Origin of the sequence: Megamonas sp. Calf98-2 (assembly GCF_900110235.1) — a bacterium.
Lineage (GTDB): Bacteria > Bacillota > Negativicutes > Selenomonadales > Selenomonadaceae > Megamonas > Megamonas funiformis.
In genome coordinates, this window is the sequence record NZ_FOCY01000007.1 from 1 (window position 1) to 57,671 (window position 57,671).

General features: G+C 31.2%; 56 protein-coding genes (1 of these 56 running past the window's edge). 13 read left to right on the top strand and 43 right to left on the bottom strand.

What is annotated here, in order from left to right; all coding sequences use genetic code 11:
• A partial coding sequence (locus BMX03_RS03080; protein WP_143052057.1) for a helix-turn-helix domain-containing protein occupies positions 1-200 on the bottom strand: 200 nt, incomplete at its 3' end.
• A gap of 876 nt (positions 201-1,076) precedes the next feature.
• Between BMX03_RS03080 and BMX03_RS11315 the strand changes: the two genes are divergently transcribed.
• Positions 1,077-1,205 carry a hypothetical protein gene (locus BMX03_RS11315; protein WP_255361400.1) on the top strand — a complete coding sequence of 43 codons (129 nt, stop codon included), beginning with the start codon at positions 1,077-1,079 and terminating at the stop codon, positions 1,203-1,205.
• 219 nt (positions 1,206-1,424) lie between these two features.
• On the opposite strand, the gene BMX03_RS03085 is transcribed toward BMX03_RS11315, so the two are convergent.
• From BMX03_RS03085 to BMX03_RS03110, 6 genes are all read right to left on the bottom strand, one after another.
• Positions 1,425-2,021, bottom strand: coding sequence for a cytidylate kinase-like family protein (locus BMX03_RS03085; RefSeq protein ID WP_022228400.1), 597 nt, complete (start codon positions 2,019-2,021; stop codon positions 1,425-1,427).
• A gap of 31 nt (positions 2,022-2,052) precedes the next feature.
• Positions 2,053-3,396: an L-fucose:H+ symporter permease gene (gene fucP, locus BMX03_RS03090; protein WP_022228401.1), complete on the bottom strand. Its 1,344-nt coding sequence runs from the start codon at positions 3,394-3,396 to the stop codon at positions 2,053-2,055.
• 46 nt (positions 3,397-3,442) lie between these two features.
• Positions 3,443-3,883, bottom strand: coding sequence for an RbsD/FucU family protein (locus tag BMX03_RS03095; protein WP_008537871.1), 441 nt, complete (start codon positions 3,881-3,883; stop codon positions 3,443-3,445).
• Complete coding sequence (locus BMX03_RS03100; RefSeq protein WP_075554507.1) at positions 3,877-5,352, bottom strand: rhamnulokinase; 1,476 nt, start codon at positions 5,350-5,352, stop codon at positions 3,877-3,879. Before BMX03_RS03100 ends, BMX03_RS03095 begins: the two co-directional genes overlap by 7 nt.
• A 244-nt stretch (positions 5,353-5,596) precedes the next feature.
• Entirely contained in the window at positions 5,597-6,280 is a 684-nt protein-coding gene (locus BMX03_RS03105; protein WP_008540268.1) for a class II aldolase/adducin family protein, read from the bottom strand.
• 39 nt (positions 6,281-6,319) lie between these two features.
• Positions 6,320-8,113, bottom strand: coding sequence for an L-fucose isomerase (locus BMX03_RS03110; RefSeq protein WP_091693735.1), 1,794 nt, complete (start codon positions 8,111-8,113; stop codon positions 6,320-6,322).
• 219 nt (positions 8,114-8,332) lie between these two features.
• On the opposite strand from BMX03_RS03110, the gene BMX03_RS03115 reads away from it, so the two are divergent.
• Complete coding sequence (locus BMX03_RS03115; protein ID WP_075554506.1) at positions 8,333-9,211, top strand: AraC family transcriptional regulator; 879 nt, start codon at positions 8,333-8,335, stop codon at positions 9,209-9,211.
• 64 nt (positions 9,212-9,275) lie between these two features.
• Here BMX03_RS03115 and hfq read toward each other — a convergent pair whose 3' ends face one another.
• The 20 genes from hfq to BMX03_RS03215 form a co-directional block, all read right to left on the bottom strand.
• Positions 9,276-9,533, bottom strand: coding sequence for an RNA chaperone Hfq (gene hfq, locus BMX03_RS03120; RefSeq protein WP_008537868.1), 258 nt, complete (start codon positions 9,531-9,533; stop codon positions 9,276-9,278).
• Positions 9,534-9,635: 102 nt separating this feature from the next.
• Positions 9,636-10,580: a tRNA (adenosine(37)-N6)-dimethylallyltransferase MiaA gene (miaA, locus tag BMX03_RS03125; protein ID WP_091693738.1), complete on the bottom strand. Its 945-nt coding sequence runs from the start codon at positions 10,578-10,580 to the stop codon at positions 9,636-9,638.
• Between the two features lies 1 nt (position 10,581).
• Positions 10,582-11,259 (bottom strand): metal-dependent hydrolase, encoded by a 678-nt coding sequence (locus BMX03_RS03130; RefSeq protein ID WP_015562220.1) that lies wholly within the window; start codon positions 11,257-11,259, stop codon positions 10,582-10,584.
• Positions 11,260-11,280: 21 nt separating this feature from the next.
• Positions 11,281-12,990 carry a DNA repair protein RecN gene (gene recN, locus BMX03_RS03135; RefSeq protein ID WP_015562221.1) on the bottom strand — a complete coding sequence of 570 codons (1,710 nt, stop codon included), beginning with the start codon at positions 12,988-12,990 and terminating at the stop codon, positions 11,281-11,283.
• 14 nt (positions 12,991-13,004) lie between these two features.
• The gene (gene argR / locus BMX03_RS03140; protein WP_008537864.1) at positions 13,005-13,457 is read right to left on the bottom strand and encodes an arginine repressor; all 453 of its coding nucleotides are present in this window, start codon (positions 13,455-13,457) and stop codon (positions 13,005-13,007) included.
• Positions 13,454-14,044, bottom strand: coding sequence for a tRNA 5-(aminomethyl)-2-thiouridylate-methyltransferase MnmM (locus BMX03_RS03145; protein ID WP_015562222.1), 591 nt, complete (start codon positions 14,042-14,044; stop codon positions 13,454-13,456). Before BMX03_RS03145 ends, argR begins: the two co-directional genes overlap by 4 nt.
• Positions 14,045-14,088: 44 nt before the next feature.
• Positions 14,089-14,943: an NAD(+)/NADH kinase gene (locus tag BMX03_RS03150; RefSeq protein WP_015562223.1), complete on the bottom strand. Its 855-nt coding sequence runs from the start codon at positions 14,941-14,943 to the stop codon at positions 14,089-14,091.
• A gap of 14 nt (positions 14,944-14,957) precedes the next feature.
• Entirely contained in the window at positions 14,958-15,767 is an 810-nt protein-coding gene (locus BMX03_RS03155) for a TlyA family RNA methyltransferase (RefSeq protein ID WP_022228405.1), read from the bottom strand.
• A 17-nt stretch (positions 15,768-15,784) separates the two neighbouring features.
• Entirely contained in the window at positions 15,785-17,662 is a 1,878-nt protein-coding gene (dxs, locus tag BMX03_RS03160) for a 1-deoxy-D-xylulose-5-phosphate synthase (RefSeq protein ID WP_022228406.1), read from the bottom strand.
• Between the two features lie 21 nt (positions 17,663-17,683).
• Positions 17,684-18,562: a polyprenyl synthetase family protein gene (locus BMX03_RS03165; protein ID WP_022228407.1), complete on the bottom strand. Its 879-nt coding sequence runs from the start codon at positions 18,560-18,562 to the stop codon at positions 17,684-17,686.
• A complete protein-coding gene (gene xseB, locus BMX03_RS03170) occupies positions 18,563-18,802 on the bottom strand; it encodes an exodeoxyribonuclease VII small subunit (RefSeq protein WP_008537857.1) in 240 nt (79 codons plus the stop codon).
• Positions 18,803-18,812: 10 nt separating this feature from the next.
• Positions 18,813-20,015, bottom strand: a complete 1,203-nt coding sequence (xseA, locus tag BMX03_RS03175) for an exodeoxyribonuclease VII large subunit (RefSeq protein ID WP_091693740.1) — start codon at positions 20,013-20,015, stop codon at positions 18,813-18,815.
• A gap of 57 nt (positions 20,016-20,072) precedes the next feature.
• The gene (nusB, locus tag BMX03_RS03180) at positions 20,073-20,468 is read right to left on the bottom strand and encodes a transcription antitermination factor NusB (protein ID WP_008537854.1); all 396 of its coding nucleotides are present in this window, start codon (positions 20,466-20,468) and stop codon (positions 20,073-20,075) included.
• Between the two features lie 18 nt (positions 20,469-20,486).
• Complete coding sequence (locus BMX03_RS03185) at positions 20,487-20,738, bottom strand: DUF2273 domain-containing protein (RefSeq protein WP_015562229.1); 252 nt, start codon at positions 20,736-20,738, stop codon at positions 20,487-20,489.
• 20 nt (positions 20,739-20,758) lie between these two features.
• Complete coding sequence (gene amaP / locus BMX03_RS03190) at positions 20,759-21,334, bottom strand: alkaline shock response membrane anchor protein AmaP (protein WP_022228410.1); 576 nt, start codon at positions 21,332-21,334, stop codon at positions 20,759-20,761.
• Between the two features lie 20 nt (positions 21,335-21,354).
• A complete protein-coding gene (locus BMX03_RS03195) occupies positions 21,355-21,744 on the bottom strand; it encodes an Asp23/Gls24 family envelope stress response protein (RefSeq protein ID WP_091693743.1) in 390 nt (129 codons plus the stop codon).
• A 212-nt stretch (positions 21,745-21,956) separates the two neighbouring features.
• Positions 21,957-22,514 (bottom strand): elongation factor P, encoded by a 558-nt coding sequence (gene efp, locus BMX03_RS03200; protein ID WP_015562232.1) that lies wholly within the window; start codon positions 22,512-22,514, stop codon positions 21,957-21,959.
• A gap of 74 nt (positions 22,515-22,588) precedes the next feature.
• On the bottom strand, positions 22,589-23,668 hold the full coding sequence (locus tag BMX03_RS03205) for a M24 family metallopeptidase (protein WP_022228412.1): 1,080 nt from the start codon (positions 23,666-23,668) through the stop codon (positions 22,589-22,591).
• Positions 23,669-23,671: 3 nt separating this feature from the next.
• Positions 23,672-24,121 (bottom strand): type II 3-dehydroquinate dehydratase, encoded by a 450-nt coding sequence (gene aroQ, locus BMX03_RS03210; protein WP_015562236.1) that lies wholly within the window; start codon positions 24,119-24,121, stop codon positions 23,672-23,674.
• Between the two features lie 300 nt (positions 24,122-24,421).
• A complete protein-coding gene (locus BMX03_RS03215) occupies positions 24,422-24,700 on the bottom strand; it encodes an acylphosphatase (protein ID WP_015562237.1) in 279 nt (92 codons plus the stop codon).
• A 312-nt stretch (positions 24,701-25,012) separates the two neighbouring features.
• Here BMX03_RS03215 and BMX03_RS03220 point away from each other — a divergent pair, with 312 nt between their 5' ends.
• Positions 25,013-25,966 (top strand): beta-propeller fold lactonase family protein, encoded by a 954-nt coding sequence (locus tag BMX03_RS03220; protein ID WP_022228413.1) that lies wholly within the window; start codon positions 25,013-25,015, stop codon positions 25,964-25,966.
• Between the two features lie 48 nt (positions 25,967-26,014).
• On the top strand, positions 26,015-27,406 hold the full coding sequence (gene zwf, locus BMX03_RS03225; RefSeq protein ID WP_075554473.1) for a glucose-6-phosphate dehydrogenase: 1,392 nt from the start codon (positions 26,015-26,017) through the stop codon (positions 27,404-27,406).
• Positions 27,407-27,473: 67 nt separating this feature from the next.
• Here zwf and BMX03_RS03230 read toward each other — a convergent pair whose 3' ends face one another.
• The 3 genes from BMX03_RS03230 to BMX03_RS03240 all read right to left on the bottom strand — a co-directional run bounded on the left by BMX03_RS03230 (position 27,474) and on the right by BMX03_RS03240 (position 31,243).
• Positions 27,474-28,763: an aspartate aminotransferase family protein gene (locus BMX03_RS03230; protein WP_091693746.1), complete on the bottom strand. Its 1,290-nt coding sequence runs from the start codon at positions 28,761-28,763 to the stop codon at positions 27,474-27,476.
• Between the two features lie 143 nt (positions 28,764-28,906).
• Positions 28,907-30,826, bottom strand: coding sequence for a peptidase U32 family protein (locus BMX03_RS03235; RefSeq protein WP_091693748.1), 1,920 nt, complete (start codon positions 30,824-30,826; stop codon positions 28,907-28,909).
• Positions 30,827-30,913: 87 nt separating this feature from the next.
• A complete protein-coding gene (locus BMX03_RS03240; RefSeq protein WP_091693751.1) occupies positions 30,914-31,243 on the bottom strand; it encodes a DUF5713 family protein in 330 nt (109 codons plus the stop codon).
• Between the two features lie 198 nt (positions 31,244-31,441).
• Here BMX03_RS03240 and recA point away from each other — a divergent pair, with 198 nt between their 5' ends.
• Both recA and BMX03_RS03250 read left to right on the top strand, forming a co-directional pair.
• Positions 31,442-32,512, top strand: a complete 1,071-nt coding sequence (gene recA / locus BMX03_RS03245; protein WP_008537837.1) for a recombinase RecA — start codon at positions 31,442-31,444, stop codon at positions 32,510-32,512.
• A complete protein-coding gene (locus BMX03_RS03250) occupies positions 32,496-32,963 on the top strand; it encodes a regulatory protein RecX (protein WP_022228418.1) in 468 nt (155 codons plus the stop codon). Before recA ends, BMX03_RS03250 begins: the two co-directional genes overlap by 17 nt.
• Before the next feature lie 54 nt (positions 32,964-33,017).
• Here BMX03_RS03250 and BMX03_RS03255 read toward each other — a convergent pair whose 3' ends face one another.
• Positions 33,018-36,452, bottom strand: a complete 3,435-nt coding sequence (locus BMX03_RS03255) for a DNA polymerase III subunit alpha (RefSeq protein ID WP_091693754.1) — start codon at positions 36,450-36,452, stop codon at positions 33,018-33,020.
• A gap of 628 nt (positions 36,453-37,080) precedes the next feature.
• Between BMX03_RS03255 and BMX03_RS03260 the strand changes: the two genes are divergently transcribed.
• On the top strand, positions 37,081-38,496 hold the full coding sequence (locus tag BMX03_RS03260) for an alanine/glycine:cation symporter family protein (protein ID WP_091693756.1): 1,416 nt from the start codon (positions 37,081-37,083) through the stop codon (positions 38,494-38,496).
• A gap of 247 nt (positions 38,497-38,743) precedes the next feature.
• Positions 38,744-39,640 carry a 4-hydroxy-tetrahydrodipicolinate synthase gene (dapA, locus tag BMX03_RS03265; RefSeq protein WP_091693759.1) on the top strand — a complete coding sequence of 299 codons (897 nt, stop codon included), beginning with the start codon at positions 38,744-38,746 and terminating at the stop codon, positions 39,638-39,640.
• 64 nt (positions 39,641-39,704) lie between these two features.
• Here dapA and BMX03_RS03270 read toward each other — a convergent pair whose 3' ends face one another.
• The 3 genes from BMX03_RS03270 to BMX03_RS03280 all read right to left on the bottom strand — a co-directional run bounded on the left by BMX03_RS03270 (position 39,705) and on the right by BMX03_RS03280 (position 42,729).
• Complete coding sequence (locus BMX03_RS03270; RefSeq protein WP_091693762.1) at positions 39,705-40,565, bottom strand: DUF4261 domain-containing protein; 861 nt, start codon at positions 40,563-40,565, stop codon at positions 39,705-39,707.
• 101 nt (positions 40,566-40,666) lie between these two features.
• Positions 40,667-41,011, bottom strand: a complete 345-nt coding sequence (locus BMX03_RS03275) for a DUF1292 domain-containing protein (RefSeq protein WP_008537831.1) — start codon at positions 41,009-41,011, stop codon at positions 40,667-40,669.
• 104 nt (positions 41,012-41,115) lie between these two features.
• Complete coding sequence (locus tag BMX03_RS03280; RefSeq protein ID WP_015562258.1) at positions 41,116-42,729, bottom strand: MBL fold/beta-CASP domain-containing RNA metallo-hydrolase; 1,614 nt, start codon at positions 42,727-42,729, stop codon at positions 41,116-41,118.
• A 262-nt stretch (positions 42,730-42,991) separates the two neighbouring features.
• On the opposite strand from BMX03_RS03280, the gene mgtA reads away from it, so the two are divergent.
• From mgtA to BMX03_RS11225, 3 genes are all read left to right on the top strand, one after another.
• Complete coding sequence (mgtA, locus tag BMX03_RS03285; protein WP_255361401.1) at positions 42,992-44,845, top strand: magnesium-translocating P-type ATPase; 1,854 nt, start codon at positions 42,992-42,994, stop codon at positions 44,843-44,845.
• Between the two features lie 10 nt (positions 44,846-44,855).
• On the top strand, positions 44,856-45,098 hold the full coding sequence (locus tag BMX03_RS11515; RefSeq protein WP_218138520.1) for a hypothetical protein: 243 nt from the start codon (positions 44,856-44,858) through the stop codon (positions 45,096-45,098).
• Positions 45,099-45,162: 64 nt separating this feature from the next.
• Positions 45,163-45,363 (top strand): winged helix-turn-helix domain-containing protein, encoded by a 201-nt coding sequence (locus BMX03_RS11225; protein ID WP_225091628.1) that lies wholly within the window; start codon positions 45,163-45,165, stop codon positions 45,361-45,363.
• Between the two features lie 42 nt (positions 45,364-45,405).
• On the opposite strand, the gene BMX03_RS03295 is transcribed toward BMX03_RS11225, so the two are convergent.
• From BMX03_RS03295 to purE, 9 genes are all read right to left on the bottom strand, one after another.
• Complete coding sequence (locus BMX03_RS03295; protein WP_091693764.1) at positions 45,406-48,327, bottom strand: insulinase family protein; 2,922 nt, start codon at positions 48,325-48,327, stop codon at positions 45,406-45,408.
• Positions 48,328-48,653: 326 nt separating this feature from the next.
• Positions 48,654-48,992, bottom strand: coding sequence for a helix-turn-helix domain-containing protein (locus tag BMX03_RS03300; protein ID WP_255361402.1), 339 nt, complete (start codon positions 48,990-48,992; stop codon positions 48,654-48,656).
• A 356-nt stretch (positions 48,993-49,348) separates the two neighbouring features.
• Positions 49,349-50,620 (bottom strand): phosphoribosylamine--glycine ligase, encoded by a 1,272-nt coding sequence (gene purD, locus BMX03_RS03305; protein WP_022228535.1) that lies wholly within the window; start codon positions 50,618-50,620, stop codon positions 49,349-49,351.
• 88 nt (positions 50,621-50,708) lie between these two features.
• Entirely contained in the window at positions 50,709-51,302 is a 594-nt protein-coding gene (locus tag BMX03_RS03310) for an IMP cyclohydrolase (RefSeq protein WP_008537823.1), read from the bottom strand.
• Between the two features lie 34 nt (positions 51,303-51,336).
• Positions 51,337-51,951, bottom strand: coding sequence for a phosphoribosylglycinamide formyltransferase (purN, locus tag BMX03_RS03315; protein ID WP_008537822.1), 615 nt, complete (start codon positions 51,949-51,951; stop codon positions 51,337-51,339).
• Entirely contained in the window at positions 51,944-53,011 is a 1,068-nt protein-coding gene (purM, locus tag BMX03_RS03320; RefSeq protein WP_022228534.1) for a phosphoribosylformylglycinamidine cyclo-ligase, read from the bottom strand. The genes purN and purM overlap by 8 nt, the downstream gene beginning before the upstream one ends.
• Before the next feature lie 22 nt (positions 53,012-53,033).
• Positions 53,034-54,467 (bottom strand): amidophosphoribosyltransferase, encoded by a 1,434-nt coding sequence (gene purF, locus BMX03_RS03325; RefSeq protein WP_091693767.1) that lies wholly within the window; start codon positions 54,465-54,467, stop codon positions 53,034-53,036.
• A gap of 114 nt (positions 54,468-54,581) precedes the next feature.
• The gene (gene purC, locus BMX03_RS03330) at positions 54,582-55,292 is read right to left on the bottom strand and encodes a phosphoribosylaminoimidazolesuccinocarboxamide synthase (RefSeq protein ID WP_075554465.1); all 711 of its coding nucleotides are present in this window, start codon (positions 55,290-55,292) and stop codon (positions 54,582-54,584) included.
• A gap of 90 nt (positions 55,293-55,382) precedes the next feature.
• Positions 55,383-55,874, bottom strand: coding sequence for a 5-(carboxyamino)imidazole ribonucleotide mutase (purE, locus tag BMX03_RS03335; protein ID WP_022228531.1), 492 nt, complete (start codon positions 55,872-55,874; stop codon positions 55,383-55,385).
• Positions 55,875-56,391: 517 nt separating this feature from the next.
• Here purE and BMX03_RS03340 point away from each other — a divergent pair.
• Positions 56,392-57,618: an aspartate kinase gene (locus BMX03_RS03340; protein ID WP_008537816.1), complete on the top strand. Its 1,227-nt coding sequence runs from the start codon at positions 56,392-56,394 to the stop codon at positions 57,616-57,618.
• A 48-nt stretch (positions 57,619-57,666) separates the two neighbouring features.
• Positions 57,667-57,671, top strand: the 5' end (the start) of a protein-coding gene (gene thrC / locus BMX03_RS03345; RefSeq protein WP_091693770.1) for a threonine synthase. The gene runs 1,486 nt beyond the window's last position; only the first 5 of its 1,491 coding nucleotides appear in the window; the start codon lies at positions 57,667-57,669; its stop codon lies off the right edge, out of view.

Consider the following 57,671-nt stretch of genomic DNA (forward strand, 5'->3'; position numbering starts at 1 on the left):
GAATTTTTACGACGTTCAAGATATTTATTGTGAGCAGATGAAGAGATATATTCATTTTCAATTTTATTACGAGATAGTTCTCGAGCAATAGTAGAATGATGACGATGCAAAAATTTAGCAATAAAACGAGTAGAATAACCTAATATAGAAAGAACCTCTATACGAATACGTTCAGATATGGTAAGATGATGATAGCTCATTATGAATTTTCCTTTCGTGTGGATTTGGTGTGGTAACTTTATTTTACACGAAAATTCATAGTGAGTTTTTTATTTTTCTAGGTGTCGCACTTCATTATACAATCCATCTTAAATAAAAATGCTTAATATTACACACATTATATAAATTGATTATTTTTTTATTAATGTATTAATATATTTTTTATGGCACTTATATGACACTAAAATGGCACCGCATAACTTATTACTTTGTGGTAATAAGTTATTTTTTTATAGATTTTTCAATTTCATCAAGAATTTTATTATTAGCACTATCTATAAGAGCTAGAAATACAGTATTTCTAGCTCTTACTCATTCACTAGTAATTGTAGAGATTTCTTTTCTGGTAAATGTAATCTCTTACTTCATTTACAAATAGATAGATAAGCATTTTTTGAGTAACTATCCTAACACTCTAGCATTAGCGCAATAATGTAAAAACCCTTTTATAAATACGTCATATACTGTGCTATAAACTTTTCTAAAAATTCATTAGCAGACATCATTGGATTGAAATACGAACTTAATAAATAATTCAACCTATCATTAAGCACATTTTTTATTTTTCCATTATCCTTTAGACCAAAAGATGTAAAAAGTAGAAGAATTCTTGGACACTGGGAGCTAGATACCATAGTATCTAGTAGTGGAAAATCTAAGGCTTGTTTAGCAACATTTATAGAAAGTTTATTTATATGGCAATAAAAATAAAAGATAGAACAGTCCCATCAATGCTAAAAGGAATAAAAAAGTTAGTGAAAGTACTACCAAAAAGGCATTAAAAACATTTACAACAGATAGAAGAAAAGAATTTGCATGTTACAAAGAAGTAGAAAAATTAAATATAAAAGTATATTTTGCAGATACTTATGCAGCATGGCAAAGAGGTAGCAACGAAAATTCAAGATGATTTAATAGAAAAATTAATATTATTAAATAGTAGACCAAAAAGAATTGTCGCACTTGAATTGACAATTCATTATTAATAAAAAGTATAGTCATCTAACTTAATTATATATTGACAAAATAATATTTATCCTTATATAATTAAACTAGATAAATATAAAAATATAATAGTAACAAACTACATTAATCCCTAAAATACTTGCTTCTACTGACCGCTTTTGTAGAAGCTTTATTTTTTATCTAAATAAAAAAAGATAGACAGAAGATTTTCTGTCTATCTTTTCTCTTTATTGAGGGATTTATTTTTTATTGATATATTCAATAATTACATCTGCAATATCTTCAAGGGATTTATGGCTAGTATTAACACTTAAATCATAATTTTTAGGATTTCCCCATTCTTTGCCTGTATAATAAGCATAATACTCAGCTCTTTTAGCATCTTCTTGATTTAATTCAATAACAGATTTTCCATCATATACTGTTCTACCGCGTTCTTCACGATATTCATCATTTGCACAAACAAATACAGAACATACATTTTCATTGCCTTGTAAAACAGCATCTGCACATCTACCAAGAATAATGCATTTACCATCTTTAGCTAAACGGCGAATAATTTCAGATTCTTGTTCAAACATTTTGTGGTTCATTGGTTTAGCACCACTCATACCAAAAATGTAAAATGGCATGAATTTAAGAGAAAGTGGTGGCACATTATCTTCAAATTCTTTTAATTGACTTTCACTCATGCCACTAATACCTAATTGAGCAGCAGCCATATGCACGATTTGTCTATCATATAATTTATAACCTAATTTTTCAGCTAAAATATTTGCGAGTTCACGACCGCCACTACCATATTGACGACTGATTGCTATAACATTATTTTTCACAAAAAGACCCTCTTTCAAAATTATTTATTAATTAATCATTTGTTTTGCGGAAAGCTAAAGAATATCCTAAAACAACTGCAAAACATACTACAGGTAAATAGAATGCTGTTCTAATAGCTGCTTCTGATGCGGAGAAACCACTAACCATGAAGCTTAATGCACTAGAGTCAACTAACCAACCCATGATAGGAGTGATTATTGCACCACCTAAGATAGCCATGATTAAACCTGCTGCACCAAATTTTACTTCAGCACCGAGACCACGAAGAGCAATACCATAAATTGTTGGGAACATTAAGCTCATGCAACCAGAAATTGCAATCAAGCAATATACAGATACAGATGTTGGTAAATAAATTGTACCAAGGCAACATAAGATACCGCCTAAAGCGAAAATTGCCATCATTTTTGCAGGAACAAAGTATTTCATTAAATATGTGCAGAGCCATCTGCAAGCGATAAATAATACCATTGCGTAAATATAATAGTTAACAGCGTCAGCTTCAATGATATTTTTTGTAGCCATGATATATTTAATAGTCCATGTCCAAACTGCGATTTGTACACCTACATAGAAGAACTGAGTGATAACGCCCCAATAGTAACGAGGATTTTGTAATAATTTACCAAATGCTTGAGGAACAGTCATTGCTACACGACCATCTTTATCATTTAATTTACTTCTAAAGAAGATAACCCAAATGATGAATGCAATTAAGATTAAGCCAACATAAGGAACACATACCCAGAAAAGTTCTGTATCTCTGATAGCGGAAAGTTCAGCAGGGGACATAGCTAGTCTATCATCTAAATCAGCAGGATTCAAGTTTGCTAAGATAATATATTTTGCTAAGAATAAGCCAGCCATTGAACCTACAGGGTTGAATGCTTGAGCGAAATTCAATCTGCGAACGCTTGTTTCTTGAGCACCCAAAGATAATACGAATGGATTACATGTTGTTTCTAATACGGATAAACCACCAGCTAAGATGAAGATTGATACTAAGAATAAATTATAACTTTGCAAAATAGCAGCTGGGATATAACCAAATGCACCTATCATATAGAAGCCAAGACCTACTAAAACACCAACACGATAGGAATATTTTTTAATGATAAATGCTGCTGGCATAGCGAGTACAGCATATGCACCATAGAAAGCAACTTGTACTAAAGAAGAGTCAACCGCTTTAATCATAAAGATTTTAGCAAATGAAGGAACTAAGTTATCTGTCATATTGTTTAATAAGCCCCAAAGAGCAAAACAAGATACTAGTAAGAAGAAATAAATTCTATATTGGGCAGGAACTACTGGTATACTGCTGCTATTATTTGCAACATTTTTTTCACTTAATGTATTTGCATTATTTTCCATGATAAAACCTCTCTTAAATATTTATACACGAATAAAAATCACATAATTAATCTACTACAACACCTTTTTGCAACATGATATTAGCATAAAGAGCTTTTTCACTTGTAGCGATAATAGCATAAGCTGTTTTAGCTTCTTCGTAGAAAGCAAATCTTTCAATATTGCCGATAGCATTTGCTCCACGTTCATCATGTTTAGCTACGATTTCTTTATAAGTATCCCAAATAGGAGTTTCTACTGTATCACCAGGCATTACTTCCATGAGATTAACAGGTTTATCAACATAAATATCTAATGGGAAAACTTTTAAAATTGCATCTAATAATTCAGGAACACCATGACCATCACATCTGATTACTATTGCATTTTTACCCATGGACTCTGCTGGGAAATTTCCATCAGCGATAACAATTCTATCGCTATGACCCATTTCACAAAGTACTTTTAATAATTCAGGTGATAATATTTTAGGAATATTTTTTAACATAATAAACTCTCCTTAACATTTTTATATATTTCGTCCCAATTTTCATCTTTTTGAGGTTCATAAACAGTAACATTTTCAGAATTAGCAATTATCTTGCGTGCTTCTTTAATATCTTTTATTTCACCTAATGCCATTAACTGTAGTGCAATATTTCCCATTACTGTAGCTTCTACAGGGCCTGCCACTACTTTTCTACCACAAACATCAGCTGTTAATTGACACAATAATTTACTTTGGATACCGCCACCAATGATGTTTAAGATATCATATTTTTTGCCAGTAGCCATTTCAATTTGTTCTAAAGCAAATCTGTATTTAACAGCTAAACTCTGATCTATACAACGAACGATTTCTGCTTCATTTTGAGGAACATATTGACCTGTACGTTTGCAATATTCTTGAATTCGTTTTGGAATATTACCTGCTGGAATAAATTCTTCATTATCTGTATCAATAAAGGAATTTATCATACCCACTTTACTAGCCATCTGTTCGAGTTCACCGAAGCCATATTCTTTACCTTCTCTAATCCATTGACGGCGACTTTCTTGAATGAGCCACAATCCGATGATATTTTTTAAGAAGGAAGTTTTATTATCTGCTCCGCCTTCATTAGTAATATTCAAACTTGCGGAAGTTTCATTGATTATAGGTGTTTTTAATTCTGTACCTAATAAGGACCATGTACCACAAGATAAGAATATAAAGTCATCCTCTTGAGTTGGTACTGCTACCATAGCTGATTGAGTATCATGTCCTGCTACAGCAATTACATCTATTTCATTTATTCCTAATTCTTCGCTGATTTGTTTGCTCAATTTACCAATTTTTGTTCCTGGTTGAACAATTTTAGTGAATATATTTTTCGGTAAATCCAAATTTTCAATAATTTCTGAAGACCAAGTTTTGTTTTTAGCATCTAATAATTGAGTTGTGGATGCTATTGTATATTCCGTACATTTTTCATTAGATAAGAAATAATTTAATAAATCCGGCATTAATAATAAAGTTTCAGCTTTTTGCAATAATTCAGGTTGATTTTCTTTCAATGCCATCAATTGGAAAAGAGTATTTAATTCCATAAACTGGTTGCCTGTAATACTATAAACAGTATCTTTATCCAATTTAGCAAAAACTTTTTCCATCATACCTTTTGTTCTAGCATCTCTATAATGAACAGGATTTTCTAAAAGTTTGCCATCTTTATTTAAAAGACCAAAATCCACGCCCCATGTATCTATACCTAGGCTTTTTATTTCACCTTCTTGTTTTGCTTTAATCAAACCAATCTTTATATCATGAAATAATCTTAATACGTCCCAGTACATAGTATCTAATAAAATCACAGGATCATTTGTGAAGCGATGAATTTCTTTTAAAGAAATTTTTTCACCATCAAAACTACCAATGATAGCTCTACCACTAGAAGCTCCAAAATCTAAGGCTAAAACCTTAACATCTTTTTTCATGTTTTCACTCCTCACTGTTAACTTTTAACCTTATTATATCAACACCTAGGTATTAAATCTTGTTATATTATCACTAAAAATAGCACAATATTCACTTTTAATAAATAATTTGAAAATTTTATATAAAATCATAAAACAAAATAAACTAACAAAATCATAAATATAAACAACAATTATATATATCTTTAGTTTTAATTTAAATAAAAAAAACAGCCCAATGATATATTGGGCTGTTTGTAAACAATTAGTCTTCTTTATAATGTTTATAACCTGGGTGTCTGCCTTTTACGCCATAGTAGCTGCGTAAGTTGATGAGTTTATCAATATTTTCACGAGAAATTTCTTTTGGTCCACCTAAAAGATAAGCATTTAAGTTGATTTTAGCAAATAATTCTAATGTTTCCATTTTGTAATAAGCTTCTACCAAATTAGAACCAACAGTCAATGCACCGTGATTTTCTAATAATACAGCATCATGTTCTTGAATGTAAGGTGCAATAGCTTCAGGTACCTCGTAAGTAGAAGGTGTTCCATAAGGGGTGATAGGAATAGAACCTAATGCTACTACTGTTTCGATCATATCATATCTATCTAAAGGTACATGAGCTACAGCAAAGCCAGTAGCTGTTGGGGGATGTGCGTGAAGCACTGCACCTACATCTTCACGGTCAGCATAGCAACGTAAATGCATTTTGATTTCAGAAGATGGTCTATATCCTTCATTAGCTTCTAAAATTTCGCCTTCTGCATTAATACGTACTAATTTTTCAGGAGTGATGAAACTTTTGCTAATTCCTGTTGGTGTAGCAAGGAAAGTACCATCATCTAATTTTACTGTTATATTACCATCATTAGCAGCAACCCAACCTAATTGCCACATTTTATGGCAAATATCACATATTTGTTCTTTTATTTCTTCGTAAGCCATAATAATAAGCTCCTCCAATTAATCTATATTATATTCTAATTATTTATATAAAGGACCATAGTTTTTGCAAGCTCTATAGTCTTGACCTTCTTTATCCATACCAAAAGCATTCCAAGCAGCAGGACGGAAGATTTTATCTTCAGGAACGTTATGCATGCATACAGGAATTCTGAGCATAGAGCATAATGTAATGAGGTCTGCACCGATATGACCATAGCTGATAGCACCGTGATTTGCACCCCAGTTATTCATTACATCATAAGCAGATTTGAATGCACCTTCACCAGTTAAACGTGGAGCGAACCAAGTGCAAGGCCAAGTGTAGTCAGTACGTTTCCAGAGTTTATCAGATACTTCATCTGGTAATTTTACAGTCCATCCTTCTGCAATCTGTAATACAGGGCCTAAGCCTTTTACAAGATTTAAACGAACCATAGTTACAGGCATTTCACTATTTGTTAAGAAACGGGAGCTAAATCCGCCACCTCTGAAGTAACCATTATCAGCAGGGCACCATTCAGTTGCATCGAGGCAAGCTTTTTGGTCTTTTTCAGTCATTTCCCAGAATGGTTTAATTACGCCATTACCATTTTCATCTTTTGCTTCACCACAAGCATCGATACAAGCAGCACCGGAGTTGATTAAGTGAATAAATCCTTTGGATTCTTTAGCAACGCCTTCTAATTCATAACCAGTAGCCTGTTTAACTGCTTCAGGGCTCCAGTATGTTCTAACATCAGCGAAGATCTGTGCAGTATTTGTTAATAATTTACCAAAGAGCATACCTACGCCGTTTAATGTATCATTTTCTGTAGCAAGTACATATGGTTCTCTTGCACCATTCCAGTCGAAGGAAGAGTTCATCATTGCTTCTGGGAAGTCGCAGTTTGGATAGAAGTCTGTCCATTGTCTTTGACCTTGGAAACCACCAGCGATTGCATTATGACCTAATTGTTCTTCTTCGCAACCTTCTGGTAAGTTTTTGTTACCATTATAGAGGTCTTTAATGATACACATCATTTTTACAACAAATTCCCAAGCTTCTTCTTTTTCAGCGTCAGTTTTACGGCAGAAATCTGGGTTTTTATCGAAACCTTGTTTGCAGTTTTCTTTAGTCCATTTTAAAGCTTTTTCAAATTCTGCATGGTCATAAATACCTTCTGTCATACGACGGATAATTTCAACTTCGTCTACAGATTCAACTCTCATGCCGAGGTATTCTTCAAAGAATTCTGGGCTGATGATGGAGCCTGCAATACCCATTGTAATGGAACCAATCTGTAAGTAGGATTTACCTCTCATTGTAGCAACAGCTACAGATGCACGACCAAATCTTAAAAGTTTTTCTTGAACATCTTCTGGGATATCTGTAGCATCTGCATTTTGAACATCATGTCCATAAATACCGAAAGCTGGAAGACCTTTTTGTGCATGGCTTGCAAGTACGGAAGCAAGATATACAGCGCCAGGACGTTCAGTACCATTGAAGCCCCAAACACCTTTGATTGTTTTTGGATCCATATCCATTGTTTCAGAACCATAGCACCAGCAAGGAGTTACTGTTAAAGTAATATCTACGCCTTCTTTTTTAAATTTTTCAGCGCAAGCAGCAGCTTCAGGTACACGACCGATTGTTGTATCAGCGATAACTACTTTTACAGGTTCACCGTTAGAATATTTGAGGTTTTCTGTAAATAATTTAGCAGCAGCTTTTGCCATGCCCATAGTTTGTTCTTCTAAAGATTCTCTAACTTTTAAAACGCCTCTACGTCCGTCAATTGTAGGGCGGATACCAATTACAGGATAATCTCCAATTAATCTGTTTGTTGCCATTGTAAAATTCCTCCTAAGAAATCTTTTTTATTTTGTATATGTCTTTTTGTTTGTTATTCACTTGATGATTAAATTATAGCAACTAAATATTAATAATGCTTGTTATATTATCACTAAAAATATAATAATATTCACTTTTTAAAAATTGTATGAAACTTTACATTTTTAGAAATATAAGTATAATAGTAATATAAAATCTTATTTATTAGGAGAATAGTTATGAAACATGATAGTTATAATGAACAAAGAGAACGTGGTAATTTTTCATTTCCTGTAGAATATCATTATGTAACTAATCATCATCCACGCTATAACATGCCATATCATTGGCATATTCAATATGAGATTATTCGTGTATTAGAAGGAAAAATTGTAATTTCTATAGATGAAAATGAATATACAGCTAGTGCTGGAGACATGATTTTTATCACAGATGGTTGTGTTCATGGAGGAAAAGCTTTTTTAGAAAATACTATATATGAATGTATGGTATTTGATAAAAAATTATTTGAAACAAATGTGGGCGATAAAAATATTCTTCAAAAATTTTTTGAACATCATCTAATTATCAATAGTTATTTTAATAATGAATATACCGATATTCACCGCACCATATGGACTATATTTGATGCATTGAAAACAAAATCCAGTGGATATGAATTTATCGTACTTGGTTGTTTATTTAATTTCTTTGGTTTAGTTTTAAAACATAATCTCTATACGAAATCTTTTACAAATTTTATAAGTAGTAATCAAAAAAACATTCATAAATTGAAAAAGGCATTTCATCTTATTGAAACTTCATATAGTCAACCATTAACTTTAGAAGATTTAGCTAATACTTCTGGATTATCACCGAAGTATTTTTGCCGATTTTTCCAAAGTATGACTAATAAAACACCTATTGCTTATTTAAATTATTATCGAATTGAATGTGCTTGCAGTAAATTAATCAGTGATAAAGACCAATCCATCACTGATATAGCTTATAGTTGTGGATTTAATGATTTATCTTACTTTATAAAAACATTCCGTAAATACAAAAATACAACACCAAATAAATACATCAAATCTTATTTTGAATTAACCAATAAATAGAAAAAGCTCTTATTAACCTTATAATCAAAGTTAATAAGAGCTTTTTTATTTAATAAAATCATTATTATTCGCTAACAGTTTCTGTTCTTTTATTATCTTGAAAAGAATTTTTCAATGGCTGTAAAGGGCTAATAGTAGAAATAGCATGTTTATAAACCATCATCTGTTTTCCAGCAGAATCCAAAATAACTGTGAAATTATCAAAACCTTTTACATTTCCACGTAATTGGAAGCCATTTGTTAAATGGATAATAACTCCTACATTTTCTTTTCTCACTTGATTTAAAAAAACATCTTGTAAATTTATTGTTTTGTTTGGCATTTTAAGGGTCCTCCAATTAAAATATAATTCTTTTTCAAACTAATTTAATTAGTTTATTTATAGTGCTTTTATTATCTCAATAATAAAATTATATGTCAATTATTATAAGATATTAAAATGTGCCTTGCAGTCAGTCAATATAGTAGCTAACAATTCATCTTCACTTAATTGTTCTACATCATACCAAGAAATATATGGCATTTTCTTATACCACGTAAATTGTCGTTTAGCAAAATGACGAGTAGCTTTTTTCATTTCATAAACAGCAGTATCTAAATCAATATCCCCATTTAAATAACTAGCGATTTCTCGATAACCAATTCCTTTCATGGATTGCCAATCAATCTTCGCACCATTTTGTAGTAAAGATTGTACTTCATCTACAAATCCACAATCCATCATAATATCAACGCGTTGATTAATTCTATCATATAAATTTTGACGACTGCGGTTCAAACCTACAATATAGGCATCATAAATTAATTCACCAGTCAATTCATAATGATTTTTTTGTGAAATCTGCTCTTTACCTAAATGATATACCTCTAAAGCACGAATAATGCGATTGAAATTATTAATATGCAATCTTTGAGCCGTCTGTGGGTCTACTTCTTGTAACATTTTATAAACATATTCTTTGCCATGTTCGCTTGCTAGTTTTTCTAAATGCTTCCTATATTCAACATCGCCAGAAGTTTCGTTAAAAATATAGCCTTCAAGCAAGGATTTTACATATAAGCCTGTACCGCCAGCTAAAATAGGAATTTTCCCTTCATTATTTATCTGTTCAATTAAAGGTTTAACCTTATCATGAAAATCACTTACATTAAAATTTTCCCAAGGCTCTAAAATATCAATGATATGATGTTTTATTCCCTTCATTTCTTCTAATGTAGGTTTAGCCGTACCTATATCAAAACCCTTATATACTAACATACTATCGCCAGAGATTATTTCTGTGGATAACTTTTGAGCTAAAGCTATGCTAAGATTTGTTTTACCTACAGCAGTTGGCCCTAAAATAACGATTAATTTTAATTTTTCCATCTTATTTTACTAAATCCAAAGATGAACCAACAGGCACGATATCTACGCTAGCATGTGAAATACTTTCTGCATAGGATTTAAAAGCTTCAGGATTTTCAGCAATAACAGGCCATGTATTATAGTGAACAGGAATAGCATGCTTTGCATTCAATAATTGAACAGCTTTAGCTGCATCTTTAGCGTCCATAGTATAATTACTGCCAATTGGTAAAATAGCATAATCAATTTGTTGTTTTTCGCCGATAAGAGCCATATCGCTAAATAAAGCTGTATCACCAGCAAAATAAACTACAGTATCATCATTGAATTTAATTACAAAACCGCAAGGTATTCCACCTTCTACGCCTGCACTATGCAATGCAGGAACCATAGTTACTATACCAAATGGGAAAGTAAACGAACCACCTAAATTCATACCATGAACATTTACATAATCACTTGGTAATTTTGTCAAAACTTCTGGAGTAGAAATAACTTTTGCACCTGTTTTTTGTGCAATCTGTGTAGCATCTCCATAATGATCTCCATGAGCATGAGTCAATAAAATATAATCACATTCTACTTCATCAGCAGAAATACTTGCTACTGGGTTTCCTGTCAAAAATGGGTCAAATAATAATTTTTCATTATCTGTTTCAAGCAAGAAACAAGCATGTCCATAATATTTAAATTTAATCATTTAAAATCACCTTCTCTGAATTTATTCATCAAAATGTAATAATTCTTTTCGCTTTCTAGCATTAGTCAACATTTCTTCAGCATTTTCAAGTGAAGCTTGTGTTAAATCTATGCCAGATGACATTCTAGCAATTTCAGCGAGTTTAGCATCATAATTAATTTCATCAATGGTAGTAAAGGTTTTATTATTTTTAGTCTCTTTACTGATATAAAAATGAGCATCTGCCATCGCTGCAATCTGTGGTAAATGAGTGATACATATAACTTGTCTATATAGGGCAATGCGAGCAATTTTTTCAGCCATCATTTGAGCTGTTTTTCCGCCAACACCTGTATCCACCTCATCAAATACCATCAAATCAATATCATCTTTTTTTGCGGTAATAGTTTTTAAAGCTAAAGCAATACGAGACAATTCCCCACCTGAAACGATTTTAGCTAAGGATTTTAAATCTTCACCTAAATTAGCAGAAAATAAAATTTCCACATCATCGGCTCCATTTTCAGTGAAATCATCATCATTCAAGGTTAAATTTATGACAAGTTTCGCATCAGCCATAGATAAAGAAGCTAATTCTTTCATGATTGCCATTTCTAGAGCTTTGGCACTTTTTTGACGTAATTCATGCAAAATTAAGGCTTCTTGGGATACATCTTTTGCTAATAAAGATAATTCCTGTTCTAATTTGGCAAGATTATCATCATAATTTTCAATATAGGTCAATTCCTCTTTTGCTTTAGCTAAATAATTCAATATTTCCTCAATAGTATTGCCATATTTTCTTTTCAGCTTGTCGATATCATTTAATCGAGATTGCATCATATCTAACTTTTGAGGATTATAATCTATACTTTCACCATAATTGCGGATTTCATCTGCACTATCTTGTATTTGGAAATAAGCTTCATCTAATATTTGATGAACTTTAGCCATATTTTCGTCATATTGAGCTAAGTTTTCTAAATCCTTGCGTACTTGACTCAATGAACTTAAAATGGCAAATTTACCATTTTCACCTTCATAAAGCAATTTATATGCATCTTGTGTCAATAATGATATCTTCTCTGCATTAGCTAAGACTTTTATTTCAGACTCTAATTTTTCATCTTCATCTAAAGTCAATTTAGCATTTTCAATCTCATTAATTTGCCATTTCAGCATATCTAATCGTTGAGCCATTTCTTGTGTATTTATTTTACTATCAGCTAATTTTTGTTTTATTTGTAACCACTGATAATATTTTTCTAAATATACTTCTTTTTGCTTTTGAATAGCATCGCCATCATACATATCAATAAGTGATAATTGCTTTATAGGTTTTAGTAATGCCTGATTAGCATGTTGACCATGTATATCTACTAATAACTCACCTAGTTGGCGTAAAATAGCCATTGTCGTATGACAATTATTAATCTGTACGCTATTTTTACCATTTATATTTATCTGTCTAGTTATGATTAAATCATCATCTTCAACTAAGATATTATATTTAGTTAAAAAATCTTTGACTAAATTGTTATCCAAAGTAAAAACAGCTTCTACTCGCATAAATTCACAACCACTGCGAATAGCATCAATATTTGTTCTTCGTCCAATAACCATACCTAAGGCACCTAATAAAATAGATTTACCAGCACCTGTTTCACCAGTAAGTATATTAAGACCTTTATCAAAATCTATTTGTACATGCTCAATCAAAGCAAAATTCCAAATTGATAGTGTTTTTAACATGAATATCCCCCAAATTAATTAAGCATATCCTGTAATCTTTTCATTATATCTTCTACAGCAGATATAGGTTTTACTACTATAAAAATATTATCATCACCTGCTACTGTACCTATGATTTCAGGCCATTTAGCATAATCTAAAGTAGAAGCTACTGCATTAGCTGCACCAGGAAGAGTTTTTACTACAATGATATTTTCACTGAAGTTCAAACCAACTACAGAATCTCTAAATAAATTTAATAAACGATTTTTAGAATACATCAATTCCTTATCTGTAGGATAAGCATAACGATATCTTCCATCGCCTGTAGGAACTTTTATTAGCATTAACTCTTTAATATCACGAGAAACAGTAGCTTGTGTTACTACTATATGTTGTTCTCTTAGAGCATTTGCTAATTCTTCTTGTGTTTCAATAACGGAGTGTTCAATAATTTCCTTAATTCTTGCATGGCGTGTAGCTTTCATGCATATTCACCAACTTTCTCAATCCAACATAATGCTGGAGCATTAAAATTATGATTTATCATTTTATACCAACCTACTGTAAAAGATTTTTTAGGTAAATCCTTTACAAATAGTTTTATAGACTGATACTCTTTTAAGCCTTCTTCATGACCTGGATACATAACAATTGCAACATAACCATTTATATTTAAATTGTTTAAGATTTTATCTATGGCCTTTAATGTTGTATCATCTTTTGTCGTGAATTTATGATCTCCACCTGGTAAATATCCCAGATTAAAGATAGCTATATCTATTTTTGTCTGTATATAGTTATCAATATGTTCATGTGAATCATGAATAAATGATATATTTTCTAGTGGTAAATTTATATTATCTTTATTTTTTATTAATAAAGCTTTTGTATTTTCTATAGCTTCTTTTTGGATATCGAATGCATATATCTGAGCATTATTTAAGGTATTTTGAGCTAGAAACAGTGTATCATTGCCATTTCCAGCTGTAGCATCAACTATTATTTTTGCTTCATTTAATCTATTTTTTAATAAGCAATGTGCTAACTGAATTGAGTTACTGAGCTTTTGCATGGAAAATTCCTCTTTTATTATAATTTAAAATAAAAATCTATCGCTTATAAACATAGTTTATTCATAAATGTTTGATAGAAATTTTTATCTTCAAATCTAACTATCTGTGCTGGAAAATTCGCTTTTTCAATTATAATTTCATCATCTGGCTCAATATCAACGCCTTCTTGTCCATCTAATGTTAAGTTTACACTTCTCTTTGTCATACTAATGATATTGATGATATTCAAAGCGACTTTTTCACTTTCATCAATAACCATAGGACGAATGAAGCAAGAATGTGGGCATATTGGGGTCAATATAATCCCTTTTACTTTAGGATTTACAATTGGCCCGCCAGCAGATAAAGAATATGCTGTTGAACCTGTAGGAGTTGATATTATCAATCCATCAGCTTTATAATTTGTTACCATATAATCATTGATAGCTACACCAAAATGTAGCATACGTGATACACCGCATTTACTTACAACTACATCATTTACAGCACTGCCAATATAGTTTATTTTCCCTTGTCTTTTTATATATGCAGACAACATTAATCGTTCTTCTATTTTATATTGTCTATTGATGATTTTTGTCAGTTTGGCTTCAATTTCTCCTGGTTCAATATCTGCTAAAAATCCTAAATGTCCAATATTAATACCACATACAGGTATACCATTTTTAGCTAGTCTTCTACAAAGACCTAATAAAGTACCATCTCCACCGATGCTAATCGCCATATCAATATATTCTTTTTCAATGTTTTGATTGATTAATTCTTCATGATAGAAAAATTTACCTTCTTTTGGCGGTAATAATAATTCAATATTATATTGATTAGCAAATTTTATTACTCTTTCTAAAATCTCCCCAGCTCCTGATTTAGTTACATTAGGATAAATAGCTATTCTCATTAAATATTGTCCCCCTATTTATCTAATTGTGCATGTGCTTTTTGTACAATATCTTTTATCAAATTGTCATCAATATTACTTTGATGTTGTTTATCTAAATCTAATAAAATTAAATATTCAATATTTCCTTCTGGCCCTTTTACTGGAGAATATGTCAATTCTCTAGGTACAAATTCTAATTGTGTACTTAAATCTACGATTTTTTTGATTACTTCTTCATGTACACTAGCTTCACGAACTACGCCTTTTTTACCTACTTTATCTTTTCCTGCTTCAAATTGAGGTTTTATCAAAGCAACTATTTTACCATCATCGCTAAGTAAAGTTTTAGCTACAGGTAAAACTTTATCTAAAGAGATAAAAGCTACGTCGATAGAAGCAAAGTTTATAGGTTCACCTATATCTTCTGGTGTAACATAGCGAATGTTTGTTCTTTCCATATTCACTACACGTTCATCTGTACGCAATGACCATGCTAATTGTCCATAGCCTACATCTATAGCAAAAACTTTTTTTGCTCCATTTTGTAAAGAACAATCTGTAAAACCACCAGTTGAAGCGCCAATATCTGCTACAACTAAATCTGTTAAATCTAATTTAAATTCTTTGATGGCTTTTGCTAATTTTAAACCTCCACGGCTTACATATCCTATACTATCACCTAAAACACGGATAACAGCATCTTCTTTTACCATAGTTCCTGGTTTATCTATTTTTTGACCATTAACTAATACTAAGCCTGCCATTATAGTTGTTTTTGCACGTTCTCGACTAGATACTAAATTTTGTTCTGTTAACATCACATCTAAACGTTTTTTTGCCATTAACTTCACACCTATTTCTATTCTTCAAAATCTTTTATTGTTTGTATTATATCTTCACTTGTTAATTTACATTCTTTCAATAATTCATTGCGTGTACCTTGTTCTATAAATTCATCTGGTATACCCATACGAATTATTGGTTTATATATTTTATTTTGATTTAATAATTCTAAAATAGCACTGCCAAAACCGCCAGCTAAAATACCTTCTTCAATCGTTACTACGTATTTTACTTTTTTAGCTATATTTAAAATTAATTCTTCATCTAATGGTTTTATAAAGCGAGCATTAATAACGCTACAATTTATATTTTCTAATGATAATTTTTCACTAGCTACCATAGCTTCTTTTACCATTGAACCAACAGCGATTATTGCTACTGTAGCATTTTCCTTATCTTGTAAAATTTCGCCTTTGCCTAAAGGTAAAATCTCTACATCTTCTTCAATTGGAACACCACAAGCGTTACCTCGTGGATAACGTATGCTACATGGACAATTATATTCCACTGCACTAAATACCATTTGACGAAGTTCATTTTCATCTTTTGGTGCCATAACTACCATATTTGGTATTTGACGCATATATGCTATATCAAATACACCATGATGAGTTGGGCCATCTTCACCAACAAGCCCTGCCCTATCTAAACAAAATACTACTGGTAATTTTTGTAAACATATATCATGTATAACCTGGTCATAAGCACGTTGAGCAAAAGTTGAATATAATGCTACAAATGGACGTTTACCGATACAAGCTTGACCGCCAGCAAATGTTACAGCATGTTCTTCTGCGATACCTACATCAAAAAATCTCTTAGGGTAAACATCAGCAAATTTTTGTAAGCCTGTGCCTGATGGCATAGCTGCTGTAATCGCTGTTATATTTTTATTTTTGGCGGCTAAATCTATCAATGCTCTACTAAAAACAGCAGTATACGTAGGTACAATGCTATTAGAAGCTATAGGTAGTCCTGTCAATACATCAAATTTACCAATACCATGGAATTTAGATGGATTATTTTCTGCTGGTAAATAGCCATGACCTTTTTTAGTCTGCACATGAATGAGTACTGGGCCATCAATATTTGCTTTAACTTTTTCAAAAACATTTATCAAATCAGTTAAACTATGACCATTTAATGCTCCAATATAATTAAAACCTAAAGCTTCAAAAATACCACCAGGAACAATGGCATTTTTTACACCATCTTTTACATAATTAGCTGTTTTTAAAACAGAACCACCTATTTTCGGTATATTACCCAAAATACGCTGAATATCTTTTTTGGCACGTTTATACTTTTCATCAATGCGAATAAGTGATAAATACTCTGATAACGCACCTACATTTTGTGAAATAGACATTTCATTATCATTTAAAATGACTATTAGTTTACGCTTAGACATTCCTGCATTATTCAAGCCTTCAAATGCTTCGCCACCAGTCAGAGCGCCATCACCAATAATAGCAATTACATTATAATCTTCATTGTCTAAATCACGAGCAACTGCCATACCTAATGCCGCTGAAATTGATGTACTAGCATGACCTACACCAAATGCATCATATTCACTTTCAAAACGATTTGGAAAACCTGTTATGCCATCTTTTTGTCGCAATGTGGAAAATTTTTCTAATCTGCCAGTTAAAATTTTATGTGCATATGCCTGATGACCAACGTCCCAAACAAATTTATCTCGTGGACAAGAAAAGACTTTATGCAAAGCTAAAGTAAGTTCTACTGTTCCTAAACAAGGAGCTAAATGACCGCCATTTTGAGCTACTGTTTTTATAATCAATTCTCTAATTTGCGTGGCTACAATTTCTAACTGAGTTTCAGATAAATATTTTAGCTCTGCCGGAGAATGTATTTGCTCTAAAATATTCATATATAACACTCTTTCTTTAGTTTATTTATTTCTAGTAATTAAATAATCTACTAAAGCTCTTAAAAATTCAGCATTCTCGCCAAAATCTACTAAAGACGCTTTTGCTTTATCCACAGCTTCTTGCGCTAAAGCTTTTGCACTTCCTAATGAACCCAAAGTAACATATGTGGATTTATGATTTTTTTCATCACTACCTACAGGTTTCCCTATAGTTTTTTCATCACCAACAACATCTAAAATATCATCAGTAATTTGAAAAGCCAATCCAAATTGACGAGCATATTCTGTCAAATTAGCTAATTGTTTTTCATCAGCACCAGCCAAGATAGCACCTGAACGAATAGCAGCACAAAATAATGCACCTGTTTTGGCCGCATGCATTTGTTTTAAAGTCTGTATATCAATTTTTTTATTTTCGGATTGCATATCTATTACTTGACCGCCGACCATACCTTCTGCACCAGCAGCCTTGCTCATTTCAGTGATAATTTTTACTTTAGTTTCTGCATCTACATTTTTATCAGTGGCAATTATTTCAAATGCCATAGTGAGAAGCGCATCACCTGCTAAAATAGCTAAAGCTTCACCAAAAACTTTATGATTAGTGAGTTTTCCTCTGCGATAATCATCATTATCCATTGCTGGCAAATCATCATGTATTAAAGAATACGTATGAATGAACTCTATTGATGTTGATAATCTCAAGAATTTTTCACCATCAACGCCTAAAGCATCAGCAGCAGCCATTATTAAAATAGGACGAAGTCTTTTTCCACCAGCCATTAAACTGTAATTCATAGCTTTAGCTAAATCTTTATTGAGTGCCATATTTTCTGTATAAATCTCATTTAATTGCTGATTTATTAAATCCATTTTTCTTTGCATGTAGGATTTCATCATTTAATAATCACCTTCTATATCTAATTTCTTTTCAATTATTTTATTATCTTTTACATCAACTTCTGCATATATAGCATCTTTCGCTCTATTTAATTCATCTAAACAGAAAGCTGATAATTTCATACCTTCATTATATTTATCTATTAATTCATTTAATGGAATATCTCCAGCTTCTAATTGATTTACAATTTCTTCTAAAGTTTCCATAGCATTTTCAAAAGTTAATTTTTTTCTAGCCATGAGAAAAACCTCATTTTTCTTTTATTTGTACAATTTTAGTTTCAACAGTACCATCACTAAGCTCGATGTTTAGTGATTTATTCATATCTATATCTTTGACATTTTTTATATATTTATCATCTTGTTTTACAATGCTAAAGCCTCTTTGCAATACATTTAGAGGATTTAATACTTTTAATTTTTCGGCAATAACTTCCATTTGATGAAATTTATTCACGTATTTATCAGTTACTACTTTATTTAAACGCTCATTTAAAAAATCTAATTCTTGTTGTCTACTTTGCAATAAACGTTCTTTATCGCTAAAAATACTATGTTTCCATAATAAATTAAATTTATTTTCTTTGATTGAAAAAAGATTATATGCTTTATATCTACAATCTCTTTTTAAACTTTCAATATAATTTACTAATGCATCTTTTTCTACAACAGCTAATTCCGCTGCTTGAGAAGGTGTTGCTGCTCTTACATCACTTGCTAAATCAGATAAAGTATAATCTGTTTCATGACCTACTGCTGAAGTTATAGGAATTTTTGAAGCAAATATCGCACGAATTACATTTTCTTCATTAAATGCCCATAAATCTTCAAGTGAGCCACCACCTCGTCCAATGATAATCACATCAACTGGACATTTTTTATTAAAAAATTCTATTCCTTGAACAATTTCCTTACTTGCGTTTTCGCCTTGTACCAAAACAGAATATAAAAGGATCTTCACCAAAGGATTTCGCCTTTTGGCTACATGGCAAATATCTTTAATAACTGCTCCCGTTCTTGATGTTACAACACCTATGCGCTTAGGATAGAAAGGTAATTGTTTTTTATATTTACTATCAAATAAACCTTCATCATTCAATTTATTTTTTAATTGTTCAAAAGCTAATGCAAGTTCACCTATACCTTCAGGCGCTAAATTTTGCACATATAATTGATATAAGCCATCTTTTTCATAAATTGAAATATATCCACTTGCAATTACCTTCATTCCATTTTGCGGAGCAAAACGAAACTTCATAGCATTAAAACGAAATGCTACACATTTTATACTAGCTACATTATCTTTTAAAGTAAAATAACAATGTCCAGAAGAATGGACTTTGAAATTAGATATTTCTCCCTTTAACATGATATTTTGCAAAATAATATCATCATCAAATTGTTGTCGTAAATATTTATTTAATTGACTTACTGTGTAAATTTTTCCTGCCATTATATCCTCATATAAATAAAAATGCCAGGCTGTAACTAGCCTGGCAAATAAACATTGTTATTTAATCATTGAGCCCAAAATACCATTAACAAAACGGGCAGAATCATCTGTACCGAATTTTTTGGCTAATTCGACAGCTTCATTGATTGCTATATTAGGCACCAGTTTATCTGAACTGAATTTCATTTCAAATATAGCTAGACGAACGATATTTCTGTCAATACCTGACATACGTTCGATTTTCCAGTCTTTAGACTTTTCCGCTATCATTTTATCAATAGACTCTAAATTTTCTCTAGTACCACTAACTAATATTCTTACAAAATCACAATCAGCTTCATGAAGTTTTTTATGTGATAATACATTTTCAATAGCACTATCTACTTCACATTCATTAAAATCTAATTGAAATAATGACTGTAATGCGATTTCTCTCGCTTGTCTGCGACTCATATAAAAAACTAGCTCCTTTTACCAACGACGTGAATAAGGTGGTAAGATTTTTTGGATTTTATATAAGATATTATCTGAAAACTCATCATCTTTATCTATTAAATTACCTACATAAAGACCTATTCCCATACAAATTATTACAAATAAAGTAGTGAATAAACCAAATATAAGTATAGCTAAAGAAATTATAAATCCTAAAATAACACCAATAGTTCTACCACAATGTTCATGTAATTGATATTTGATAAAATTTAAAATATATTCTTTCATTGTGCACCTCAGCTAAAACTTCATACAACACGCTTTTTGTTGTTAGTAGAATTATTAGATATGCTTTCTACATTGATATCAATTTTAGCCTTTTCAATACCGATATATTTATTTAAATAAATATCGAGTTGTTGTTTTATTTCATCACTAATTGATACAATATTGCTTTCTTCACCAACAATTAATTTTAGCTTGAAATTAGGTATTAAAGTTTTATCTTTGGTTGGTGCCTTAGTCATTTTCAATCTTACTTTAACATCACGGACCCCTGTAATAGAACGGGCAATCTTATCAGCCATATCTTTTAGTGCTGTTAAGGAGATATTAACCTCTCCCATTTTCCCTTGCACAATTACAGCCTCATTTGTTGATACATCATTACTATGTGTAGATAAACTCTGTATTAATAAATATAGACTACAAATAAAAATGACTACTGCAACCACTACAGTTTCCATGCGACTACATAAATACAAGAACTCATTCCAAATTTGAGCATCGGGAATAAATCTAGCGAATAATACCATAGTCAAAATAGAAATTGCACCAAATGCCAAAGCGTAAAAGAACAGGATGATACGATTTATAACGCTCATACTACTCCTCTTTCTTATACTTAGCGAACGCGTACTTCTTCAGTTTGTACATCTTCTGGGAAACCAACGCCTTGAACATGTACATTAACTTCAACAGTGCTAAGACCTGTCATATTTTCAATAGCTGCTTTTACAGCTTCTTGTACATTTAATGCGATATCTGGAATACGTACGCCGTATTTTACGATGATATAAAGATCAATAGCTGCTTCTTTTTCGCCAACTTCAACTTTTACACCTTTAGAGAAATTTTTACGACCTAAAATTTCTGCGATACCACCAGCGATACCACCACTCATGCCTGCTACGCCTTCAACTTCTGTAGCAGCAAGACCTGCTATAATACTTACTACTTCGTCTGCAATGCGGATAGTACCTAATGCATTATTGATTCCTTTTTTTTCGTCCATGTTAAATCCTCCTTTGAAACTAAAGCAGTCTATATTGTTTTAGTTTTTATTATTAAATCAATTATAACAAAAAATTCATAAATATACAACTAACAGCTTCATTAAGAAGTTATTAAAAAATAACTAGTATTTTAAAATTATAAATCAAAATAAAATATAAAAATTGCACCTTTCTAAAATTAGAAAGATGCAATTCCTATTTTTTAATTTAATTAAGCACGTTCGATATAGTTACCAGTACGAGTATCAATTCTTAATACGTCGCCTTCGTTAACGAAAAGTGGTACACGAACTTCATAACCAGTTTCAACTTTTGCCATTTTAGTAGCACCAGTTGCAGTATCACCTTTAACGCTTGGTTCACATTCAACAACTTCAAGATTTACAGAGTTTGGTAAAGTAATACCAATGATATTGCCTTTGAAAGACTGTAAGCTAATATCCATGTTTTCTTTTAAGAAGTTTAATGCACTACCTAATTGATCTTTTGTAAGTTCAATCTGATCATAAGTTTCATTATCCATGAAAGTGTACATACCATCTGCTTCATATAAATACTGCATAGCTCTAGTTTCTACATGAGCTGCTGGTAATTTTTCATTAGGGTTAAAAGTACGTTCTACAACTGCACCAGTCTGTACGTTTTTAATTTTTGTACGAACGAAAGCTGCACCTTTGCCTGGTTTTACATGTTGGAAATCAACAATCTGCCATACACCGTTATCAATTTCAAGTGTAAGACCTGTACGGAAATCACTGCTGGAAATCATTAAAACATTCCTCCAAAATATATTATCTAATTTTATTTATATAATGTGAAATACCCGACTCTCAATTATTGCGGTCACATTATTTCAACAAGCCGTTTATCACTTTGTGTAAGTGCTTGGCATCCATTTGCAGTAACTAAAACAGTGTCTTCAATACGAACACCGCCAAAGTCAGGCACATAAATCCCCGGCTCATTAGTAACTATCATATTTTCTTTAAGCTTATCTGTTGGACTAAGTGGTGATAAACGAGGTAACTCATGAATTTCAAGACCAACACCATGCCCTAAGCCATGCCCAAAGAAATCACCATAACCTGCATTTTTTATATATTCTCTTACAGGAAAATCAACTTCCCTGCCACTTTTATTAGGTGCAATTTCTTTTAGTCCTAATAATTGTGCTTGCAAAACAATATCATAAATCTCTTTTTGTCTATCACTTGCTTTTCCTACACAAAAAGTACGCGTAATATCTGAATGATATCCCTTGTAAACAGCACCAAAGTCTATTGTAACAAATTCACCATTATTTATCAACTTATCTGTAGCAACTCCATGAGGTAATGCCCCTCTAACACCAGAAGCCACTATAGTAGTAAATGCAGGTCGTTCACTGCCTAATTTGCGCATAAAATATTCTAATTCAGTCGCTATTTCCTGTTCGCTCATACCTGCTTTTACAAATTTCAATATATGCGAATATGCTTCATCACTGATATTAATAGCTTTTTTTATCAATTCTATCTCATTTTCATCTTTGATAATACGAAGTTCTGTTAAATCTAAAGATGTAGAAAAATCAACTTCAATGTCAACTAAATTTTTAGCTAAATAATTATATTGATTAAAAATCAAAGCATTGCCTTCAAATGCTAAACTATTAATATTTAATTTCTTTATAAGCTCTACAGTTTTGCTAAGTAAACCAGTTTTTTGTTCAATAATAGTAAATGAAGTCTGTTCACTAGCTTGTTTTGTATAACGTGAATCAGTAATCAAAAAACAATCATTTAAAGTAATTATTAAAAATGTATCGTCACCTGTAAAACCACTAAAATAATGTAAATTTTCTTCTTTACTTATAAGCATTGCATCACAATAATTTGCCTGCAATACTTTTCTAAGTTTTTCTATACGATTATTCTGATACATAATTTAATCCTCTTTTTGTAGTCTACTAATAGCAATAAATAACGCAGATTTATAACTTTCTAAGCCAAAACCACAAATTTGCCCTTCAACTACAGGTGCAATTACAGAATGATGTCTAAAATCTTCTCTTTTGTGGATATTAGATAGATGTACTTCTATTACAGGTATATCAATAGCAGCTAAAGCATCACGTATAGCAATACTATAATGTGTAAATGCACCAGCATTTAAAATAATATAGCCATATTGACCACGAGCATTATGTAAAGTATCAATAATAGCTCCTTCATGATTACTTTGAAAAAAATCTATTTCGATATTATGTTTCTTAGCTTGTTTTGCTAAATCTTCATTAATATCTTGCATAGTCATACTACCATAAATTTCTGGCTCACGAGTGCCAAGTAAATTTAAATTTGGTCCATGTATAACTAATACTTTATTTATTTTCATAAAAATCACTATCCTTAAGCAAGTTCTAACATCTATATTTTACATATCAATTATAACGAAAATCCTATTAATACGTCAATACTGACAGTTCTCATGATTTATTATAAATTTTATGCATCATTTTAGTTTTAAAAGCTCATTTTTATCTATCAATATATCATCAAATTCACTAAAACTTTTATGTATAAATCTATTCTTGGAAAATAAAAAAATGTCGATAATCTCCATCCTAAAGTTTATCGACATTGCTCTCTCATAATTCCTTATATAACGCATCTTTAATTTTCATATCATTTATCATTAGTATTTAATGATAAATGATGTTTCTTCAACACAGTCAATTTCTGTGCAATCAATATTATCAACTTTAATAATAAAGTTACCTTTTTTTATAGTAGCAAATAACTGATCTAATTTATCTGGATTGCCTTGTGCTTCCATTTCTACAGTTCCATCTGCCATATTTCTTACCCAGCCAGTAATACCAAGTTTGCTTGCATTGTCCACAACAAAAACACGAAGACCTACGCCTTGTACATTGCCTGTGATTACTGCTTTGTAACGTTTAATCTGTTCCATAAAAAAACACTCCTTATTTTTTTATATCAATAAATATATACTTAAAATATAAATATATATCACTGATTTAAATTTAGTATAGTTTATTTTTTTTTCAAATGCAAGTACATCTATTATTAATTTTTCTTATATATTTTTTTGATTTAATAAAATTTAACATATCGTTTATATAAAAAATTTTTATACCAAAGATATGACTCTTACTTGTTTATTTATAATTTATACTATATAATCAGTATATTAATGGCTTGTGCCAATTAAATACAATTTATTCTAAGTATTTAAATATAAAATTAAGGAAGTGTTTATTTTATGCTAACTGGTTATATTGGTACTTACAATACTGCATCAACAAAAGGAATATATCAATTCTCTTATGAAGAAAATTCTGGCAAAATTTCTGATATCCAATCCTTTTTGAGTATTGACGATGCAAAATGTGTTGACAGATATGAAAATATTCTTATCATCACTACTAGCAAAAACAATAAAAGTGGTATTGCTCTAGTTGATATTACTACCAAAACTATATTAGATGAAATACTTTTGGAAAACAGTTCTCCATGTTTTGTAAAACATCATGATGATTTCATTTATACTGCAAATTACCATGATGGTGTAGTTATGGTTTATCAAATAGTCAACAACAAATTAAAATTAATCAAACAAATATCTATTCAAAACAAAGCTGGTTGCCATCAAGTAGTATTATATAAAAACTATCTTATAGTTCCTTGTTTACTACTTGACCAAGTACGTATTTTTGATATAAATAATGATTATGATTTAGTAAAAACTTTAACATTCCCTGCAAAAACAGGCCCTCGTCATGGTGTATTTAATCATGATTATTCTCATTTTTATTTAGTAAGTGAATTAAGCAGTGAATTTTTTGATTTTAGCGTAGATAATCTAGAATTTACTTTGAATACAAAATTAAATCTACTACCTAAAGATAAACTTGATAACACTTCTAGTGCTGCTATTCGTATCACAAAAGATAATCGTTTCATATATATCTCCACTCGTGGAGCAGATTTACTCACTGTTATCAGCCTTGAAAACGAACCTGAAATCATTCAACAAATAAACAGTGGTGGTATGCACCCTAGAGATTTTATCTTAAGTGAAGATGAACAATATCTTTTAGTCGTAAATAAAGATACTGATGATATGAGTAGCTTCCAATTAGATAAAACAAATGGCAAAATTGTTAAATTAATCAATACAGATAAAGTGCCTCATGCTATAGGTATAATTTTATAATATATATTTATTTTTATTTATGAATTATTTATGAAAGAGAGAGTTAACATGTCTTTAAATAAAGCTTTTACAATTTTTGGTGGTACTGGTGATTTGACTTTTAGAAAACTTATGCCTGCACAATACAATATGACTGCAGCAAATGCCGAAGAAGCTCAATCCAGAATTATCATCATTGGTAGACGCGATTATACTACAGAACAATATTGCGAATTAGTTCGTGATTGGGTAAAAAAATTCGCTCGTTTACCATATGAAAAAAAAACTTTTGAAGTTTTTGCTAAACGTATCTCTTATTTTAAAATGGATATCTCCGATTTAAACGAATATGCTCGTTTATCCGAATATTATACTGCTGAAAATATTGATGACCATGTATTTTATCTTGCAGTAGCTCCAAAATTTTTCGGCGTAATTGCAAGTGGATTAAAAGCAGTAAAAGAAGCTTCTTTAGGTAAAGTTATTTTAGAAAAACCTTTTGGTGAAGACTTAGAATCAGCTAAAGAGCTTAACAAACAATTAGAAACTTTCTTCCCAGCAGAAAATATTTATCGCATTGACCATTATCTCGGTAAAGAAATGGTACGCAATATCCAAACTATTCGTTTCACTAACCCTATATTTGCTAACCTTTGGAATTCACAATATATCGAATCTGTACAGATTTCCGCTTTTGAAGATTTAGGTATTGGCACACGTGGTGGCTATTATGACACTAGCGGAGCTTTAAAAGATATGGTTCAAAACCACTTATTCCAAATCTTATCCATAGTAGCTATGGAATGGCCAGAACAATTCTCTACCACAGCTATGCATGATGCTCAATTACGTGTACTTCGTGCACTTCGTCCTGTAGAAGATGTTCGCGATAGTTTAGTTTTAGGTCAATATAAAGGCTATCGTCAAGAAAAATCCGTTCCTACAGATTCTACAACAGAAACTTATGCTGCACTTCGTTTATTTATTGATAATGAACGTTGGTGGAATACTCCATTTTATATTCGCACAGGTAAAAAACTTCGCTGTCGTGAAATGCAAATAGCAATCGTTTTCCGTCAAACATTTATTTCTGCTCCACGCAATATCTTAATTATAAAAATCCAACCAAATGAAGGTGTACATCTTCAATTTAATGTGAAAACTCCAGGGGATACAGATGAAATCACACAAGCAAAAATGGACTTTAGCCAGAGTAGTTCCATTTCTAACAGAATAAACACTCCTGAAGCATATGAACGCTTAATTACAGCTTGTATCAAAGGTGAACGTTCTTGGTTCTCCCAATGGGATCAGATAGAAACAAGTTGGGACTTTGTTGAACACTTAAAGGATTTATATCGTTGGGATAAACTTCCTGTATTCACATATGAACAAGGCTCTGACGGCCCTGCAGAAGCAGATAATTTATTAAAACGCTTCGGCGATGAATGGGTATTTTAATTAAAAAACTTATAAAAATAGTCCCTAGTAACATAAATTACTAGGGACTTATTTTTTATTTGTATCTTTATTTTACCTGAGACATAACATCATCAAGATTATTCAATAAATCATTGATATTTTCTTCACTGATAACAAGTGGTGGTTGGAAAGCAAGAACATTTCTAGCTATACCATTTTTACCGATGAGGAAGCCTCTATCTTTCATTGTTTCTACAACAAATTCTAATTTATCTGGAGCTGGAGATTTATCTGGATTGATAAGTTCTGCACCTACCATTAATCCTAAACCACGAACATCACCAATAAATAGATATTTTTCTTGAAGAGCAATCAATCCATCTTTTAATTGTTTTCCGCGAACACGAGCTTTTTCGACAAGATTATGTTCTTCGATATAATCAAGTACAGCAATACCAGCTGTAGAAGAAACAGGATTTCCACCTAATGTAGAAGCACCAGGACGAGTGTATTTATCTGCGATTTCACTGCGAGAAATAAAACAGCTAATAGGAGCACCATTGCCTAAAGCTTTAGCCATTGTCATGATATCTGGTTCAACATCATAATTTTCAATAGCAAACATTTTTCCAGTACGTGCAAAACCTGTCTGCACTTCGTCAATGATTAATAAAATATTGTGTTTTTCTAAGATTTCTTTTAAACGTTTAAAATATCCTTTTGGAGGTGCTACGATACCTGCATTACCTTGGATAGTTTCACAAATCATAGCAGAAACATTTCCAGAAGTTGCATAGCTGATAATATCTTCTACAGCATTTGCACAAGCATAATCACATTCTGGGAATTTTTTACCCATTGGGCAACGGTAACAATAAGGGTTTGGTGCAAAATGAATACCGCCTACAGGATTTGGGTCAGTTCTCCACATGCCGATACCAGTCAAATTCATAGTGAGTTTTGTTCTACCATGTAAACCATTGCGAAGAGCTAATAATTCACTTTTTCCATTATAAATATTTGCTAAAAGTAACGCACCTTCATTTGCTTCTGTTCCTGTAGAACAAAAGAAAGATTTTTGTAATCTGCCTGGTGTTACTTGAGCTAATTTTTCAGCTAAATTATAGATATCTTCTGTCAAATAGATATTGCAAACATGTTGTAGAGTCTGCACTTGTTTTGCTACTTTTTGTGTAATTTCAGGATTGCAATGACCGCAGTTTATAACAGATACACCAGCAAAACAATCTAAATATTTTTTGCCTTCATGGTCGTAAAGATATTGCATTTCACCTTTTACAAATTGAGGAGGATTGACAAAGAAATGACCTAAACAAGGCATGATATATTTCTTTTTCTTTTCAAGACATTTTTCAGGGCCTAAATACTGAGACATAATATACTTCCTTTCATTATTTTTATATTTTCTAATGTTATGTATAAATAATATTGATAATAAACATTAGAAAGAATTGTCATTAATATAATAAGCCATAAAGCCTAAAATAAAAATGACAATTCTAAAATGACTATGAATAATTAATAAGATTTTTTATGACGATAAACACCAATACCAACTGGACGAGGACTTACTTCTTTGATTTTTTCGATCATATCGTTATTTTTGCCATTATCAATAGTGTCGCGATAAATTTTAGTCAACATACCAGTAACTTCTGGTGTATAATCTTGAGCTTCGATACGAAGAGTATCTGCTCCCATTAATTTGTCAATATAAGGAAGAAGACATAAATCATTAGTAAATAAAATATGAATTCTACCAAATTGGTCTACACGCATAGAATGTTTTCCGCCAACTGTATCCAATAAAGCAAAATGTTTATCATTGAATTCTGGATTAGTAAGTGGGTCATATTTTAAATTCAATGCAGGAATATTTGTATCAGAAATCATAGCTTCTACATTACCATGAACAGTGATTGTCATTGGTAATTTACTACTTTCAACTAAAGTTTTCACTTGAGCATAAGGCAATTCATAAGAAGCTGTTGCATTTACAATGCCATTTTCTTGTAAAAATTCTGTAGCTACATGATTAAATACATTGAAACTATGGTCAGCATAAATAGGTAAATCTGTAAGTTCACGTACAATAGTAGCTGCACCTAAATTTCCTACCATGATACCATCTGGTTTTATTTCATTTAAATCATGACATAATTGTTCTAATTCACTACATTGATCTTTTAAAGTTGTTCTAGGAGTATTAACTATTACTTTTGCCCCAACATTATGAGCTTCCTGTAAAATAGTTTTTATATCTCCTAAAGTCCATGGAGTATGTGGACGATAAACTTCGCCTGCTACATAAAGAATATTAGCACCATTAGCTAAAGCTTCACGAGCATGTGCTAAAGTTGCAGCTTTAATAGCAAGTTTTGGTTTATTATCAGCAGTTTTAATAGCTTCTAAATCATTGAGCCATTCACAATCTAAATCTGCTTCTTTTGCTGCATAACTGAAAAATCTTGGTTCGCGTTTTCCAGTATAGCCAATAGCTCTACTATCAGGTTTATCCATAGCAAAACAAGTGGAATAATCACGTACACGATTTTCAAAAAGATTTTTCCAATCTTCTTCATTTACATGATAACCAGCAGGATCAGCTACATAACTATCAATAGCACGGCGATAAATGCTTACAATATTTGCCACGAAATCAGCACTGCGCATACGACCTTCAATTTTAAAAGAATATACACCAGCTTGAATTAAATCTGGAATATTTCTATACATACACATATCTTTCAATGCTAAACGATAATCGCCATCTGTTGTAGTTTCTTGTTCTTGACCTGTTTGTTCATCAATGATTTTATATGGCCAACGACAAGCTTTCATGCAACGACCACGATTACTACTATTGGCAAATAAAACGCCAGAATGAATGCATTGTCCACTTTCAGAAATACACATATCACCATGAACAAAATATTCAAGTTCAAAATCACTGTCTACAGCTTTTAATTCACTGAGTTCTTTTAAAGACATTTCACGGCTAACAACGACACGACGAATGCCATATTCTTTTAATTTTTTTATAGCAGCATTATTATGAGAATTCATCATGATAGATGCATGCATAGTTATATTCAATCCAAGTTTTTTCACAATTTGAGCTACAGCTAAATCTTGAATTAAAATAGCATCTGGCTGTATTTCATTTAAATAAGTCAAATATTCTTCAAGCTCTGGAATTTCTTCATCACTGATTAAATTATTAATAGTAATATAAAGCATTACTCCATGAGCATGAGCATATTCTACAGCTTTTTTTAACATTTCATTATCAAAATTAGCGTCTGATTTGAGCATACGCATATTAAAATGTTTTCCACCCAAATAAATAGCATCAGCCCCAGCATCAATGGCAGCTACTAATGTTTCCCAATTGCCAGCTGGAGCTAAAAGTTCTACAGACTTTTTATTTAATAACATTAAACAATCCTCCAAATAAATAAACTACTATAAGTATAACATAAAATTTTATGCTTTTAAATTAATAACATTTATTATTAAATAGGCTTAATCCCATTCACGTTCTGCTAATGCTTCTTCTAAATTAATTGGTAAATGAAACCATTGAATAATATATTCTAAATTACGAATAAGATATTCTCTAGCTATATTATCATATTCGCTGTCATTATCGAGAAATTCATATTGCAAACTATTGGCATTTTGAATTAAGTCATAAATTTTATCACCAACATCTGCCATATTTTTTGGTTTTTGTTCCACAAAATTAATAAAATCTTCTAATAAATATTTGATTTTATCAATCAAAAAGTCTGGATAAAAACTATCCTCGTATAATTCCTCTAATAAAATATACTGGTCATCAAAACTGTCCATTTAATAAAAAATATCCCTCCAATAAATAATTATATTTGATATTATACAATATATTCTAAATTAAAGCTAATTTTCTTAAAAATAATCCCGTTTATTTTGTTCGGAAACCTGAACATTTTGCTTGATTATTTAGGAATAGATAGAGTATAATTTATATATATTTCTAGATAAGATTTAAAAAGCAGGTGATTTATTCCCATGGATAAAATGGATAAAGTACAAGCACTAGAAAGTGCTTTAAAACAAATTGAACGTGATTTTGGTAAAGGCTCCATCATGAAATTAGGTGATGTTTCTGCTAATATGAATATCGAAGTAATTCATACTGGCTGTTTACCACTTGATGCAGCTCTTGGTGTTGGTGGTGTTCCTCGCGGACGTATAGTAGAAATCTTCGGTCCTGAATCTTCTGGTAAAACAACTGTAGCACTTCATATTGTTGCTGAAGCACAAAAAACAGGTGGTGTGGCTGCATTTATCGATGCTGAACATGCTCTTGACCCAGTTTATGCCAAAAAATTAGGCGTAGATATCGACAATTTATTGATTTCCCAGCCAGATAACGGTGAGCAAGCCTTAGAAATCGCTGATGCACTCGTTCGCAGTGGCGCTATTGATGTAGTAGTTGTTGACTCAGTAGCAGCACTTGTTCCAAAAGCGGAAATCGAAGGTGATATGGGTGATTCTCATGTTGGTCTACAAGCTCGTTTAATGTCTCAAGCTATGAGAAAATTAACAGGTATCATCAGCAAATCTCGTACAACAGCAATTTTCATTAACCAAATTCGTGAAAAAGTTGGCGTTATGTTCGGTAATCCAGAAACTACAACCGGTGGTAGAGCTTTAAAATTCTATGCTTCCATTCGTTTAGATGTACGTAAAATCGATACAATTAAACAAGGCAATGACCCTGTAGGTAGCAGAACAAGAATTAAAGTTGTAAAAAATAAAGTAGCTCCTCCATTTAAACAAGCTGAATTTGATATTATGTATGGTGAAGGTATTTCTCGTGAAGGTAGCTTAATTGATATGGGTACAGCTTTTGAAATCTTAGATAAGAGTGGTACATGGTATTCTTATCAAGGCACTCGCTTAGGTCAAGGTAAAGAAAACGTAAAAGCATATTTAAAAGAACATGCTGACACAGCATTAGAAATTGAAAATAAAATTCGTGAAAAATTATTTGTTCAAGAAGAACAAACTGAAGAAAAAGTTGAAGAACCAACTAAAAAATCTAAAGTAACAGCTGATAATGAAACAGCAAAATAATACAAAAACAGCACTTATTTATGCTGTTGATTTATTAGCTACAAGACCTTATAGTACCCAACAATTAATTACAAAATTAAAACGCAAAGAATACGCACCAGAAGAAATTCAAGAAGCCATTAATCGCCTAACTGCTCGACATTATTTAGACGATACAGATTTATGCCAACGTCAATATCAAGCATATATCAATGAAAAACATCGCAGTATAAAAGCTATTAAATATAAGTTAATGGAAAAAGGATTTTCTCAAAGTGATATTCAAAATGCTCAAGAAGAAACAGATATTGATGAAATAGATTATGAATATACTGTTTGTTTGCGATTATTAAATAGCCATTATACTCCTAGCAAAGCTGACAAATTAAAATGTCAAGGTTATCTTTATCGTAAAGGATTTAATTATTCAGCTATCCGCTTAGCAATCGAAGATTTCTTTTATAACCCTTAATATAAATTTATCCCCCAAAATACTCATCTATTTTGGGGGATTTTTAATTGAAAATTATCTTTGTTTAATTGAGTTTTTGCCCAAAAGATTTTTTAGATTATTGACTACAGTTTCACTGCCATCAATCCAAAATTCTCGATTGCCTTTAATCATTTTTTTACTGCTCATAAAATACATATAAACAGGGCAAGGGCCAGCATTTTCTTGCAATGTTTCTGTTATTTTACTAAAGAAAGCATTATCTTCTTGCTCTGGTTTTACGATAATACAAAATTCTGGTGTATAGTCTTCTAAACCTATCACTTTATCAGCAATAATTTTATTAGTATCATCACTTTTATCTAATTTTCCTCTGACCACAACAGGAATATCTGGCACTAAATAATTGATATTATCATAAAACGCCTTTGGAAATACAATGACTTCTACTACACCTAAAAAGTCCTCAATTTCTAAAAAGCACATCATATCGCCTTTTTTTGTAGTTACTCTTTTTGCTTTGCGAATAATTCCTGCTACAGAGATATATTTTCCATCTTTTTGCTTTTCTAGACTTTCAATAGTAGTCAAATACTGTATTTTTTCTCTATATTCTTCTAGTGGATGCCCTGTGATATAAAAGCCTGTGATTTCTTTTTCCATGTTTAGTAATTCTATTTTAGGAAATTCCTGCATTTTTGGCATTTCCAATTTATCAATGCTCTCTTCTTCCTCCATAAAATCACCAAATAAATCCATCTGTCCACTAGCTAAATCTTTCTGACGTCTAGAGCCTAAATCCATAGCTTGATCTAAAACAGCCATATATTGAGCACGATTATAACCTAAAGAATCAAATGCACCACATTTTATAAGATTTTCTAAAGCTCTTTTATTGATACATCTACTGCTAACTCGTGAACAAAAATCTTCTAAAGATTTAAATAAACCATCTTTCTCGCGGATATCTACAATCGTTTTTAAGGCATTTTCACCTACATTTTTTACAGCAGCTAAACCAAAACGAATACTATTTTTATCTACAGTAAATGTATCACGACTAGCATTTATATCTGGTGGCAAAATATCAATTCCCATATGTTTACATTGTTCAATATATTCGCCAATTTTATTACTTGTCATCAAGCTAGTCAAAATAGCCGCCATAAATTCCTGCGGATAATGAGCTTTTAAATATGCTGTTCGCCATGACACAAGTGCATAAGCAGCACTGTGAGATTTATTAAAACCATAATCGGCAAAATGTAATAATAAATCAAAAATAGTTTCTGCAAGTTTATCATCTACGCCATTATCTTTAGCACCTTTTAAGAAATTTTCTTTTTGTGACATCAAGACATCATGCTTTTTCTTACCCATTGCACGACGCAAAATATCAGCTTGCCCCAAAGTGAAACCAGCTAATACTTGAACTATCTGCATAACCTGTTCTTGATACAAAATCACGCCAAAAGTTTCTTTTAAAATTGGCTCCAAATCTGGATGAATATATGTTACTTTTTTTCTACCATGTCTACCATTGATAAAATCCGTTACCATGCCACTGCCCAAAGGACCTGGTCGATACAATGCCATAACAGGAATTAAATCAGCAAATCCCGTTGGTTGCAAATCTTTTACCAAAGTAGTCATGCCGGCAGACTCTAACTGAAATACTGCTCCTGTTTCTCCTCGACAAAGCATTTGCGAAGTCTTTTCATCTTCAAGTAGAATTTCATCTAAATTTATCTCTATACCGCGATTATTTTTTATATTTGTCAAAGCATCAGCGATAACTGTAAGCGTACGTAATCCCAAAAAGTCCATTTTCAATAGACCTAATTCTTCAACACAATCTTTATCATATTGAGTTACAAATGTACCTTCAGATATCTGAATAGGAACATAATCTGTAACAGGATCTTTAGAAATAACTACACCAGCAGCATGAGTTGAAGAATGACGTGGCATACCTTCTACATCTTTGGCAAAATCAATTAATTTACGAACTTCAAGATTTTCTTGATATAAAGTCAATAATTCTGATGAATCTTTTAATGCTTTATCCAAAGTCATGCCCAATTCTTGCGGAATTAACTTTGCTATCTTATCCACTTCGTTATAAGGCATATTCATGACGCGACCTACATCTCGCACTGCACCTTTTGCCGCCATCGTACCAAAAGTAATTATCTGTGCTACATGGTCATCGCCATATCTTCTTTTTACATATTCAATAACTTCATCTCTACGAATATAACAAAAGTCAATATCTATATCCGGCATAGTTACACGTTCAGGATTTAAAAAACGCTCAAAGAGTAAACTATATTTCAATGGGTCAATATCTGTAATTCCTAAAATATACGCTACAATACTACCAGATGCCGAACCACGACCAGGCCCTACCGCTATATTTTGACTGCGAGCAAAATTTATAAAATCCCATACAATCAAAAAATAACTATCATAGCCCATGCGATTAATAATAGATAATTCATAATCTAACCTTTGTTGTATTTCCTCTGTAACTTCAGCATATCTATTATGAATTTTTTCCTTACACAATTTATGCAAATACTGTTCATCAGTCATACCTTCTGGCAAAGGAAAGTTTGGTAAGTGTAAATGACCAAATTCAAAACTTACATTACAACGATTTGCAATTTCCAAAGTATTTGTAATAGCTTCCGGTGTATCTTTAAATAAAGCAAGCATTTCAGCACCAGATTTTAAATAGAAGTCATCATTATAAAATTTCATTCTATCTTTATCATCTAAAGTTCTGCCTGTTTGTATACACAAAAGCACATCATGAAAATCGTTATCTTCTTTTTTTATATAATGTATATCATTTGTAGCCACTAATTTTAAATCATATTTTTGCGCTAAACTGATTAATCCTTTGTTTGCCTTAGCTTCTTCAGGAATTTGATGATTTTGAATTTCTAAAAAGAAATTATCTTTGCCAAAAATATCTACATATTCCTGCACTAATTTTTCCGTACGTTCCATATTATCACGAATAATTGCTTGAGGAATTTCGCCCGCTATACAACTGCTCAAACAAATAATACCTTCGTGATACTGACGCAATAAATCTTTATCTACACGAGGTTTATAATACATACCTTCAATATTTGCTAGAGAAACTAATTTAATGAGATTTTGATATCCCTTATTATTTTCTGCTAACAAAATTAGATGATAATAACGAGTGCCTTCCACTTCAAAATTATCAAAACGAGATTTTGGTGCTACATAAACTTCACAACCAATAATAGGCTTTATTCCTTGTTTCAAAGCTTCTTTATAAAAAGCAATCGTTCCATACATAGTACCGTGGTCAGTAATCGCTATAGATTTCATGCCCAATTCTTTTGCGTGTGTAATTAATTTTTTTACTCTACTAGCACCATCTAATAAGCTATATTCTGTATGCACATGCAAATGAGTAAAATCTATATGATTTTCAACTACAGTATTTACATCAGATTTTTCTAATTTCATTATGACCTCTCTTTCTAAAAATAATAAAATATCTTCAAAAATAAAATTAAAGCTAATATATTAAGTAAAATAATTTTAACATATGATTATTATAAAGAAAATAAATCTATACCAAATATAAAAGCTTCTTTTTCTTCATTAAAATAACAATATAAAAAAGAAGATAATTTAAGCATTCCATCAATTATCTTCTAATATAAAAATTTATGATTTAGTTTTATTTTTCACTATGTTTACAAATCATTAATAAACTATATCTTTATTTTCCATCAACTAGATAATAAGCCATAATATTTACTTATTTAACTCATTATTTCCAAAATAAATAGCATAATACCTTATTTTTTAACTATTATTTATCATTATTAATATCTTAATCTACCTATTTTTTATCATAATCATCATTATAATTATTCAGATTAACATTTTTATTGATATCATATATTTTGAGAAATGCTTTTTCATGTAATTTTCCATTACACAAACACCTCTTTTCAATACATTTTGTCTTTATTTTATCACAAGTATTATGTAACATAAATCTATTATTACTAATAAAATATATTTCTACCCAAAATATTGTAAATATGTTATTATATACATATTAATTTATAAAGAAGGTGTTTAAATGGAGTTATTGAATTCATTAGTCGGTCAAATCAATGATATTTTATGGAGTTATGTTTTAATTATTTTACTTATTGGTGCTGGTATTATTTTTACTATTCGTACAAAATTTGTACAAATAAGATTTATCAAAGAAATGATACGTCTTATTGCTGGTGATGCAGGCAATAAAATGGAAGGACAACAAATTTCTTCTTTCCAAGCATTCTGTGTAAGTACAGCTTCTCGTGTAGGTGTTGGTAATATTGCTGGTATCGCTATTGCAGTAGTTCTCGGTGGTCCAGGTGCTATCTTCTGGATGTGGATTATTGCTATCTTAGGTTCTGCAACTGGTTTTGTGGAAAGTACTTTAGCACAAATTTACAAAGTACCTCGTACTGATAGCAATGGCTATCTTGGTGGCCCTGCTTATTACATTAATAATGCACTTCATAGCCCTAAAACGGCTGTATTCTTTGCTATCTTAATCAGTGTTACTTATGGACTTATCTTCAATTCTGTGCAATCCAATACAATTTCCTTATCTTTACAAACTGCATTCAATTTTGATGCTACTATGATTGGTATTGTTATTGCTGTATTCTCTGGAATTGTAGTATTTGGTGGTTTACATCGCATTGCTAAAGTTACTGAATACATGGTGCCTATCATGGCTGGTATTTATTTACTTATCGCTTTTGCTATCACTATATATAATATTTCAGAATTACCAACTGTTTTATCTGTCATCTTCAAAGATGCTTGGGGTATTGAATCTGTTGCTGGTGGTAGCTTCGGTGCTGCTATCATGACAGGTATTAAACGTGGATTATTCTCCAATGAAGCTGGTATGGGTTCTGTTCCAAATGCCGCAGCTACTGCTGAAGTAAGTCACCCTGTAAAACAAGGTCTTATCCAAGCTTTTGGTGTATTCGTAGATACATTATTTATCTGTACTGCTTCTGCTTTCATCGTATTATTCAGCAGTGATTATCAAGCAACAGGTTTAACTGGTATTCAGCTCATTCAATACGATTTAAGCTTATATTTTGGTGATATCGCTACAACTGGTATAGCTATTATCGTTTTATTATTTGCATTCACTTCTATCGTAGGTAACTACTATTATGGAGAAATCAATATAAAACACTTGTCTGATAACCCATTATATTTAAATATTTTCCGTATTCTTGTTGTAATTATGGTATTCTTCGGCTCTGTTGCTGAATTGAGCTTAGTTTGGAATTTAGCAGACTTATTCATGGCTTTAATGGCAATCACAAATATCATTGCTATTTTACTCTTAGGCAAATATGCTTTTATTGCTTTAGATGATTATACTCAACAGAAAAAACAAGGTATTAAAGATCCTGTATTTAAAGCTAGTATCTTACCAAAACAAGACGGTATTTATTGGTGGAAAGATAACAATAAATAATTATTAAACATAAAAAGACTTGATTTTAAAATTTATAAATCAAGTCTTTTTTATATCATAAATAAATACACTTTTACAATTTATTACGCAAATAATAAAAAGTTATAACATTACAATAATAAAAAATAAAAATAGAGAAAAATGTTTTAAAATCATACATAAAATTAAAATATTATAGACAATATAAATATTTACCTGTATAATTTATGATAACACATCAAAAGATGGCATTAAGGAGGCTTTCTTTATGAAGAAAGATGTAATATTTAAAGGTGCAGGCGTAGCTATTGCTACTCCATTTTATGAAAACGGAAACGGTATCAATTATGATGAATTAGCTCGTTTAATTGATTTCAACTTAAACAATGGTACAGACGCTATCATAATTGCTGGTACAAGTGGCGAATCTGCTACAATGACAGATGAAGAACATGAAGAAATTATTAAATTTACTGTTGACTATGTAAATAAACGTGTTCCTGTTATTGCAGGTACTGGTTCTAATGATACTAGATATGCTATTAATTTATCTCAACATGCAGATAAAGCAGGTGCTGATGCTTTATTAGTAGTTACTCCATATTATAATAAATGTACACAAAAAGGACTTATCAAACATTTCACATCTATCGCTGATAATGTAAATGTACCTATCATTCTTTATGATGTACCATCTCGTACAGGTGTAGGTATTACACCAGAAACTTACGCTGTTTTAGCAGAACATCCACGCATTGCAGCAGTTAAAGAAGCTAGTGGCAATATTAGTCAAGTTGCTGAAACAATGTCTCTTTGCGGTGATAAACTCACTTTCTATTCTGGTAATGATGACCAAATCGTTCCATTATTATCTTTAGGTGCAAAAGGTGTTATCTCCGTACTTTCCAACGTTATGCCACAAGAAACACATGATATGTGTCAATTATTCTTTGATGGCAAAGTTGAAGAAGCAGCAAAAAAACAAATTGAATACTTCCCATTAATCAAAGCATTATTCTGTGAAGTAAATCCAATTCCTGTAAAAGTTGCACTTCGTTTAATGGGCTTTGACATGGGTCCTTTACGCATGCCACTTTGCGAAATGGAAGATGCTCATCTTGAACAATTAAAAACAGCAATGCGTAAATTTAACTTAATCAAATAATTTTATACTTAACTAAAAAACACTTTCTAACTTAGAAAATATCTAAAATTAGAAAGTGTTTTTTTTAATTTCTATTGCCAGCGGCATATTTACCAGTATCAATATCTAAAACAGGACGAAGTGGTTCAATTAAAGAATCTTCATATCTACAAATCCATTGAACTTCTGGTGTCATTTTGCCCTCATCATTCATGCCATCAATGGTATCGCCATCTTTAATCATGATATCATCATTATTCAAAATATAACGAGCTAAGCTATATGCAAGATTAGCTACTTTATTAGGGTTCATACCTTTGAAATGGAATTGTACATCACTTAAACCAATATTAGCCAATCCTACACTATCTACAATGAATTCATTTGTATTAGGCACATTAAAGAAACGAATATTGACCATACTATATAAATATTTAACTATACCAGTTTCTTTTAAATTCTTAATGGATTGAGCTAATTGTAATTTACCTGCTGATTTTATCCAAATAGCTTGACATTTAGGATATAATTTTAAAGCTACATTAAGCCAATCAACTAACATAATAGCACGTTCTTTAGGAATTTGTCTTTGAGCATTTACATCCCATATTTTTACAGCATATTTATATTTACTCAATAATTCTTCACTGTTAGCTACATTCCAAATCTGTGTGCGTTCAAATTCACTTACAGCTACTTTATCATCAAAATCTGTTATATTTCCCATAGCAAGTACTACTGGAGAAGTTGTATTATCTTCATTATATGCTACAAATTTATCTACGCTAAATTCAATATCATTTTCATCTCTATTGATGATATTTATATCACCAAATATTTTTCTAGCTTCACGAAAAATAGCATTTGCAGTAGGTCTTGTTGGCATTTCTTCAAAAAGCAATTCAATAGCTACTGATTTACTAATATTGTCTACTAAATTTTCCATAAATCTACCTCAAATAAAAATTTATATTCACAAAAAAGAAGATACCATTTTTCTATGGTACCTTCTTTGATACGTATTAAACTTTAAACAAATTCAGATGATTATTCTTCTGCTTCAAGTTTATCCATTAATTCTTCATAAGCTTGTTGAGCAATTTCAAATTCTTCATCTGTTGGTTCAATATATTCAACTTCACCATTTTCATCTTTAACGATTTTTGCTAAGATTACATCTACTTCTTCTTCGCAACCGCATTCTTCATCATGTTCATGGCATTCACATTCTTCATCGCCATCAATGCTAACTAAAATAGCATATTTATCGCTACCTGCATCGAAAACCATTTCTTCTACATAATTGTATTCATTACCTTCTTCATCAGTAATAACAACTACAGTACCTTCAGTATCTTCTTCAACAACGGAATTGTTTTTTAATTCTTCCATTATATAATCCTCCTAAGATTTAACTTTACTCTAATCATAACATATTTCTTTCTTCTTGCCAAAATATTTATCGTAAAAAGTAGATAAAATTTTCATTAAAAATCTTAGCTAATACCAAAATCTTTGAATAAGCGTTTAACATATCGCCAACCTTTTTGAATTGTATTCATAGCTGCTGGCATAAGTTCTGGATTTTTAACCACAAGATTAATAATTCTGCGACGTAATTGTCTATAATCTGCATCAACATCAACAAAGAAGTCTTCCATATCTTTTTCCACAGATACTTGAGGTATATTAGCAGCTTTGATTTCACAAGTATTCTTCGTCATGATAGCTCTATCTGCATAAAATGGAATATACGCATTCCAGCCGAATTCTTCTTCAATCATTTCTTTTACAGCTTTACTAGCAGTAGCTTCACCATGTACTACAAATACCTGTTTAGCATTATACATAGTTAAATGTTGTAACCATTCTTCCATCTGTGAATAATCAGCATGAGCAGAAAATCCGTCCATATTTACAATTCTAGCTTTTACACTGATTTCTTCACCTAAGACTTTTACTTTTTTAGCGCCTTCTAATAATTTTCTACCTAAACTTCCTTCTGCTTGATAACCTACAAATAAAATTGTAGATTCTGGACGCCAAAGATTATGTTTTAAATGATGAAGTACACGTCCAGCGTCCGCCATACCACTAGCCGATAAAATAATATGTGAACCTTCTTCTGTGTTTAAGGCCTTAGATTCATTTGCACTTTCGCAAAGACGCAACTGTGGCATTTGAGGCAATTTACCATGTTTTCTAATATATTCAGTTGCTTCATCATCAAAATATTTTGTATTCTTAGCAAAAATTCTTGTAGCTTCAACAGCAAGTGGGCTATCTACTACAACTGAATAATCCTCTATGCGATTGGCTTTCCATAATTTGAATAAATAATATAACATTGTTTGTGTACGACCAACTGCAAATGATGGAATAATTAAATTTCCGCCTCTATCCATAGTATCATTTATAATTTCTGCTAATGGAGTTTCTTTATCATAAATTTGATGTTTACGATCACCATAAGTAGACTCAATTACTAAATAATCTGCTTCTTTTATATGTGTAGGGTCTTTTATAATAGGCTGGTCAGGTTGCCCCAAATCGCCTGTAAATACAATTTTAGTTTCTTCGCCATTTTCCGTTACATAAACTTCAATAATTGCTGACCCCATGATATGACCAGCATCTTTATAAATAGCTCGTATGCCATTTACTGGATTGATTTCTTGATCATAATCAATTGGCACAAATTGTTTTAATGAAGCCATAGCATCATCAATAGTATATAAAGGAGCTATTGGTGTTTTTCCCATACGTTGCCCTTTACGATTTGTTATTTGCGCATCAGACTCTTGGATATGTGCACTATCTGGGAGCATGATATTTACTAAATCGCAAGTCGCTTTTGTCGCATATATATCGCCCTTAAATCCTTGTTTACATAACTTAGGAATAAGACCGCAATGGTCAACATGAGCATGAGTTAAAAGTACGCAATCTATATCTGACGGTACAAAACGAAAATCATTGTAGTTTAAATCACGTAAATTTCTCGCACCTTGAAACATACCACAATCAATCAAAACTTTATGGTCATTTGCTTCTAATAAATAACAAGAACCTGTAACTGTATGAGCCGCACCTAAAAATTGTAAATTCATAAAAACCCCTCCTTCATTAAGGATTTCGATTATTTTATTTATACTGTATATATTCTAAAAATACAAATTAAAATCCTTTAAAACTTTCATTAAAATCTCATTAAATAATATGCTCTTTTAAATCTTTATAAAAAAGTAATAAAATCGCAAGAATTCTGCCACATGATTAGATAAATAAATAATTTATACTTTGTTATGTGATTTATTAATTTTATTTTTATGAAGGGAGTATTGTGACAACTAATCCAAAAACACTAAAAAAATGAACGAACAAATTATTTTTTGTGCCACCAATTCAACTAAGCTAATATTACAAGCTCTTAACACTTCTTTTACGGGATTAAGTGAACAAGCCATTAAAGAACATCGTAATTTATATGGCAATAATAAAATTGTGCATGGAAAAAAATTATCTTTAACTAAACGTATTACCAATGCTTTTATAAACCCATTTACAGCAATTTTATTTTGTCTGGCTATAGTTTCTATTTTTACTGATATTATTATTCCTATCATGCAAAATAGCCCTGATGATGTAAATCCTGTAACCGTTATTATAATTCTTACAATGGTCTTTATATCTGCTTCTTTGCGTTTTGTTCAAGAAAGCCGTTCCGGTAATGCAGCCGAAAAACTTCTATCTTTAATAACAACTACTTGCACCGTTACTAGACAATATCGCCCTAAAGCAGAAATTCCTTTAGAAGATGTGGTAATTGGTGATATTATCCATCTAAGTGCTGGTGATATGATTCCTGCTGATGCTAGAATTTTAGAAGCTAAAGATTTATTTATTAGCCAAGCATCATTGACAGGTGAAAGTGGACCAGTAGAAAAAATTGCTAAAACTTATCAAGAAAAAAATCTTTCTATTACTAATTATAATAATATTTTATTCATGGGAAGTAATGTAATAAGTGGCAGTGCTACTGCTGTAGTAATCGGTGTTGGCAATAATACTTTATTTGGTTCAATCGCTTCATCTGTTTCTACTATACCTATGGAAACAAATTTTACTAAAGGTGTCAATTCCGTCTCTTGGATTTTAATTCGTTTTATGTTATTTATGGTACCCATAGTATTTTTTGTCAATGGTATAACTAAAAATGATTGGGTAGAAGCTTTCTTATTTGCTATCTCCATTGCTGTAGGCTTAACACCTGAAATGTTACCTATGATAGTTACTACTTGCTTAGCTAAAGGTGCCGTTTCTATGTCTAAGAAAAAAACTATCGTAAAAAACTTAAATTCCATTCAAAATTTTGGTGCTATGGATATTCTTTGTACTGATAAAACTGGTACATTAACCATGAATAAAGTTGTTTTAGAATACCATTTAGATGTACTGGGAAATGAAGATAGTCGTGTCTTACGTCATGCCTACCTAAATAGTTATTTTCAAACAGGCTATAAAAATTTAATGGATATAGCTATCATCAATAAAACAGAAGAAATTGAACAAGATAATCCTAACTTAATAAATCTATCTAGTGCCTATACAAAAGTAGATGACATACCTTTCGATTTTTCACGTCGTCGCCTTTCTATAGTAGTAAAGGACAAAAATCAAAAATGCCAAATGATAACTAAAGGTGCAGTCGAAGAAATGTTATCTATCTGCTCTCATGTTGAATATCAAGGAAAAATTAAACCGTTAGATGAACGCATCAAAAAAGAAATCCTAAAAACTGTCGATAAACTAAATGACAAAGGTATGCGTGTAATAGCTGTTGCTCAAAAAAATAATCCATCACCAATAGATAAATTCAGCATAGCAGATGAATGTGATATGGTGCTTATTGGCTATCTAGCATTCTTAGACCCGCCAAAAGAATCAACTGTAAAAGCTTTAAAAGCATTAAAAGAATATGGTGTTAAAGTAAAAGTTTTAACAGGAGATAATGATAAAGTTGCTCGTTCTATATGTAAACAAGTTGGTTTAAAAGTTAATAATCTTTTACTTGGTTCAGATATTGAACAACTACCAGAACAAGATTTAGCTATAGCTGTAGAAAAAACTGATGTTTTCGCTAAATTATCACCAGAACAAAAAGCAAAAATTGTAAAATTGCTCCGCCAAAATGGTCATACGGTTGGTTTCATGGGAGATGAATGATGCCACTGCAATGAAATCTTCTGATATAGCTATTTCTGTAGACAATGCCGTAAATATTGCCAAAGAATCTGCTGATATAATTCTTTTAGAAAAAGATTTAATGGTTTTAGAACAAGGTATAATTGAAGGTCGTAAAACATACGCCAATATGATTAAATATATCAAAATAACAGCATTTTCAAATTTTGGAAATATGTTCTCTGTTCTTATTGCTTCAGCATTATTACAAATGGATTACTATACAGTGAATTAACAGACATTCATTTACAAACGATATATATATCACTATTTCAAACAGGTTGGTTTTTAGAATCCATGTGGTCGCAAATCTTAATTTTGCAAATGTTACTAAAGAACAAATATATCAAGCTGTTTGGGAAGAAGATTTTCTGCTTTCAGATAATAATATAATGGCATTTATCCGTAAACTACGTAAAAAGATTGAACCTCAAGCAGATTTACCAGGATACATTATTACAATTTGGGGAATAGGATATAAATTTAATGAAAATATATAAAAAAAGGCTCTCATATTACTATGAGAGTCTTCTTTTTTTAGATTATAAAATAATAGTTACTGTTTTAAATACATCTTTAGCTTCGTTTACTTTATTGCTTCCACCTAAAACACAGATAGCATTTTCCTTCATGCAAGCATCTACTAAATCGGCTAAAGCTCTAATATCTTCTTGAGTTGTAGCTAAAATTTCATCACGCTGTTGCTGACGCATTTCGTCTGTCATTTCAGCAATATACGCAGAAGAAGCTAATTCACCTTTTAATACAGGAGTAAGTGGCATATCAATATTACTAATTGTACCGATAATATATTTTGTCATTTCTCTATCACTGACATTAAAATTACGTAAAAACTCTGCTGTTTTATCATATACATTTAAAGTTTCTACTAAATTAGGATCACGATAAGAACCAAAATACATATTGCCATCACGACGGAATTTTACAAATGCACCATAAGCTCCGCCAAGAACACGAATATTAGTCCACAAATATTCATAACGCATAATAGTTTCTAATACCTTCATAGCTCCTGTATATTTATATCCTAAGCGTATGAAATTAGCACCTTTGGCAACATATTGTACCTGAGAAGATGTGATAAAACCTTCATTTTTCTTTTCTACTGCAAATGGTATTTCTTGTTTTGGATAAGTTTCATTTGGCAATACTTCTAATAAAGGCTTAATTGCAGATATTACTTTTTCATAATCATTTTTAGATACAGTAATACTTGTCAATAAATTAGCCTTATTAAATATCATTGGTAAAATTCTAGCAAAAGCTGTTTGCATTTTATTAAATTCATTATCAAAATCATTTAAGAAATTCTTAATAAATGCATAGAATTTTAAGTCACCAAAATTATCATAGCGTTCTTTTGGTGTAAAATATGCCATCAATTCATCAAGAACTAATTGATGACCTGAACGCAATATTGACATTTCAAAATCACTGCGACATTGCATTGCCAAATCTTTAATACGTTCTTTAGAAGTAAAGGAACTATTGAAAATTATTTCTTGTAGTAATTTTATCAATTCTGGCATCTTATCTACCAAAACTTTAGCTTTAAATACAAATTTTGGCATATAAGAGTCAACATCGCCCTCTTTATCATACGTAGCTACAGCAAACCTCATGCCACCAGTATGCAAGTTTACAGCATTAGCCAATGCTTCATATGTGTAATTTTTTGTAGCAGTTCTACCAATGAATTCTTCCAATAAGAATAGATAATTTATATCTTCATAAGCTATATTGCTTATATCAAATAACATTCTTAAATAGCAAATTCCATTTGTATCAATATCATGTCTTAAAACTTTTGTATCTGCTATTTCATCTTCAGCAATAATTAATTTATCACATTGTTTAGTGATATCTTCAATTTTCAATAATGGAATTTTTTCTAAATCCTCTGGTTTATCCACAGAACGTTGACGCTCTTTTAATTTTTGAGTATCCGCAATAATTTTTTCAATATCTTCTTTACTCATAGAAGCTTTTTTCTGTGCTAATTTATCAGCTAAATCTTTTTCTTGTTTAGCGATTACATTTTCATCTGGTTCTAAAATTAAAATATGACTATGAGTATTATCCAATAAATATTCTTGAATTAATGCTTCAAACTTACCTTCTTTTGCCCACTGTTTTACAGTTTTCAAAGCTTCTTCATAATGGAGATACATAGTAGCATCACCATCATATAACCAGCTATTCATAAGATTAATATTATAAATCAATCCTTTTGGATATTGACCAAAATCAGCCTCACGAAGCTTAAATTCCATACTATTAATAGAAGCCTGTAATAATTCATCATCAATGCCATTTTTTACAATGTCATTTAAAGTATCAGTTACAACTTTTGCAAATTCATCAACTTTATTAGCTTCAGAACCATTGACAATAATGCTAAACATTGGCTGTAAAATACCATTATCAAATGAAGAAATTACATCACTACCAAGACCTGCTTTAATCAAAGCATTGCGAAGTGGTGCAGCTTCACTTTTTAATAAAGCATGTTCCAATATAGTAAATGCTAACATTTTTTCTTTTTCTAAAGAAGTTGCAATAGAATAATTCATGCTTAAAAATGTTTTATTTTCTTTTGCTTCGCCAGGAGCTATAGGATAAATATCTTTAATCAATTTACGAGCTGTAAATGGTTTTTGTACATCAATATGAGAGTCAATTTCAATTTTATTAAAATTGTTAAGATATTCTTCATCTAAGAAAGATAAAGTTGACATCATATCCATATTCCCATAAAGATAGATATAACTATTAGCAGGGTGATAATAACGACTATGAAAGTCAATAAACATTTCCTGTGTTAAATCTGGAATAGCTACAGGGTCTCCACCAGATTCATATTGATATGTTGTATCAGGATAAAGATTATTTAAAATCTTTCTTTCTAATAGTCCATCTGGAGATGATAATGCACCTTTCATTTCATTATAAACTACACCACTATAAGCTAATGGAGCATCTACATTATCAATTTCATAATGCCAACCTTCTTGCATTAAGATTTCGGGTGTTGTACGCATATTTGGATAAAATACTGCATCAAGATAAACGTCCATAAGATTGCGGAAATCCTTTTCATTTCTGCTAGCTATAGGATACATAGTTTTATCTGGAAATGTCATTGCATTTAAAAAAGTATTTAAAGAACCTTTTACTAATTCCACAAATGGTTCTTTAGTAGGAAATTTACGAGAACCACAAAGTGTGGAATGTTCTACAATATGAGCTACACCAGTATCATCAGTAGGAGTAGTGCGGAAAGTTATAGAAAATACTTTATTATCATCATTATTTTCTATAAATAATAATTTTGCGCCACTTTTTTCATGATAAAATTCATATGCATTAGATGAAATTTCAGATATATAGGATATTTTATCCAATCTGAAACCACAATAAATATTTTTCTCTTGTAAATTCAAAATAATGTCTCCTTTATTCAAAATAAAATTAATATATTATATTTGCAGATTTTGCTTAATTAATTTATATAAAATTCATAATCCCGATAGAAGAAATGGGATATTTTTAAAAATCATACATATACAATTAAAAGCATATCTATATTATACCTTTAAAATAGCAAACCTTCAATAAACTTAATTAATCCTTAAAAATATCTATTGTAATTATAAAAAATATGCTATTATAATAATTGAACCTCAACCACTTATGTATTTCTTACATTTATTTTTTACATAATATAAAAAGTACCTATAATAAAAATTATAGGTACTTAAAAACGTCATTACATTTTTTTCCAGTCAATTATTTCTTTTAAAATGCCTGTGATTTTATCCAATTCTTCGTTGGACAAATCTTTTAAGAGATAATTAATATGCTGCATGCTTGCTTGTCTAACTTCGATTTCACTATCATTGTTAGGCACATCTAAGAGCAATTCAGACATAGTAATTCCTAGAGCTCTTGTTATTTTCTCTAATGTTGTAATTGTTGGACTCTTTAAATTACGTTCCAAATGACCCAAGAAGACTGGATTGATTTCAGCTCCTAAAGCTAATTGCTCTTGAGTTAATTTTTTTTGTTGACGAAAAGATCTAATTTTTTCTCCAACGGTCTTCTTCATAATCATTGCCACCACCTATATATTAACATATAGACTTATCATAAGTGTACAAATGCATTGAGCACAATATACAATAGATAATAATTGGCTATTTATTAGTACTATATGTTATTTTTCTAATTAACAAAATATTTAAAGTTATCATTATTAAACTAATAGCTTTACAGATATTTTACTATTTAATTATTTTTTGTAATGCTATTCATTGTCAAATGTATTTATGTTCTCATCAATAAAATCATATAAGTAATAAAAAAATAATCTAATCTCAATAAAAAATAAATCAATAATTAATTAAAAATAAAGGAATAATAGGTTGATATTATTCCTTTATTTTTTTATATATACTATTTTAATTATTTACGGTTGAAAGCTCTATGTGCGATATCTTTTCTATAATATACATCTTTAAAATCAATAAGTTTTATATCTGTATAAACTTTATCTACAGCAGTTTTTATATCATCACCTAAAGCCACTACACCTAATACACGTCCACCATTTGTGACAATTTTTCCATCTTTTTTAGCTGTACCAGCATGGAAAACTAATACATTTTCATTTTCTGCCTTATCTAAACCTAGAATTTCATTGCCTTTTTCATATTTAGCAGGATATCCACCAGCACTCATAACTACACAAACAGCAGCTTTTTTGCTCCATTTTATATCACAATTTGCAAGTGTACCATTTGCACAAGCTAACATGATTTCAGCTAAATCACTTTCTAACAATGGCAATACAACTTGCGTTTCTGGATCGCCAAAACGAGCATTAAATTCCACAACTTTTGGACCTTCTGCTGTTATCATTAAACCAGCATACAAACAACCTTTGTATTCATAACCTTCTTGTTTCATAGCTTTTATAGTTGGCTCTAAAATTTTTGTTTGTACCTGCTTCATTAAATCTTCTGTGATTACTGGAGCTGGTGCATATGTTCCCATACCGCCTGTATTCGGCCCCTTATCGCCGTCATACGCTCTTTTATGGTCTTGAGATGGTATCATAGGGATAATAGTTTCACCATCAGTGAAAGCTAATACAGAAGCTTCTTCGCCAGCCATAAATTCTTCGATAACTACGCTATTACCAGCACTACCAAAAGTTTTATCGCACATAATTTCATCAATTGCTTCTAAAGCTTGCTCTTTTGTTTCTGCAACAATAACACCTTTACCAGCAGCAAGCCCATCTGCTTTAATTACTATTGGTGCGCCTTCTTTTTCTATATAATTTTTAGCTTCCACTGCATCTGTAAAAACTTCATATTTTGCAGTAGGAATGCCATATTTTTTCATAATATTTTTAGAAAAAGATTTAGAACCTTCTAATTGAGCAGCAGCTTTTTGTGGTCCAAAAGAAGCAATTCCCACTTTAGCCATATCATCAACAATTCCATTTGTCAATGGAACTTCTGGCCCTACCACCACTAAATCGACTTTTTTCTCTTGAGCCACTTTTACTAAAAATTCATTATCCTCTACTGAACCTGGTATACATTGTGCTATTTTTTCCATGCCTGGATTTCCTGGCACTGTATAAATTTTATCCACAAGTTTACTTTGAGCTAATTTCCATGTAAGTGTATGTTCACGTCCACCACTACCAATAACTAAAATATCCAAAATATAACCCCCTTATTTAAACTTATTAAAAGAAAACGCACTTAAATAGTGCCAATTATTAGCATATCAATAAGTGCGCTAAAATATATTATTTGCTTAACTGAGCTGTAAGATATTCTTGAATGCAATCATCATAATGAGATGTATGACAGAAAGCTTCTTGAGCTAATTGCATACGGAATTTTCCTGTAGTGCAACCATCTTTAGCTATCATTTCAGCAACTTCATCATAATGTTTAGGATTTACTACAACTGTAACAAATTTGAAATTTTTTGCAGCAGCACGAATCATTGCAGGACCACCGATATCGATATTTTCTACTGCTTCAGCAAGAGTTACATTTGGTTTTTCTATAGTTTCACGGAATGGATATAAATTTACAACAACTAAATCAATAGGTTGAATATTAAATTTTTGCATTTGTGCTACATGACTTTGATTATCACGAACAGCTAAAATACCACCATGAATATATGGATTTAAAGTTTTTACACGACCATCCATAATTTCAGGGAATTTAGTTACATCACTAACATAAGTAACAGGTATACCAGCATCGTCAATTGCTTTCATTGTTCCACCAGTAGAAATGATTTCTACACCAGCTTCATGAAGTTTACGTGCAAATTCTACAATACCAGTTTTGTCAGAAACACTTAATAACGCTCTTTTAATAGGCATAATAAAAGCCTCCTCTTAATGTGATTATATAAAATCAATCATCAATCGTCACATGACGACCATTGACATGTATTTTTCCTGCTAAATACAATTCAATAACTTTTGGATATATTATATGTTCTTGTTCAAGCACTCTAGCAGATAAAGTTTCTTCTGTATCATCATCTAAAACAGGTACTGCTTTTTGCATGATGATAGGGCCACTGTCCATACCTTCATCTACAAAATGCACAGTGCAACCAGATACTTTCACACCATATGCTAAAACATCACGATGAGCATGAGCTCCACCAAAAGAAGGTAATAATGATGGGTGTATATTTAAAATACAATTTTTAAATTCATTGACAAAATAAGGGCTTAAAATACGCATAAATCCAGCTAAAACAACTAGACCTACATTGTATTTTTTTAATTGTTCTACAAGTTTTTGTTCAAATTCTTCTTTTGTAGAACATTTTTTTCGATCAACGCAAACAGCAGGAATGCCTGCTTTTCTAGCGCGTTCTAATGCCATTGCTTCTGGTTTATCAGTGAGTACAACACCTATTTTTGTTTTAATCTGACCATTTTCAATCGCATCAATGATAGATTGTAAATCACTACCACGACCAGAAGCCAATACACCTAAAATTATTTGGTTATTCATTGAAAACTCCGCCTTTTACTTCTACAGTTTGGTTGCCATCAACAACTTTACCAATAATATAGGATTTTTCGCCTTTTGCTTTGAGGTCTTCTTGAATTTTAGCTGCTTCTTCTTCAGATACAAGTAAAATCATACCGATACCCATATTGAATACACGGTACATTTCATGCCAATCTACATTACCCCAAGCTTGTAAGAGTTTGAAGATTGCTGGCATTTCCCATGTGCTAGCATCTACTTCAACGCCAGTACCTTCTGGTAAAATGCGGGAAATATTTTCATAGAAACCGCCACCAGTTACATGTACCATACCATGAATATCATATTTTTCAATTAATGGTAAGCAAACAGATGGATAAAGACGTGTAGGTGTTAAAAGTTCTTCGCCTAATGTTTTGCCATTTAATTCTGGGAATTTTTCTTCACCTTTAAAACCTTTTACATCAAAGCAGATTTTACGAACTAAAGAATAACCATTAGAATGTACACCACTAGAAGGAATACCTAACAAAACATCGCCAGATTTGATTTTTTTACCAGTAATGATATTAGCTTTATCCACTACACCAACAGCAAAACCAGCAATATCATATTCGCCATCAGCATAGAAACCAGCCATTTCAGCAGTTTCACCACCAATTAAAGCACAACCAGATTCTTTACAAGCGCCAGCTACGCCTTTTACTACAGTAGCTACTTTTTCTGGGTCTAATTTTCCTACAGCAAGATAATCTAAGAAATAAAGTGGTTCTGCACCTTGCACTAAGATATCATTTACGCACATAGCTACAGCATCTTGACCAATAGTATCATGTTTATCAAGCATAAATGCAAGACGTAATTTTGTACCAACACCATCAGTACCAGATACTAATACAGGTTCTTTATATTTTCCACTATTTAAAGCAAAAAGACCACCAAAACCGCCTAAATCACCTAAAACTTCTGGACGATATGTTGCTTTTACGCTATCTTTTATAAGTTTTACAGAATAATTTCCAGCATCAATATCAACACCAGAATCACGATACGTAAGATTTGTCTGTTTATTATCAGTCATGTTAACCTCCAAAAAGTGCAAATTATTTTGCTCTTTGTTCAAATACGTATTTATCAGCACCAGTTACTGTTTCTTTTGACATTTCAATTGGATAAGCATTATTAAAGCAAGCATAACACATATCTTCAGGATTAGCTGTTGTCATAGAAGCTTTAAGGCCTTCCAAAGAAAGGAAATGTAAAGAATCTGCACCTATAAATTGACGAATTTCTTCAACTGATTTAGTTGCAGCGATTAATTCTTTACGTACAGAAGTATCAATACCATAGTAGCAAGGATATCCAATTGGTGGAGAACTAATGCACATATGAACTTCTTTTGCACCTGCTTTGCGAAGCATTTTTACGATTTTACCACTAGTAGTACCACGAACAATAGAATCATCTACCATAATAACAGATTTACCACGAACAGCTTCAGCTATAGCATTTAATTTTAAGCGAACAGCTGTATCACGTTTTTTCTGTGTTGGCTGAATAAATGTACGTCCAATATAACGATTTTTGATTAAGCCTTCGCAAAATGGAATGCCTGATTCATAAGCAAAACCTGTAGCAGATGTATTACCAGAGTCTGGTACAGATATAACAATATCACCTTTGAATTTACTTTCACGAGCAAGCATGCGACCCATCATAAAACGAACAGCATGAACACTTTGTCCATCAATTACACTATCTGGACGAGCAAAATATATATATTCGAAAACACATGCAGCTTTTTTCTGTGGAGTTGTGTATTTATAGGATTTTAAACCATCATCACCCATGACAACCATTTCGCCTGGTTCAACATCTCTAATAAATTCTGCACCTACAACATCAAGACCACAAGATTCAGAAGAAATTATCCAAGAACCTTCTTCTGTTTTACCGATGCAAAGAGGTCTAAATCCTTGTGGATCACGTACAGCTATTAATTTATTTTCAGTCATAATAGCCAAGCAAAAAGCACCTTTTACTTGTTGTACACTCTCAATGATTTTTTCCTCAATACTTGATTTACGAGAACGTGCGATAAGATTAACGATTACTTCTGTATCTATAGAAGTTTGAAAAATTGTACCTTGTTCTTCTAGGTAACGACGAAGTTCAGCTGCATTTGTTAAATTACCATTATGGGCTAAACTAATTTTTCCGCCGGAATAATTAGCAATTAAAGGTTGTGTATTTGATAATAAGCTAGAGCCAGTTGTTGAATAACGTACATGACCAATAGCAATATATTGATTTTCCATATGAGGTAATTGATGACGAAATACTTCATTTACCAGCCCCATATCACGAGTAACGTCCATCCAAGCGCCATCAGTAACAGCTATACCAGCACTTTCTTGACCACGATGTTGAAGTGCATACAACCCAAGATATGTTAACATAGAAACATCTTCAGTACGAGAAAATACACCAAAGACGCCACATTCTTCTTTCCACTTATTTGACGTAATGTCAACCATTAGTTACATTCTCCTATACATATATTTTAATCATAAACCTACTCAATACATACAATATAAATGAAGAATACTAAGCATAAATATTTTATAATTTATGCTTAGTATTTTATTTAATTATAAAGTTTCGCCTGTTAAACGATGAAGAACTTCTTTATAAGCATCTTCAACATTACCTAAATCACGACGGAATCTATCTTTATCAAGTTTTTCATGTGTCTGACTATCCCAGAAACGGCAGTTATCTGGAGATAATTCGTCACCTAAAAGAATTTCACCATGATATTTACCAAATTCTAATTTAAAGTCAATGAGGTCAATATTTTTTGTAGCAAGATATTTTGTCATAACATCATTGATTTTAAGAGACATAGCTTCAATCTGATCAAGTTCTTCATCTGTTGCCCACCCCATAGCTGTGATATGATAACGGTTAACCATAGGGTCACCTAAATCATCACATTTATAGCAATATTCAATTACAGGTTTAGACATTTTTACGCCTTCTTCAAGACCAAGACGTTTTGCTAAGCTACCAGCAGCTACATTACGGATAATAACTTCAAGAGGAACGATATCTAATTTTTTTACAAGGATTTCACGGTCATTAAGAACTTTAATGAGGTGATGTTTAATGCCTTCTTTTTCTAATAAACCAAAGAAGAAATTAGTAATTTTATTATTTAAAATGCCTTTGTCTGCAATAGTACCTTTTTTTGCACCATTACCAGCAGTTGCATCATCTTTGTAATAAACTAATAATTCATCAGGATTTTCTGTTGAAAAGATTTTTTTTGCTTTGCCTTCATATAATAATTTGTTTTCCATTATTAATTGACCTCCCAAGTCATTAACTAAAATCTAAATAAAAATGAGTTATACGATTTTATATTAATTTTAGATGAATTTTTTCGTTAATTATGCTTGAAGTTGTTGTGCAACTTTTGCAGCTTTAGCTTCAACTTCTTCAACCATTTTTTCACGATATTCTTTAAGTTGTTTTCTTAAAATCATATCGCTTATAGCAAAGATTTCTATAGCAAAAATAGCAGCATTTTTAGCACCATTAATTGCCATAGTTGCAACTGGAATTCCAGATGGCATTTGTACAGTACTTAATAAAGCATCCATACCATTTAATGGAGTTGCATTAATTGGTACTCCAATAACAGGTAAAGTAGTATAAGATGCGATAACTCCACCTAAATGTGCAGCGGCACCAGCGGCAGAGATGAATGCGCCAACACCTCTTTCTTCCGCAGAAGAAACTAGGTCACGGACTTTGCCAGGGGTACGGTGTGCAGAAGCTACGATTACTTCTGTTTCTACATTAAACTGATGTAATAAATCAACAGCCGGTTTTAAAATGGGAAAATCAGAATCACTGCCCATTACTACAGCTACTTTCATTTAAATCATCAACCTCCTGAGTAGTTTTATTTAATTAGTACAATAATTACTATAACAGAATAAACTTAAAACTTCAATGTATATAGCTTATAAAAATTTTACATATTTTTTATAAAAAGGATAGAAATTTTCACACTAAGATAATTTTAAATTTTGCAAAAATGTAACCTTGAAAACTTCTAGATAAAAATTGCTAAATATAAAGAAATAAAATTTTTTTATATTCTTATTGTATCTTTTTTAATTTGACAAATCACTTATTTACGCTATTTTTACCAAAAACTTTCTTCTTATTTCCTATTATAATAAATAAGAAATTTTCATTTAACAAAACTAAATAGAAGCATTTTTATAAAATCAAATAATTATATAGATTATAATTATAATTATGATAGACACAATAAACATAAACTGCTATAATAAAAGCATTATATATGGTTTGCATTGTATAATAAATGTAAAAGGCAAACTTAATTTATACACTATGTAAATACATAAATACTTTAGGAGGGTAACAATGGCACTAATTGTAAAAAAATTTGGTGGCAGCTCTGTTGGAAATATTGATAAAATCAAAGCTGTTGCAAAACGTATTTTAGATGAAAAACAGCCAGATGATAAAATTGTAGTAGTTGTTTCCGCTATGGGGGATACAACAGATGACTTAATTCAATTGGCAAAAGGGATTACTAAAGATCCATATCAATATACTCGTGAAATGGATATGTTACTTACTACTGGTGAACAAGTTTCAATTTCTTTATTGACTATGGCATTTAAAGCTTTAGGACAAAAAGCTATTTCTCTTACTGGCGCATTAGCTGGTGTAAAAACTAATTCTGTTCACACAAAAGGTAAAATCAAAGATATCCAACCTAAACGTATTTTTGAAGAATTAGATAAAGGAAATATTGTTATTGTAGCTGGCTTCCAGGGTTGTGATGATTTAGGCGATCCTGTTACTTTAGGTCGTGGTGGTTCTGATACTTCTGCAGTTGCTCTAGCTGGTGCTATGAAAGCTGATGTTTGTGAAATTTATACTGATGTTGATGGCGTATATTCTGCTGACCCACGTATTGCTAAAGGCGCTCGTAGAATGAAAGAAATCACATATTATGAAATGTTAGAAATGGCTCGTTTAGGTGCTGGTGTTATGCAACCACGTTCCGTAGAAACTGGTCGTTTATACAATATTCCAATTCATGTAAGATCTACATTCACTAACAAACCAGGCACAATTATTAGGGAGGAATATACAATGGAAGAGAAAGAGTTTATTATTAGAGGGGTAGCTCATGATACTAATGTAGCTAAATTCGCTGTATTAGGTATTCCAAATACTCCAGGTATTGCACATGCAATTTTCTCCAAACTTGCTGAAAATAATGTTGATGTTGATATGATTGTACAAAGCATTCGCAATATGGAAAAAAATGTTACTGATATGGTATTTACTGTTACTGCTGATGACCTCGGTCAAGCAAAACAAATTGTAGATAAAGTTGCTGATGAATTAAACGCTGTTGCAGTATTAATCGAACAAGACGTAGCTAAAGTTTCTATCGTTGGTGCAGGTATGCTTGGTAATCCTGGTATTGCTGCTAGAATGTTCAAAGCTTTATCTGATGCTAATATCAATATTGATGTAATCAGTACATCTGAAATCAGTATCTCTTGCTTAATTAAAGCTGATAAAATCAAAGAAGCTGTAAATGCTATTCATGATGAATTCTTTAAAGACTAATCATTAAATCGAATATAAATAGATATTTATAAATTAAGGGGGCATTCTATGAA

Excerpts from the sequence above, each read along its gene's own strand:
- fucP (WP_022228401.1), bottom strand. The coding sequence starts at position 3,396 with ATGGAAAATAATGCAAATACATTAAGTGAAAAAAATGTTGCAAATAAT.
- BMX03_RS03095 (WP_008537871.1), bottom strand. The coding sequence starts at position 3,883 with ATGTTAAAAAATATTCCTAAAATATTATCACCTGAATTATTAAAAGTA.
- BMX03_RS03100 (WP_075554507.1), bottom strand. The coding sequence starts at position 5,352 with ATGAAAAAAGATGTTAAGGTTTTAGCCTTAGATTTTGGAGCTTCTAGT.
- BMX03_RS03105 (WP_008540268.1), bottom strand. The coding sequence starts at position 6,280 with ATGGCTTACGAAGAAATAAAAGAACAAATATGTGATATTTGCCATAAA.
- BMX03_RS03110 (WP_091693735.1), bottom strand. The coding sequence starts at position 8,113 with ATGGCAACAAACAGATTAATTGGAGATTATCCTGTAATTGGTATCCGC.
- BMX03_RS03115 (WP_075554506.1), top strand. The coding sequence starts at position 8,333 with ATGAAACATGATAGTTATAATGAACAAAGAGAACGTGGTAATTTTTCA.
- hfq (WP_008537868.1), bottom strand. The coding sequence starts at position 9,533 with ATGCCAAACAAAACAATAAATTTACAAGATGTTTTTTTAAATCAAGTG.
- miaA (WP_091693738.1), bottom strand. The coding sequence starts at position 10,580 with ATGGAAAAATTAAAATTAATCGTTATTTTAGGGCCAACTGCTGTAGGT.
- BMX03_RS03130 (WP_015562220.1), bottom strand. The coding sequence starts at position 11,259 with ATGATTAAATTTAAATATTATGGACATGCTTGTTTCTTGCTTGAAACA.
- recN (WP_015562221.1), bottom strand. The coding sequence starts at position 12,990 with ATGTTAAAAACACTATCAATTTGGAATTTTGCTTTGATTGAGCATGTA.
- argR (WP_008537864.1), bottom strand. The coding sequence starts at position 13,457 with ATGAAAGCTACACGCCATGCAAGAATTAAGGAAATTATTGAACACTCC.
- BMX03_RS03145 (WP_015562222.1), bottom strand. The coding sequence starts at position 14,044 with ATGCAAAAGCTCAGTAACTCAATTCAGTTAGCACATTGCTTATTAAAA.
- BMX03_RS03150 (WP_015562223.1), bottom strand. The coding sequence starts at position 14,943 with ATGAGAATAGCTATTTATCCTAATGTAACTAAATCAGGAGCTGGGGAG.
- BMX03_RS03155 (WP_022228405.1), bottom strand. The coding sequence starts at position 15,767 with ATGGCAAAAAAACGTTTAGATGTGATGTTAACAGAACAAAATTTAGTA.
- dxs (WP_022228406.1), bottom strand. The coding sequence starts at position 17,662 with ATGAATATTTTAGAGCAAATACATTCTCCGGCAGAGCTAAAATATTTA.
- BMX03_RS03165 (WP_022228407.1), bottom strand. The coding sequence starts at position 18,562 with ATGATGAAATCCTACATGCAAAGAAAAATGGATTTAATAAATCAGCAA.
- xseB (WP_008537857.1), bottom strand. The coding sequence starts at position 18,802 with ATGGCTAGAAAAAAATTAACTTTTGAAAATGCTATGGAAACTTTAGAA.
- xseA (WP_091693740.1), bottom strand. The coding sequence starts at position 20,015 with ATGGCAGGAAAAATTTACACAGTAAGTCAATTAAATAAATATTTACGA.
- nusB (WP_008537854.1), bottom strand. The coding sequence starts at position 20,468 with ATGAGTCGCAGACAAGCGAGAGAAATCGCATTACAGTCATTATTTCAA.
- BMX03_RS03185 (WP_015562229.1), bottom strand. The coding sequence starts at position 20,738 with ATGAAAGAATATATTTTAAATTTTATCAAATATCAATTACATGAACAT.
- amaP (WP_022228410.1), bottom strand. The coding sequence starts at position 21,334 with ATGAGCGTTATAAATCGTATCATCCTGTTCTTTTACGCTTTGGCATTT.
- BMX03_RS03195 (WP_091693743.1), bottom strand. The coding sequence starts at position 21,744 with ATGGACGAAAAAAAAGGAATCAATAATGCATTAGGTACTATCCGCATT.
- efp (WP_015562232.1), bottom strand. The coding sequence starts at position 22,514 with ATGATTTCCAGCAGTGATTTCCGTACAGGTCTTACACTTGAAATTGAT.
- BMX03_RS03205 (WP_022228412.1), bottom strand. The coding sequence starts at position 23,668 with ATGTATCAGAATAATCGTATAGAAAAACTTAGAAAAGTATTGCAGGCA.
- aroQ (WP_015562236.1), bottom strand. The coding sequence starts at position 24,121 with ATGAAAATAAATAAAGTATTAGTTATACATGGACCAAATTTAAATTTA.
- BMX03_RS03215 (WP_015562237.1), bottom strand. The coding sequence starts at position 24,700 with ATGGAACAGATTAAACGTTACAAAGCAGTAATCACAGGCAATGTACAA.
- BMX03_RS03220 (WP_022228413.1), top strand. The coding sequence starts at position 25,013 with ATGCTAACTGGTTATATTGGTACTTACAATACTGCATCAACAAAAGGA.
- zwf (WP_075554473.1), top strand. The coding sequence starts at position 26,015 with ATGTCTTTAAATAAAGCTTTTACAATTTTTGGTGGTACTGGTGATTTG.
- BMX03_RS03230 (WP_091693746.1), bottom strand. The coding sequence starts at position 28,763 with ATGTCTCAGTATTTAGGCCCTGAAAAATGTCTTGAAAAGAAAAAGAAA.
- BMX03_RS03235 (WP_091693748.1), bottom strand. The coding sequence starts at position 30,826 with ATGTTATTAAATAAAAAGTCTGTAGAACTTTTAGCTCCAGCTGGCAAT.
- BMX03_RS03240 (WP_091693751.1), bottom strand. The coding sequence starts at position 31,243 with ATGGACAGTTTTGATGACCAGTATATTTTATTAGAGGAATTATACGAG.
- recA (WP_008537837.1), top strand. The coding sequence starts at position 31,442 with ATGGATAAAATGGATAAAGTACAAGCACTAGAAAGTGCTTTAAAACAA.
- BMX03_RS03250 (WP_022228418.1), top strand. The coding sequence starts at position 32,496 with ATGAAACAGCAAAATAATACAAAAACAGCACTTATTTATGCTGTTGAT.
- BMX03_RS03255 (WP_091693754.1), bottom strand. The coding sequence starts at position 36,452 with ATGAAATTAGAAAAATCTGATGTAAATACTGTAGTTGAAAATCATATA.
- BMX03_RS03260 (WP_091693756.1), top strand. The coding sequence starts at position 37,081 with ATGGAGTTATTGAATTCATTAGTCGGTCAAATCAATGATATTTTATGG.
- dapA (WP_091693759.1), top strand. The coding sequence starts at position 38,744 with ATGAAGAAAGATGTAATATTTAAAGGTGCAGGCGTAGCTATTGCTACT.
- BMX03_RS03270 (WP_091693762.1), bottom strand. The coding sequence starts at position 40,565 with ATGGAAAATTTAGTAGACAATATTAGTAAATCAGTAGCTATTGAATTG.
- BMX03_RS03275 (WP_008537831.1), bottom strand. The coding sequence starts at position 41,011 with ATGGAAGAATTAAAAAACAATTCCGTTGTTGAAGAAGATACTGAAGGT.
- BMX03_RS03280 (WP_015562258.1), bottom strand. The coding sequence starts at position 42,729 with ATGAATTTACAATTTTTAGGTGCGGCTCATACAGTTACAGGTTCTTGT.
- mgtA (WP_255361401.1), top strand. The coding sequence starts at position 42,992 with ATGAACGAACAAATTATTTTTTGTGCCACCAATTCAACTAAGCTAATA.
- BMX03_RS11515 (WP_218138520.1), top strand. The coding sequence starts at position 44,856 with ATGAAATCTTCTGATATAGCTATTTCTGTAGACAATGCCGTAAATATT.
- BMX03_RS03300 (WP_255361402.1), bottom strand. The coding sequence starts at position 48,992 with ATGAAGAAGACCGTTGGAGAAAAAATTAGATCTTTTCGTCAACAAAAA.
- BMX03_RS03310 (WP_008537823.1), bottom strand. The coding sequence starts at position 51,302 with ATGCCTATTAAAAGAGCGTTATTAAGTGTTTCTGACAAAACTGGTATT.
- purN (WP_008537822.1), bottom strand. The coding sequence starts at position 51,951 with ATGAATAACCAAATAATTTTAGGTGTATTGGCTTCTGGTCGTGGTAGT.
- purM (WP_022228534.1), bottom strand. The coding sequence starts at position 53,011 with ATGACTGATAATAAACAGACAAATCTTACGTATCGTGATTCTGGTGTT.
- purF (WP_091693767.1), bottom strand. The coding sequence starts at position 54,467 with ATGGTTGACATTACGTCAAATAAGTGGAAAGAAGAATGTGGCGTCTTT.
- purC (WP_075554465.1), bottom strand. The coding sequence starts at position 55,292 with ATGGAAAACAAATTATTATATGAAGGCAAAGCAAAAAAAATCTTTTCA.
- purE (WP_022228531.1), bottom strand. The coding sequence starts at position 55,874 with ATGAAAGTAGCTGTAGTAATGGGCAGTGATTCTGATTTTCCCATTTTA.
- BMX03_RS03340 (WP_008537816.1), top strand. The coding sequence starts at position 56,392 with ATGGCACTAATTGTAAAAAAATTTGGTGGCAGCTCTGTTGGAAATATT.